General features: G+C 71.8%; 50 protein-coding genes and 2 pseudogenes (2 of these 52 running past the window's edge). 34 read left to right on the forward strand and 18 right to left on the reverse strand.

Features of this window, described 5'->3' with window-relative positions; translation table 11 throughout:
• On the reverse strand, positions 1–1,560 hold the beginning of the coding sequence (gene ileS / locus ABZ876_RS07700; RefSeq protein WP_361775902.1) for an isoleucine--tRNA ligase. 1,572 nt of this gene lie to the left of the window's left edge; the window shows 1,560 of its 3,132 coding nt (coding positions 1–1,560); the start codon lies at positions 1,558–1,560; its stop codon lies off the left edge, out of view.
• 623 nt (positions 1,561–2,183) lie between these two features.
• Between ileS and ABZ876_RS07705 the strand changes: the two genes are divergently transcribed.
• The 6 genes from ABZ876_RS07705 (at position 2,184) to ABZ876_RS07730 (ending at position 8,783) form a co-directional block, all read left to right on the forward strand.
• Entirely contained in the window at positions 2,184–4,148 is a 1,965-nt protein-coding gene (locus ABZ876_RS07705) for a TraR/DksA C4-type zinc finger protein (RefSeq protein ID WP_361775905.1), read from the forward strand.
• Positions 4,149–4,228: 80 nt separating this feature from the next.
• Entirely contained in the window at positions 4,229–4,816 is a 588-nt protein-coding gene (gene lspA / locus ABZ876_RS07710; protein WP_361775908.1) for a signal peptidase II, read from the forward strand.
• A gap of 110 nt (positions 4,817–4,926) precedes the next feature.
• The gene (locus ABZ876_RS07715) at positions 4,927–5,871 is read left to right on the forward strand and encodes an RluA family pseudouridine synthase (protein WP_361775911.1); all 945 of its coding nucleotides are present in this window, start codon (positions 4,927–4,929) and stop codon (positions 5,869–5,871) included.
• A complete protein-coding gene (locus ABZ876_RS07720; RefSeq protein WP_361775914.1) occupies positions 5,868–6,335 on the forward strand; it encodes a GNAT family N-acetyltransferase in 468 nt (155 codons plus the stop codon). The genes ABZ876_RS07715 and ABZ876_RS07720 overlap by 4 nt, the downstream gene beginning before the upstream one ends.
• Before the next feature lie 88 nt (positions 6,336–6,423).
• The gene (locus tag ABZ876_RS07725; protein WP_361776983.1) at positions 6,424–8,010 is read left to right on the forward strand and encodes a Na+/H+ antiporter; all 1,587 of its coding nucleotides are present in this window, start codon (positions 6,424–6,426) and stop codon (positions 8,008–8,010) included.
• Between the two features lie 35 nt (positions 8,011–8,045).
• The gene (locus ABZ876_RS07730; protein WP_361775917.1) at positions 8,046–8,783 is read left to right on the forward strand and encodes an SDR family oxidoreductase; all 738 of its coding nucleotides are present in this window, start codon (positions 8,046–8,048) and stop codon (positions 8,781–8,783) included.
• Positions 8,784–8,795: 12 nt separating this feature from the next.
• Here the strand turns inward: ABZ876_RS07730 and ABZ876_RS07735 are convergent, their stop codons facing one another.
• Entirely contained in the window at positions 8,796–9,971 is a 1,176-nt protein-coding gene (locus ABZ876_RS07735; RefSeq protein WP_361775920.1) for a mechanosensitive ion channel domain-containing protein, read from the reverse strand.
• Between the two features lie 104 nt (positions 9,972–10,075).
• Here ABZ876_RS07735 and ABZ876_RS07740 point away from each other — a divergent pair, with 104 nt between their 5' ends.
• Positions 10,076–10,645 (forward strand): dienelactone hydrolase family protein, encoded by a 570-nt coding sequence (locus ABZ876_RS07740; RefSeq protein WP_361775923.1) that lies wholly within the window; start codon positions 10,076–10,078, stop codon positions 10,643–10,645.
• An 11-nt stretch (positions 10,646–10,656) separates the two neighbouring features.
• Here ABZ876_RS07740 and ABZ876_RS07745 read toward each other — a convergent pair whose 3' ends face one another.
• The 4 genes from ABZ876_RS07745 to ABZ876_RS07760 all read right to left on the reverse strand — a co-directional run bounded on the left by ABZ876_RS07745 (position 10,657) and on the right by ABZ876_RS07760 (position 15,415).
• Positions 10,657–12,327: an alkaline phosphatase D family protein gene (locus ABZ876_RS07745; RefSeq protein WP_361775926.1), complete on the reverse strand. Its 1,671-nt coding sequence runs from the start codon at positions 12,325–12,327 to the stop codon at positions 10,657–10,659.
• Positions 12,328–12,419: 92 nt separating this feature from the next.
• A complete protein-coding gene (locus tag ABZ876_RS07750; RefSeq protein WP_361775929.1) occupies positions 12,420–13,259 on the reverse strand; it encodes a thioredoxin domain-containing protein in 840 nt (279 codons plus the stop codon).
• 77 nt (positions 13,260–13,336) lie between these two features.
• Positions 13,337–14,023: a hypothetical protein gene (locus ABZ876_RS07755; protein WP_361776986.1), complete on the reverse strand. Its 687-nt coding sequence runs from the start codon at positions 14,021–14,023 to the stop codon at positions 13,337–13,339.
• Between the two features lie 66 nt (positions 14,024–14,089).
• Positions 14,090–15,415, reverse strand: a complete 1,326-nt coding sequence (locus ABZ876_RS07760) for a DUF2252 domain-containing protein (RefSeq protein WP_361775932.1) — start codon at positions 15,413–15,415, stop codon at positions 14,090–14,092.
• Positions 15,416–15,711: 296 nt separating this feature from the next.
• Between ABZ876_RS07760 and dnaE the strand changes: the two genes are divergently transcribed.
• Positions 15,712–19,251: a DNA polymerase III subunit alpha gene (gene dnaE, locus ABZ876_RS07765; protein ID WP_361775935.1), complete on the forward strand. Its 3,540-nt coding sequence runs from the start codon at positions 15,712–15,714 to the stop codon at positions 19,249–19,251.
• 107 nt (positions 19,252–19,358) lie between these two features.
• Here the strand turns inward: dnaE and ABZ876_RS07770 are convergent, their stop codons facing one another.
• Positions 19,359–19,535: a hypothetical protein gene (locus ABZ876_RS07770; RefSeq protein ID WP_361775938.1), complete on the reverse strand. Its 177-nt coding sequence runs from the start codon at positions 19,533–19,535 to the stop codon at positions 19,359–19,361.
• Between the two features lie 225 nt (positions 19,536–19,760).
• On the opposite strand from ABZ876_RS07770, the gene ABZ876_RS07775 reads away from it, so the two are divergent.
• The 4 genes from ABZ876_RS07775 (at position 19,761) to ABZ876_RS07790 (ending at position 23,688) form a co-directional block, all read left to right on the forward strand.
• The gene (locus tag ABZ876_RS07775; RefSeq protein ID WP_361775941.1) at positions 19,761–20,972 is read left to right on the forward strand and encodes an NYN domain-containing protein; all 1,212 of its coding nucleotides are present in this window, start codon (positions 19,761–19,763) and stop codon (positions 20,970–20,972) included.
• 110 nt (positions 20,973–21,082) lie between these two features.
• Positions 21,083–22,054 (forward strand): ABC transporter ATP-binding protein, encoded by a 972-nt coding sequence (locus ABZ876_RS07780; RefSeq protein WP_361776989.1) that lies wholly within the window; start codon positions 21,083–21,085, stop codon positions 22,052–22,054.
• A gap of 91 nt (positions 22,055–22,145) precedes the next feature.
• Entirely contained in the window at positions 22,146–22,964 is an 819-nt protein-coding gene (locus ABZ876_RS07785; protein WP_361775944.1) for an ABC transporter permease, read from the forward strand.
• 34 nt (positions 22,965–22,998) lie between these two features.
• Positions 22,999–23,688, forward strand: a complete 690-nt coding sequence (locus tag ABZ876_RS07790) for an AAA family ATPase (RefSeq protein ID WP_361775947.1) — start codon at positions 22,999–23,001, stop codon at positions 23,686–23,688.
• 213 nt (positions 23,689–23,901) lie between these two features.
• On the opposite strand, the gene ybaK is transcribed toward ABZ876_RS07790, so the two are convergent.
• The 4 genes from ybaK to ABZ876_RS07810 form a co-directional block, all read right to left on the reverse strand.
• Entirely contained in the window at positions 23,902–24,408 is a 507-nt protein-coding gene (gene ybaK / locus ABZ876_RS07795) for a Cys-tRNA(Pro) deacylase (RefSeq protein WP_361775950.1), read from the reverse strand.
• A 28-nt stretch (positions 24,409–24,436) separates the two neighbouring features.
• Entirely contained in the window at positions 24,437–25,177 is a 741-nt protein-coding gene (locus ABZ876_RS07800; protein WP_361775953.1) for an LON peptidase substrate-binding domain-containing protein, read from the reverse strand.
• 11 nt (positions 25,178–25,188) lie between these two features.
• The gene (locus tag ABZ876_RS07805) at positions 25,189–26,238 is read right to left on the reverse strand and encodes a hypothetical protein (RefSeq protein ID WP_361775956.1); all 1,050 of its coding nucleotides are present in this window, start codon (positions 26,236–26,238) and stop codon (positions 25,189–25,191) included.
• 163 nt (positions 26,239–26,401) lie between these two features.
• Complete coding sequence (locus tag ABZ876_RS07810) at positions 26,402–27,982, reverse strand: oxidoreductase (protein WP_361775959.1); 1,581 nt, start codon at positions 27,980–27,982, stop codon at positions 26,402–26,404.
• A 491-nt stretch (positions 27,983–28,473) separates the two neighbouring features.
• On the opposite strand from ABZ876_RS07810, the gene hisD reads away from it, so the two are divergent.
• The 9 genes and pseudogenes from hisD to ABZ876_RS07855 all read left to right on the forward strand — a co-directional run.
• Positions 28,474–29,799, forward strand: a complete 1,326-nt coding sequence (hisD, locus tag ABZ876_RS07815; RefSeq protein ID WP_361775963.1) for a histidinol dehydrogenase — start codon at positions 28,474–28,476, stop codon at positions 29,797–29,799.
• Positions 29,796–30,905, forward strand: coding sequence for a histidinol-phosphate transaminase (locus tag ABZ876_RS07820; RefSeq protein ID WP_361775966.1), 1,110 nt, complete (start codon positions 29,796–29,798; stop codon positions 30,903–30,905). Before hisD ends, ABZ876_RS07820 begins: the two co-directional genes overlap by 4 nt.
• Entirely contained in the window at positions 30,902–31,495 is a 594-nt protein-coding gene (gene hisB / locus ABZ876_RS07825; protein WP_361775969.1) for an imidazoleglycerol-phosphate dehydratase HisB, read from the forward strand. Before ABZ876_RS07820 ends, hisB begins: the two co-directional genes overlap by 4 nt.
• 4 nt (positions 31,496–31,499) lie before the next feature.
• Positions 31,500–31,664: a hypothetical protein gene (locus ABZ876_RS07830; RefSeq protein ID WP_361775972.1), complete on the forward strand. Its 165-nt coding sequence runs from the start codon at positions 31,500–31,502 to the stop codon at positions 31,662–31,664.
• Positions 31,655–32,302: an imidazole glycerol phosphate synthase subunit HisH gene (hisH, locus tag ABZ876_RS07835; protein ID WP_361775975.1), complete on the forward strand. Its 648-nt coding sequence runs from the start codon at positions 31,655–31,657 to the stop codon at positions 32,300–32,302. The genes ABZ876_RS07830 and hisH overlap by 10 nt, the downstream gene beginning before the upstream one ends.
• A gap of 3 nt (positions 32,303–32,305) precedes the next feature.
• Entirely contained in the window at positions 32,306–33,028 is a 723-nt protein-coding gene (gene priA, locus ABZ876_RS07840) for a bifunctional 1-(5-phosphoribosyl)-5-((5-phosphoribosylamino)methylideneamino)imidazole-4-carboxamide isomerase/phosphoribosylanthranilate isomerase PriA (protein WP_361775978.1), read from the forward strand.
• 16 nt (positions 33,029–33,044) lie between these two features.
• A complete protein-coding gene (locus tag ABZ876_RS07845; protein WP_361775981.1) occupies positions 33,045–33,449 on the forward strand; it encodes a RidA family protein in 405 nt (134 codons plus the stop codon).
• Positions 33,450–33,504: 55 nt separating this feature from the next.
• Positions 33,505–34,260 (forward strand): imidazole glycerol phosphate synthase subunit HisF, encoded by a 756-nt coding sequence (gene hisF, locus ABZ876_RS07850; RefSeq protein ID WP_361775984.1) that lies wholly within the window; start codon positions 33,505–33,507, stop codon positions 34,258–34,260.
• 5 nt (positions 34,261–34,265) lie between these two features.
• Positions 34,266–34,708, forward strand: a pseudogene (locus ABZ876_RS07855) (MFS transporter); the annotation flags it as partial.
• 68 nt (positions 34,709–34,776) lie between these two features.
• Here the strand turns inward: ABZ876_RS07855 and ABZ876_RS07860 are convergent.
• On the reverse strand, positions 34,777–35,412 hold the full coding sequence (locus ABZ876_RS07860) for a TIGR03085 family metal-binding protein (RefSeq protein WP_361775987.1): 636 nt from the start codon (positions 35,410–35,412) through the stop codon (positions 34,777–34,779).
• Between the two features lie 82 nt (positions 35,413–35,494).
• Between ABZ876_RS07860 and hisI the strand changes: the two genes are divergently transcribed.
• From hisI to lgt, 11 genes are all read left to right on the forward strand, one after another.
• The gene (hisI, locus tag ABZ876_RS07865) at positions 35,495–35,899 is read left to right on the forward strand and encodes a phosphoribosyl-AMP cyclohydrolase (protein WP_361775990.1); all 405 of its coding nucleotides are present in this window, start codon (positions 35,495–35,497) and stop codon (positions 35,897–35,899) included.
• Between the two features lie 11 nt (positions 35,900–35,910).
• Positions 35,911–37,398 (forward strand): anthranilate synthase component I, encoded by a 1,488-nt coding sequence (locus tag ABZ876_RS07870; RefSeq protein WP_361775992.1) that lies wholly within the window; start codon positions 35,911–35,913, stop codon positions 37,396–37,398.
• Between the two features lie 114 nt (positions 37,399–37,512).
• A complete protein-coding gene (locus ABZ876_RS07875; protein ID WP_361775995.1) occupies positions 37,513–38,148 on the forward strand; it encodes a TIGR02234 family membrane protein in 636 nt (211 codons plus the stop codon).
• Positions 38,149–38,299: 151 nt separating this feature from the next.
• Positions 38,300–38,542 (forward strand): HGxxPAAW family protein, encoded by a 243-nt coding sequence (locus ABZ876_RS07880; protein ID WP_361775997.1) that lies wholly within the window; start codon positions 38,300–38,302, stop codon positions 38,540–38,542.
• Positions 38,543–38,650: 108 nt separating this feature from the next.
• The gene (locus ABZ876_RS07885) at positions 38,651–39,109 is read left to right on the forward strand and encodes a DUF2752 domain-containing protein (protein ID WP_361776000.1); all 459 of its coding nucleotides are present in this window, start codon (positions 38,651–38,653) and stop codon (positions 39,107–39,109) included.
• A 196-nt stretch (positions 39,110–39,305) separates the two neighbouring features.
• Positions 39,306–40,115, forward strand: a complete 810-nt coding sequence (gene trpC / locus ABZ876_RS07890; RefSeq protein WP_361776003.1) for an indole-3-glycerol phosphate synthase TrpC — start codon at positions 39,306–39,308, stop codon at positions 40,113–40,115.
• Between the two features lie 73 nt (positions 40,116–40,188).
• The gene (locus ABZ876_RS07895; RefSeq protein ID WP_361776006.1) at positions 40,189–40,398 is read left to right on the forward strand and encodes a hypothetical protein; all 210 of its coding nucleotides are present in this window, start codon (positions 40,189–40,191) and stop codon (positions 40,396–40,398) included.
• A 90-nt stretch (positions 40,399–40,488) separates the two neighbouring features.
• Positions 40,489–41,775, forward strand: coding sequence for a tryptophan synthase subunit beta (gene trpB, locus ABZ876_RS07900; protein WP_361776009.1), 1,287 nt, complete (start codon positions 40,489–40,491; stop codon positions 41,773–41,775).
• Entirely contained in the window at positions 41,772–42,587 is an 816-nt protein-coding gene (gene trpA, locus ABZ876_RS07905) for a tryptophan synthase subunit alpha (protein WP_361776012.1), read from the forward strand. Before trpB ends, trpA begins: the two co-directional genes overlap by 4 nt.
• Before the next feature lie 119 nt (positions 42,588–42,706).
• Positions 42,707–43,483 carry a thioredoxin domain-containing protein gene (locus ABZ876_RS07910; RefSeq protein ID WP_361776015.1) on the forward strand — a complete coding sequence of 259 codons (777 nt, stop codon included), beginning with the start codon at positions 42,707–42,709 and terminating at the stop codon, positions 43,481–43,483.
• A gap of 139 nt (positions 43,484–43,622) precedes the next feature.
• Complete coding sequence (lgt, locus tag ABZ876_RS07915; RefSeq protein ID WP_361776018.1) at positions 43,623–44,639, forward strand: prolipoprotein diacylglyceryl transferase; 1,017 nt, start codon at positions 43,623–43,625, stop codon at positions 44,637–44,639.
• A gap of 71 nt (positions 44,640–44,710) precedes the next feature.
• Here the strand turns inward: lgt and ABZ876_RS07920 are convergent, their stop codons facing one another.
• From ABZ876_RS07920 to ABZ876_RS07945, 6 genes and pseudogenes are all read right to left on the reverse strand, one after another.
• On the reverse strand, positions 44,711–45,556 hold the full coding sequence (locus ABZ876_RS07920) for a CoA ester lyase (protein WP_361776021.1): 846 nt from the start codon (positions 45,554–45,556) through the stop codon (positions 44,711–44,713).
• Positions 45,553–46,740, reverse strand: coding sequence for a CoA transferase (locus ABZ876_RS07925; protein ID WP_361776024.1), 1,188 nt, complete (start codon positions 46,738–46,740; stop codon positions 45,553–45,555). Before ABZ876_RS07925 ends, ABZ876_RS07920 begins: the two co-directional genes overlap by 4 nt.
• Positions 46,737–48,098: an ADP-ribosylglycohydrolase family protein gene (locus tag ABZ876_RS07930; RefSeq protein WP_361776027.1), complete on the reverse strand. Its 1,362-nt coding sequence runs from the start codon at positions 48,096–48,098 to the stop codon at positions 46,737–46,739. Before ABZ876_RS07930 ends, ABZ876_RS07925 begins: the two co-directional genes overlap by 4 nt.
• Positions 48,086–49,255 carry an ADP-ribosylglycohydrolase family protein gene (locus tag ABZ876_RS07935; RefSeq protein WP_361776030.1) on the reverse strand — a complete coding sequence of 390 codons (1,170 nt, stop codon included), beginning with the start codon at positions 49,253–49,255 and terminating at the stop codon, positions 48,086–48,088. Before ABZ876_RS07935 ends, ABZ876_RS07930 begins: the two co-directional genes overlap by 13 nt.
• A gap of 8 nt (positions 49,256–49,263) precedes the next feature.
• Complete coding sequence (locus tag ABZ876_RS07940) at positions 49,264–50,394, reverse strand: ADP-ribosylglycohydrolase family protein (RefSeq protein ID WP_361776033.1); 1,131 nt, start codon at positions 50,392–50,394, stop codon at positions 49,264–49,266.
• 371 nt (positions 50,395–50,765) lie between these two features.
• A pseudogene (locus tag ABZ876_RS07945) lies at positions 50,766–51,755 on the reverse strand (ADP-ribosylglycohydrolase family protein); the annotation flags it as partial.
• Positions 51,756–52,024: 269 nt separating this feature from the next.
• Here ABZ876_RS07945 and ABZ876_RS07950 point away from each other — a divergent pair.
• Complete coding sequence (locus ABZ876_RS07950; RefSeq protein WP_361776036.1) at positions 52,025–52,756, forward strand: VIT1/CCC1 transporter family protein; 732 nt, start codon at positions 52,025–52,027, stop codon at positions 52,754–52,756.
• A 361-nt stretch (positions 52,757–53,117) separates the two neighbouring features.
• Positions 53,118–57,671: the 5' portion of a glutamate synthase large subunit gene (gltB, locus tag ABZ876_RS07955; RefSeq protein WP_361776992.1), read on the forward strand. Its footprint extends 42 nt past the window's final position; the window shows 4,554 of its 4,596 coding nt (coding positions 1–4,554); the start codon lies at positions 53,118–53,120; its stop codon lies off the right edge, out of view.

Raw genomic sequence — 57,671 nt, forward strand, 5'->3', positions numbered from 1 at the left:
GATGACCTCCGGGACCCGGGTGGCCGTCTTGCCGCACTGCGGGCAGCCGAAGGTGACCTCGTCGATGAACGGGCGGTGCGGGTCGAGGCCGGACTGGTCGGTGCCGGTCAGCTCGGTCAGCTCCGCGCGGGAGCCGACGCAGGTGAGGTGGTCGTCCTCGCAGCGCCAGATCGGCAGCGGGGTGCCCCAGTAGCGGTTGCGGGACAGCGCCCAGTCGATGTTGTTGTTCAGCCAGTCGCCGTACCGGCCGTGCTTGACCGTGTCCGGGTACCAGTTGGTCTTCTCGTTCTCCTGGAGTAGACGGTCCTTGATGGCGGTGGTGCGGATGTACCAGGACGGCTGCGCGTAGTAGAGGAGCGCGGTGTGGCAGCGCCAGCAGTGCGGGTAGCTGTGCTCGTACGGGATGTGCCTGAAGAGCAGGCCGCGCTGCTGGAGGTCCTCGGTGAGCTTTTCGTCCGCCTTCTTGAAGAAGATGCCGCCGACCAGGGGGACGTCCTCCTCGAAGGTGCCGTCGGGGCGGACGGGGTTGACGACCGGCAGGCCGTACGCGCGGCAGACCTTCAGGTCGTCCTCACCGAAGGCGGGGGACTGGTGGACCAGACCCGTACCGTCCTCGGTGGTGACGTAGTCGGCGTTGACCACGTAGTGGGCGGGCTCGGGGAACCCGACCAGCTCGAACGGACGTTGATACGTCCAGCGCTCCATCTCGGCGCCGGTGAAGGACTGGCCCGTGGTCTCCCAGCCCTCGCCGAGCGCCTTTCCGACGAGCGGCTCGGCGACGACGAGCTTCTCCTCGCCGTCGGTCGCGACGACGTAGGTGACCTCGGGGTGCGCGGCGACCGCGGTGTTGGAGACCAGCGTCCACGGGGTCGTCGTCCACACCAGGAGCGCGGCCTGTCCGGCCAGCGGACCGGAGGTGAGCGGGAAACGGACATAGACCGACGGGTCGACGACCGTCTCGTAGCCCTGCGCCAGCTCGTGGTCCGACAGACCGGTGCCGCAGCGGGGGCACCAGGGGGCGACGCGGTGGTCCTGGACCAGCAGCCCCTTGTCGAAGATCTCCTTCAGGGACCACCAGACGGACTCCATGTACTCGGGGTCCATCGTCCGGTAGGCGTCGTCCAGGTCGACCCAGTAGCCCATGCGGGTCGTCAGCTCGGCGAAGGCGTCGGTGTGGCGGGTCACCGACGCGCGGCACTTGGCGTTGAACTCGGCGATGCCGTACGCCTCGATGTCCTGCTTGCCGCTGAAGCCGAGTTCCTTCTCGACCGCCAGCTCCACCGGAAGGCCGTGGCAGTCCCAGCCGGCCTTGCGGCCCACGTGGTACCCGCGCATCGTGCGGAAGCGCGGGAAGACGTCCTTGAAGACGCGGGCCTCGATGTGGTGGGCACCCGGCATGCCGTTCGCCGTGGGCGGGCCCTCATAGAACACCCATTCGGGGCGGCCCTCGGACTGCTCCAGGCTCTTGGCAAAGATCTTCTGCTCGCGCCAGAAGTCGAGCACGGCGTGCTCGAGTGCGGGCAGGTCGACCTGGGCGGGCACCTGGCGGTACTGCGTCATGGATCTTCCTCCGGCGGACGTACTGCCTTCCGTCGGAGGGACGAGAGCCGGGAATTCGCTGAATTCTCCGTACGCCGTGTGCGGCGCGCTCCCGCGGTACCACCCTCCTTGGCTCCCCGGTGCACCGTACGCTCCGGTGAGCCCCCTCATTGGGTCGCGATGCCGGTTCTACCGGCCCTGGGCGGCCCGTGGGCGGGCCACGGTCCAGGACTTTCTTCCGGCGGCTCCGGGGTGATCTTCACGTCGTGCTCGCCCCCGGGCTCCCACCGTCCCCGGGTCGCTCTGGGCTGCGTACGCCGCTACTCGTCCCCATCCACGCTTTTCGCTCCGCCCAGTGTACGGCGCCGCACGCACGACGGCCGACCGGTTTCGCTCCTTCGGAGGCCAGGGCCACCGGGGGGCGCTGGATGACCCGAATGGGGAGGTGGGGGCTCCCGGATTCCGGCGCTCCGGTCCCGGCGGATTACCGGGCGGAGAGCTGGGCACAACGGATGCAGGCTCGTCGCGCCGCACACGCGTGGCGGGCGAATCGCTGGCGTGCCCCGTTGCCGCGGGCCAGAAGTCGATTTATCGTCCCAGCACGATTCGCGCGCAAGATCACAATATGTGAAGGGGCCGCGGCCATGGTGGAGAAAAAGACCGCCGTACAGCAGTCGGCGTCCGGTAGATCCACGGCTGCGGCTGCCTCCCGCGGTGTGGCGGCCAGGGAAGTGAACGGCAGGCAGAACACCCGCAGCGCATCGGCGAGGAGTACGGCCAAGTCGGTGAAGGCGCTGCGTGCGGCTGCCGCCGGGGCCGGCCGCACGGGCACGGCCGTCGCGAGCCCGGGGATCGCCGTGAGCTCGACGGCCGCGGAAAGGCCGGCGACCGAGGAGCCGGCCGCCGGGGTAACGGCTCGTAGTGAGGCGGCGGGCGTCGCGGGGAGGGCTTCGACGGAGGCGGCCAGGGTGTCGGCGGGGACCGTCGCGCGGCCGGCCACGGCGAAGACCCGTACCACCGGGGCCGCCGCCGGGAAGACCGGAGCCACGAAGCCGGGCGGCACGAAGGCCGCCCGCAGGACGGCCACCACGGGGAAGTCCGCCGGGCGTGCGGCTGCCGCGGGCGCGGCAGATGACGAGAAGACCGCTTCGGGGAGGACGGCGGCAGGGAAGGCGCGCTCCTGCGCAGAAGCGGCGGTCGGGAGGACCGCCGCCGGCAGGGTGGCCGGGGCAAAGCAGGCGGGCGCCGGGGAAGCCGCCTCCGGGGAGGCGCCCGAGAAGGCGGCCGCCGGGACGGCGGCTGTCGGGAAGACGGCTGCGAAGGGCGGCTCGGTCAAGAAGACGGCCGCCAAGAAGACGGCTGCCAGAGGGATTGCGGTCAAGAAAACCGCGGCCAGGGAGGCGGCGGCCAAGAAGGCGGCTGCCAAGGGGGCCGCGGGGAAGAAGGCGGCTGCCAAGGACGCGGCTGCCGAGAAGACGGTGGCCGAGAAGTCCGTAGAAGCCAAGAGGTCCGTAGCCAAGAAGTCCGGAGCCCAGAGGGCGGTGGCCAAGAAGGCCGTGGCAGGCGAGACGGCGGCCGGGAAGAAGGCCGCGACCGGGGGCTCCGCCGTGGAGACGGCCGCGAAGAAGGCGACCGGGGAGACGACCGGGGAGACGGTCGCGAAGGAGACGCGCGCCGCGAAGGCCGTGGCCGGGAAAGCGCCTCCCCCGAGGGAGGCGAAGGCATCCCGGAAGGCGTCCTCGAAGAGGGCGGCCGAGGAAGCGGCCGCCTCCGCCCGGGCGGCCGACGTTCGCACCAGGGCGGCCAGGGAGAAAGGCGGTCCCAAGCGGCCGGCGGCGAAGAAGGCCACCGCCGGCAAGAAGGCGGCGGCGCGCACGGTCACCGCAAAGGCGACGAAGAAGGCCATCGCCGCCACCGAGCGGGCGGTGGCCGAGACGGCCGTCGACGAGAAGGCGGTGGCCCGGGCGGCCGGCACCGGGAAGACGGCCCCGGCCGGGGCCGGCGCCGGCAAGAGCGCCGCTGTGAAGCGCGGCGCCACGAAGAGCACCCTCACACAGAGTGCGGCCAAGAAGAGCACGGCCAAGAAGGCGGGTGCTGGCAAGGCCGCGGAGCAGACGGGAGCCACGACGGTGGTTGCGAAGAAGACTCCTGGCACGGCCACGGCGGCGACGACCCCCTCGGCGGTCCCCAAGGCACGGCTGGCCGCGGCCGAGCCCGATGAACTGGCGGTGCGCCCCGGCGAGGCCCCCTGGACCCCCGAGGAGGTCGCCGAGGCACGCGCGGAGCTGGAGAGCGACGCGACGCGTCTGCGCGGCGAGATCGACGCCTCGGAGCAGGCGCTGGTCGGCCTGATGAGGGACTCGGGTGACGGAGCCGGCGACGACCAGGCCGACACCGGCACCAAGAACATCACGCGCGAGCACGAGATGGCGCTCGCCGCCAACGCACGCGAGATGGTCGAACAGACCGAGCGGGCCCTGGACCGCCTCGACGCCGGCACCTACGGACTGTGCGAGAACTGCGGCAACCCCATCGGCAAGGCCCGTATGCAGGCATTTCCGCGCGCCACGCTCTGCGTGGAGTGCAAGCAGAAGCAGGAACGCCGCTGACGGCGCCTCCTGGACATCGGGTCCGGCCGGGTCGTGCCGTAGTCTCGTCCTCGGTCAGGTATCTAGGTTGAGGGACTCACGTGGCAGAGGCGGAGCGCATCATCGGTACGCCGGATATCCCAGACGCGCCAGAGGGCGCCGGGGCGCGGGCGCCGGGAGCCGGTGCCACCGAGGCCCCCCGGCGCAGGCGCCGGATGGCGGTCCTGTTCGCGGTCGCCGCCCTCGCCTACGTCCTCGACCTGGTCAGCAAGCTGGCCGTCGTCGCCAAGCTGGAGCACCACGCGCCGATCCGCATCGTCGGGGACTGGCTGCGACTGGAGGCGATCCGCAACGCGGGTGCCGCCTTCGGCTTCGGCCAGGCCTTCACCGTGATCTTCACGTTGATCGCCGCCGCCGTGATCGTGGTGATCGCCCGGCTCGCCCGCAAGCTCTACAGCCTGCCCTGGGCGATCGCGCTCGGGCTGCTGCTCGGCGGCGCCCTCGGCAACCTCACCGACCGGCTCTTCCGCTCGCCGGGCGTCTTCAAGGGCGCGGTGGTCGACTTCATCGCGCCCAAGGGCTTCGCCGTGTTCAACCTCGCCGACTCCGCGATCGTCTGCGGCGGCATCCTGATCGTGCTGCTGTCCTTCCGCGGCCTCGACCCGGACGGAACGGTCCACAAGGACTGACCCCCGGGACCCTGCCCGGGCTCCCCCCGGGACCCTGCCCGGGCTTCCCCCGGGACCCCCCGCCGGGACTCTCGTACGGGGCTGTCGGACCCGTCCGGCATACTCGACGGGTGAGCACGCTTCCCGAGATCCGTACCCTGTCCGTGCCCGACGGCCTGGAGGGCGAGCGCGTCGACGCCGCCATCTCCCGCATGTTCGGCTTCTCCCGTACGAAGGCTGCGGAGCTGGCCGCGGCGGGCAAGGTGCAGGTCGACGGCGCCGTGGTCGGCAAGTCGGAGCGGGTGCGCGGCGGCGCCTGGCTCGAGGTGGAGATGCCGCATGCGCCCGCGCCGGTGCAGGTGGTCGCCGAGCCGGTCGAGGGCATGGAGATCGTGCACGACGACGAGGACGTGGTCGTCATCGTCAAGCCGATCGGTGTGGCCGCGCACCCGTCGCCCGGCTGGTCGGGCCCCACCGTGATCGGCGGCCTCGCCGCCGCCGGGTACCGCATCTCGACCTCGGGCGCCGCCGAGCGCCAGGGCATCGTGCACCGCCTCGACGTCGGCACGTCGGGCCTGATGGTGGTGGCCAAGTCGGAGCACGCGTACACGCTGCTCAAGCGCCAGTTCAAGGAGCGCACGGTCGACAAGCGCTACCACGCCCTCGTCCAGGGCCACCCCGACCCGACCAGCGGCACCATCGACGCGCCCATCGGCCGCCACCCGAACCACGACTACAAGTGGGCGGTCACGGCCGACGGCAAGCCCTCCGTCACGCACTACGACCTGATCGAGGCGTTCCGCTCCGCCTCCCTGCTCGACGTCAAGCTGGAGACCGGGCGCACCCACCAGATCCGCGTCCACATGGCCGCCCACCGCCACCCGTGCGTCGGCGACCTGACCTACGGCGCGGACCCCACGATCGCCAAGCGGCTCGGCCTGACCCGGCAGTGGCTGCACGCGGTGCGCCTCGGCTTCGAGCACCCTGCGGACGGACAGTGGGTGGAGTTCGAGAGCGTCTACCCCCCCGACCTGCAGACGGCGCTGGACAAGGTGCGCGAGGAGAGCTGGGCGTGAGCGCCGCGTTCGCGGTGCGCCTCGCCGAGGGCCCCGCCGACCGCGAGGCGTGCTTCGCGGTGCGCCAGGAAGTCTTCGTCCGCGAGCAGGGCGTCGCCGAGGACATCGAGTACGACGCCCACGACGCCGACGCCGTCCATGTGCTCGCGGTACGGCAGGACGGGGTGCCGCTCGGCACGGGCCGGCTGCTGTACGGGGAGGCGGCCGCGGGGAAGACCGGCGGCGACCCGTCCGTGGGCTGCCTCGGGCGGCTCGCGGTGACCCGGGAGGCCCGCGGTCTGGGCGTCGGCGCGGCGCTGGTGCGTGCGATCGAGGACGCCGCACGCGCGCGGGGCCTGACCGCGGTCGACCTGCATGCACAGACCCACGCCCTGGGCTTCTACGAACGGCTCGGCTATGCGGCGTACGGTCCGGAGTTCCCCGACGCCGGGATACGGCACCGGGCGATGCGACGACCCGTGTGACCTGATCCGCGGGGGGCAGGGGGGGAAGGAGTGACACAGCAGACTTGAAGTCCGCTGTGTGAACGTCGAACTTCCCGGAGTGCTGACCGTGGACCAGCTTGCCCTGTTGCTCCTGCTGTTGCTCGGGGCCATCGTGAGCGTCCCGGTCGGCGACCGGCTGAGGCTGCCCGCCCCGGTGCTGATGACGCTGGTCGGGATCGCGCTCGCCGTGCCCGGCTTCGTGCCCAATGTGAACATCCCGCCGCAGCTGATCCTGCCCGCGCTGTTGCCGCCGCTGCTGTACGCGGCGGTGCGCCGGACCTCGTGGCGGCAGTTCACGGCCAACAAACGGCCGATCTTCCTGCTGGCCGTTGCGCTGGTGTTCGTCACCACCCTCTGCGTGGCCGCCGTAGCGCACACCGTCGTGCCCGGTCTGCCGATCCCGGCCGCGGTCGCGCTCGGCGCGGTGGTCGCGCCGCCCGATCCGGTCGCGGCGACCGCCGTGGCTGGGCAGCTCGGACTGCCCCGCCGACTGGTGTCGATCCTGGAGGGCGAGGGCCTGTTCAACGACGTCACGGCGATCGTGCTGTACCACGTCGCGATCGCGGCCGTCGTCACCGGGACCTTCTCACTGCCGCAGGCCCTGCTCGAACTGGCGCTGTCCGCGGTCGTCGCGCTGGCCGTCGGGCTCGCCCTCGGCTGGGTCGCCAACAAGCTGATCGGTCTGCTCGAGGACGCCACCCTGCAAGTGGGCCTGACGCTGCTGGTGCCGTACGCCTCCTACGTCCTGGCCGAGGAACTGCACGGCTCCGGTGTGCTGGCCGTGCTGGTCACCGCACTGTTCCTGGCGGAGTACGCCGGCGACCCCGACGACGTGCTGAGGCGCCTGGCCGGACACACGTTCTGGGACGTGGTGGACACCCTGGTCACCGGGGTCGCGTTCGGGCTCATCGGGCTCGAGCTGCACCACGCCATCCGGACCGCGTCCGGGAGGTGGGGCCAGATGCTCGGCTGGGCCGCCGCGGTCGTGGCCGTGGTGGTGCTCGTACGGCTTCTGTGGCTGCTGCCCGCGACGTGGCTGACCAAGCGTCTGCACGCCCTGCGGGACTACGACGAGGAGATCCCCATGTCGTGGCGGGAGACCGTCGTGATGTGGTGGTCGGGTATGCGGGGCGTGGCCTCGGTGGCGCTGGCCCTGGCCATCCCCTTGACCACGGACGACGGATCGCGCTTCCCCGCCCGGGACGAGATCGTCTTCATCGCCTTCGGAGTGATCATGGCGACCCTGGTGCTCCAGGGGCTGACACTGCCGTGGCTGGTGAGGAAGCTGGGCGTGCGCGCCGACACGGTGCGTGAGAAGGAGTTCGAACGGAAGCTGGCGGTCCGCGCGGCCAGGGCGGCGAAGCGACGGCTGAGGGAGATCGAGGAGGTCGAGGAGCTGCCGGAGGAGCTGTCCGAGCAGTTGCTGCGGCGGGCCTTCGACATCGGTGCGCGCATCAGCCCCGACCTGGGGGACGAGGAGCGGCGCGAGGCGCACGAGCAGCGTGCCCGCCGCCTCAGGCGGCTGCACGGGATCCAGCAGGAGATGCTGAGCGCGGCGCGCCACGAGGTGCTCGCGGCACGCAGCGAACCGGGGGCGGACCCCGAGATCGTCGACCGGGTGCTGCGCCACCTGGATGTGCGCAGTCTGCGCTGACACCGCCGCACTCCCCGCCTTTGTACGATCGGATCATGGCGCGCAATGTGGTGATCAGCGGTGGCGGCACAGGAATCGGGCTGGCGGCGGCGAGGGCGTTCGCCGCGGACGGGGACCGGGTGCTGCTCCTCGGGCGGCGGGCGGAGGTGCTTCGGAAGGCCGAAGTGCCGGGGGCGCTCACCCACGCGGCCGATCTGAGCGATCCGCACGCCGTGCGCGGGGTCGCACGGTACGTGGCGGCGCTCGGCACCGTGGATGTCCTCGTCAACAGCGCGGGCGGCGCCGGGAACCTGGAGCCTCCGGCCGAGGCAGACGATCCGCTCGGCGCGGTGGCGCACACCTGGACCGTCGCCTTCCGTCTGAACGTGCTCACCGCGACCCTGCTCACGGAGGCGCTGCGCGACCGGCTCGCGTCGCCCGGCGGGCGCGTGCTGTTCCTCAGCTCCATCGCCGCCTACCGCGGCTCCGGCAGCGGGGCGTATGCCGCGTCCAAGGCCGCGCTGCACCCGTACGCCTTCGACCTGGCCCGGCAGCTCGGTCCCCGCGGCATCACGGTGAACGTGGTCGCGCCCGGCTATGTCGAGAACACCGGGTTCTTCGGCGACGCGATGGACACCGCACGGCGCGACCGGCTCGTCGCCGAGACCTCGACCGGCCGTGCCGGTACGCCCGGTGACATCGCCCAGACCCTGCACTGGCTGGCGTCCCCCGGCGCCCGGCACATCACCGCCCAGGTGATCCAGGTCAACGGCGGCGCCGAGCGGGGGCACTGACGGACCCGGGACTCAGCCCCGGCCCGTCCGCGACGACTCGTAGGCCTTGCGCATCCGGCCATCGGGCGACTCGTGCACCTCGAGGGCCGCCTCGTCGGGCGACTCGTGGCCCCCGCGGACCGCGCCGTCGGCCCACACGGGGCCGTTCCTGCTCGGCGGGGGGACGGCGTTCGCCGTGTTGACCCGGGGCAGCGCGTAGGGATGCTCCTCGTTCAGCCAGCGGATCATCCGCTCCCGGACGGTGACCCGCACCGTCCAGATGTCGTCCGCGTCCTTCGCGGTCACCAGCGCCCGCACCTGAAGGGTGTTGGGTGTGGTGTCGGTGACCTGGAGGCCGAAGGCACGACCGTCCCAGGCCGGGCACTCGCGCAGGAGGTCGCGGAGCTTGTCGCGCATCGCCTCCACGGGCGCGGAGTGGTCGACGTGGAAGTAGACGATGCCGGTCATCTGGGCGCCGCCCCGCGACCAGTTCTCGAACGGCTGCGAGGTGAAGTACGACACCGGCATGGTGATCCGGCGCTCGTCCCACGTCCGCACCGTCAGAAACGTCAGGGTGATCTCCTCGACGGTGCCCCACTCGCCGTTCACCACGACCGTGTCGCCGATGCGGACCATGTCGCCGAACGCTATCTGCAACCCGGCGAAGAGGTTGGAGAGCGTGGACTGAGCGGCGACACCTGCGACGATGCCGAGGACGCCGGCCGAGGCCAGCAGTGAGGTGCCGGCCGTCCGCATCGCCGGGAACGTCAGCAGCATCGCGCTGGCCGCCACCACCGCCACGACGGCCGAGACCACCCGCATGATCAGCGACACCTGGGTGCGCACGCGCCGGACCCGGGCCGGGTCGCGGTGGGCGCGGGCGTAGCGGGAGTACGACGTCTCGACGACGGCGCCCGCGATACGGATCACCAGCCAGGCGGCGGAACCGATGAGGACGAGCGTCAGGGTGCGCCCGATGGCGACCCGATGGGCATCCAGGAGCTTCGCCTGGTCGTAGGACCCTCTCAGCAGGGCCGCGCACAGAACGAGCTGGTAGGGGATGCGGCCACGCCGGAGCAGGCCCCACAGGGGAGTCTCGGGGTGCCCCGCGTTCGCCCTGCGCAGCAGGCGGTCCGTGGCCCACCCCACGAGCACGGTGAGCACGACCGAGCCACCGACGACGATCACCGGGCGCAGTACGTTCTCCATGCCTTCGAACGTAACCGGTCGGCGGCATCCTGAACCTGTGTCCCAGATCTCCCTGGGAACCCACTGTTCACAGCGTTGTCCGTGCCGGCTGGCACCATGGGTCCATGAACATCATCCTCTTCCACTCGACGTACGGACCGCGGCCCGCGGTCAGGGCCGCCGCCGACCGGCTGCGTGCCGCCGGGCACGAGGTGTGGACTCCGGACCTGTTCGAGGGCCGCACCTTCGAGACGGTCGAGGACGGCATGGCTTTCAAGGACGAGATCGGCAAGGAGGAGCTGCTCAAGCGGGCGGTCCTGGCCGCCGCGCCGTACTCGGAGCGAGGAGTGGTGTACGCGGGGTTCTCGCTCGGCGCGTCCATCGCGCAGACCCTGGCGCTCGGCGACAGGAACGCGCGCGGGCTCCTGCTGCTGCACGGCACGTCGGACATCGCGCCGAGCGCTCAGGTGGACGGGCTGCCGGTACAGCTGCATGTCGCCGAGCCGGACCCGTTCGAGACGGACGACTGGCTGAGCGCCTGGTATCTCCAGATGGGCAGAGCGGGCGCGGACGTCGAGATCTACCGGTACGCGGGCGCCGGTCACCTCTACACCGACCCCGGGCTGCCGGACTACGACGAGGAGGCGGCCGAGGCCACCTGGCGGGTGGCGCTCGGCTTCCTCGACAGCCTGTAGCGGCGGTCCCGCTACACCGGGTCGTAGGTCCTCTCGACCTTCTGGGTGCCGCTGCGGGTGCGGTACGAACGCGCCCAGCTGGAGGTGGCGTTCGCGTTCGTGCGGTCGGACAGGACGTAGTAGTCCATCTGCGCGCGGTCGGCGGTGAGGTCCAGGACGCCGTAGCCGTGCCGGTCGGTGTCGACCCAGTGGACGTGCCGGTTGGCGGCGCGGATCACCGGCGCGGCGACCGCCGAGACGGTGCCCTCGGGAACCTTGACGATGTCGTCGAGGTTGTCGGAGGTCACCGAGGTGACCACGAACTCGGTGGCCGCCGATGCCGACAGCGGGTACGTGCCCGCGTCCACCGGCACGTCGTTGGCCCACGCCATGTGGATGTCACCCGTCAGGAAGACGGTGTTGCCGATGGCGTTGGAGCGCAGGTGGCCCAGCAGTTCGCGGCGGTCGTCGGTGTAGCCGTCCCACTGGTCGGTGTTGGCGGCGATGCCCTCCTGCGGCAGCCCGAGCAGCTTCGCGAGCGGCTTGAGCAGGTCGGCGGAGAGGGAGCCGAACGAGAACGGCGAGATCATCACGGAGTTGCCGACCAGCCGCCACTTGGTGTCGGAGGCCTTCAGTCCCGCCTTCAGCCAGTCGAGCTGGGCGCGCCCCGTGATGGTGCGGTTGGGGTCGTCGACCGAGCCGCTGGCCGTGGCGGCCTGCTGGGAGCGGAAGGAGCGCAGGTCCAGCAGGGACAGGTCGGCGAGCTTGCCGAAGCGCAGCCGCCGGTAGGTGGTGCCGGCGACCGCAGGGCGGACCGGCATCCACTCGAAGTAGGCCTGCCTGGCGGCCGCCTGACGGGCCGTCCAGGTGCCCTCGGCGCCCTCGGTGTGGTTGACCGCGCCGCCCGACCAGGCGTTGTCTGCGAACTCGTGGTCGTCCCAGATCGCGATGACCGGGGCCTTCAGATGCAGTGCCTGAAGGTCGGGGTCGGTCTTGTACTTGCCGTGCCGGGTGCGGTAGTCGGCGAGGGTCAGGATCTCGTTCGCGGGCGCGTGGGGGCGCACGACCTTGCCCCGGGCCGCGTACTCGCCGGACTTGTACTCGTAGATGTAGTCGCCGAGATGCAGCCAGGCGTCCAGGTCGTTGCGGGCCGCGAGGTGGCGGTAGGCGGAGAAGTAGCCGGCCTCCCAGTTGGCGCAGGAGACCACGCCGAAGCGCAGGCCGGAGACGGAGTCGTTCGCCGCCGGGGCGGTGCGGGTACGCGCCACCGGAGAGTCGGTGCCACCGGCCGAGAACCTGAACCAGTAGTCGGTGGCCGGTTCCAGGCCGCGGATGTCGGCCTTCACGGTGTGGTCGGAGGCGGCCGTCGCGGTGGTGGAGCCCTTGGCGACGATGGTGCCGAACGCCTTGTCCTTGGCGACGATCCAGCTCACCTCGGTGTCCGGGCCGAGCCCGGAGCCGGGTATCGCCTCCGGGGCGGGGGTCACGCGGGTCCACAGCAGGATGCCGTCGGGCAGCGGGTCACCGGAGGCGACACCGTGCAGGAAGGCGGGGGCGTCACTGGCGGCGCGGGCCGGAAGCGCGGCGGCCAGCGGGCCCGCCAGGACAGCGGTCGCCGCCGCGGCCTTGACGACCGTACGGCGGCGGGGCGAGAGCGAGTTGAGGCCCTGGGATGCCTCGGATGATCTGTATCGACTGGTCACGACCGATCAGGTTACTGAGCGGTATGTGCGAGAGCGGGCGAACTTCGAAAGTTCGCCCGCTCTTCATGCGGAAGCCGGATTCCCCGTTGGCGTCAGCCCTTGAGCGCCGCGTCCACCAACCTGTTGAAGTCGGCGACCGACATGGGCGGCTGCTTACCGTCGGTGGTGAGCATCTTGCCGTCCATGACGAAACTCGGGGTGCCCGTCACACCGTCCTTGTTGGTGTCCCAGGTCTTGGACATGGCCAGCGCCCACGCGTCGTAGGTGCCCTTCTTCACGGCGTTCTGGAACTGGGCGTTGTTCTTCAGCGCCGGGACGGTGTTCGCGACCTGGATGAGGTAGTCGTCGCTCTTGAACTTGTCCTCCGACTCCTTCGGGTGCCACTTCGCCGAGTACAGCGCCGACTTGTATTCGAGAAACGCCTCCGGACTGACGTTCAGCGCGGCGCCCATGGCGCTCATCGCGTTCTTGGAGCCCTCGCCGTTGACGCCGATCTTGCCGCCCTTCAGCGAGTCGCCGTCGAGGAACGTGCCGCCGATGTACTGAATCTTGAATTTGCCGTCGTCGAGGTCCTTCTTCACCGTCGAGCCGACGGCCTGCTCGAACGCGGCGCACACGGGGCAGCGCGGGTCCTCGTAGACCTTCAGGGTCTTCTTGGCGGTGTCCTTGCCGATGACGACCGTGGTGCCATCGGTGCCCGTGGTGTTGGCCGGGGCGACGACCTTGGCGTCCTTCAGGCCCTCCCAGTGGCTGGGCTTGTTGGCCTGGACGACGGCGTAGCCTATGCCGCCGGCCGCGGCCAGCACGGCCACGACCGAGGCGGCCACGACGATCTGCCGCTTGGCCTTGTCACGCTTGGCCTGCCGCTCGCGCTCCACGCGCAGCCGCTCCCGGGCCGCCGTCTTTGCCGCCTGGGTGTTCCGCTTGCTCATCTTGGTGATCTCCATGTGGGACGCGCACAGGTCGTACGCGGGATACGTGTGGGGGACTGGTCGTGCTCAGTTGTCGCTCAGGCGAAGGCGACCGAGCACGGCGGTCCTCGCCGTCCCAGGGAGTGCACGAGGAGCCGGTCCCCGGCGATGACCGGGCGGGGGTGCGGGTTCCGTACCCGCCGCACCGCGGGTTCGGGCCGGACGGCCACCGCGGCCACCGCGAGGAGCAGCGGCCGGAACGTGGCCGCGGTCACCGCGCCCACCACCTGGGCCAGCGCCCGCTCGCCCCGGCGCAGCCAGACGGCGGCCAGCAGGCCCACGCAGACGTGCGCGGCCAGCAGCAGCCAGGCGGTGACCGGGCCGGCGTGCGCGAGGAGCGCCTCGGGGCGGCCGGGGGCGCCGGTCACCTGGGCCAGCGGGGTGCCCACGGTGCCGCCCCGGCACAGCACGTCGAGGCCGAACGCGCGAAGGGGGCCCGCGACCGGGCCGCCCGCCCTGCCGTAGCAGGCGTGCTGGCCGGTGGTGAACACCGTGTCCGCGGCCAGTTCCAGCGGGATCAGCAGGGCCGCGATCCGGCCGAAGCCGCGCTCGCGGCCTGCCAGCGCGAAGGCGCCGACGAACACGCCGGTGGCGACCGCCGCCACGGTCGCCACCGGCAGCGGGGCCCTGGACAACAGGACGTGCGACGCGGTGCCGAGCGTCACGACCACGGCCGTGAACAGCGCCGCGCGCACGGCTCTGAGCTGGGTCCCGGATATGTCCATAACGAAGGAAGAGTCTGTCACGCGGGTGGGTAAAAGCCCTCTAAAGGGTGCCTGTGCGTGCGAAGGTTACAGCCCCGGGATCCGTCCGTTGCGGAACAGGTCCACGAAGATCTGGTGGTCGGCCCGCGCGCGTGCCCCGTACGCATGGGCGAAGTCCACCAGCATCTCGGGGAAGCCGGCCTCGTCGGCGGCGATCGCCGCGTCGATGGCCCGCTCCGTGGAGAAGGGCACCAGGGACTCGCCGGACTGGTCGTCCGCAGCCGCGTGCATCGTGGCCGTGGCGCGGCCGAGGTCGGCGACCACCGACGCGACCTCCTCCGGGTCGTCGATGTCCCCCCAGTCCAGGTCCACGGCGTACGGCGACACCTCGGCGACCAGCTGGCCCGCGCCGTCCAGCTCGGTCCAGCCCAGCCAGGGGTCGGCGTGCGCCTGCAGGGCGCGCTGGGAGATCACCGTGCGGTGGCCCTCGTGCTGGAAGTACTCCGCGATCGCCGGGTCCGTGATGTGCCGGGAGACGGCCGGGGTCTGGGCCTGCTTGATGTAGATCACGACGTCGTTCTCCAGGGCGTCGCTGTGGCCCTCGAGGAGGATGTTGTACGACGGCAGGCCCGCCGAGCCGATGCCGATGCCCCGGCGTCCCACGACGTCCTTCACCCGGTAGGAGTCCGGGCGGGCCAGCGAGGAGTCGGGCAGCGTCTCCAGGTAGCCGTCGAAGGCGGCCAGCACCTTGTAGCGGGTGGCCGCGTCCAGCTCGATGGAGCCACCGCCGGGCGCGAAGCGGCGCTCGAAGTCGCGGATCTCGGTCATCGAGTCCAGCAGCCCGAAGCGGGTCAGCGAGCGGGCGTCACGCAGCGCGTCCAGGAGCGGGCCCTGGGCGGTGTCCAGGGTGAAGGGCGGCACCTCGTCGCGCTTGGCGCCGGTGGCGAGGGCGTGGACGCGCTCGCGGTAGGCCGCCGCGTAGACCCCGACCAGCTCGGTGATCTGCTCGTCGCCGAGCGCCTTGGCGTAGCCGATCAGCGCCATGGAGGCGGCGAAGCGCTTCAGATCCCAGGTGAAGGGTCCGACGTACGCCTCGTCGAAGTCGTTCACGTTGAAGATCAGGCGGCCCGTGGAGTCCATGTACGTGCCGAAGTTCTCGGCGTGCAGATCGCCGTGGATCCACACACGCGAGGTGCGGTCGTCCAGGTACGGGCCGCCGCGCTTCTCGGAGTCGAGGTCGTGGTAGAACAGGCACGCCGTGCCCCGGTAGAACGCGAAGGCGGAGCCCGCCATCTTGCGGAACTTCACGCGGAACGCGGCCGGGTCGGCGGCGAGCAGCTCGCCGAAGGCGGTGTCGAAGACGGCGAGGATCTCCTCGCCGCGTTGCTCGGCGCTGAGCTGCGGAACCGACATCGCGGGGTGCCTCCAGGTGCAGGTGGTGCGTGACTGTGGGACCGGATCGTCCGTTCCCTTCCAACGGACGACGGTACGCGGAAAGTGCCCGCGTCCCCTGTACGAGGACCCGGACGGCAGGGCCCGTGTCCGTCGCACGAAGGTACGGATACTCGGTCCGTTTCCCTCCGGATGAAGGTACGCGGGGAAGCCCGCCAGGTGTCAGTCCCGAGGCATAGACTTCGACGCTGTCCCCCCAGACCGTCCGCAGCCGGTCGGACGCCCGTCGACCATCGTTCGCCTTGGAGGCCGCAGCCGTGTCAAAGCCGCCGTTCACGCACCTGCACGTCCACACCCAGTACTCGCTGCTGGACGGTGCCGCGCGGCTGAAGGACATGTTCGACGCGTGCAACGAGATGGGCATGACCCACATCGCCATGTCCGACCACGGCAACCTCCACGGCGCGTACGACTTCTTCCACTCCGCGAAGAAGGCCGGAATCACCCCGATCATCGGCATCGAGGCGTACGTCGCCCCCGAGTCCCGGCGCAACAAGCGCAAGATCCTCTGGGGCCAGCCGCACCAGAAGCGGGACGACATCTCCGGTTCCGGCGGTTACACCCACAAGACGATGTGGGCGGTGAACAAGACGGGCCTGCACAACCTCTTCCGCCTGTCCTCGGACGCGTACGCCGAGGGCTGGCTCCAGAAGTGGCCCCGGATGGACAAGGAGACCATCGCGCAGTGGTCGGAGGGGATCGTGGCCTCCACCGGCTGCCCCTCCGGCGAGGTGCAGACCCGGCTGCGGCTCGGCCACTTCGACGAGGCCCTGAAGGCCGCCGCCGACTACCAGGACATCTTCGGCAAGGACAAGTACTTCCTGGAGCTGATGGACCACGGCATCGACATCGAGCACCGGGTCCGCGACGGCCTCCTGGAGATCGGCAGGAAGCTCGGCATCCCCCCGCTGGTCACCAACGACTCGCACTACACCTACGCGCACGAGGCGGGCGCCCACGACGCCCTGCTGTGCATCCAGACCGGCAAGAACCTCTCCGACCCCGACCGCTTCAAGTTCGACGGCACCGGCTACTACCTGAAGTCGACGGACGAGATGTACGCCATCGACTCCTCGGACGCCTGGCAGGAGGGCTGCGCCAACACGCTCCTCGTCGCCGAGATGGTGGACACCACCGGCATGTTCGAGAAGCGCGACCTCATGCCCAAGTTCGACATCCCCGAGGGCTACACCGAGGTCACCTGGTTCCAGGAGGAGGTCCGCCGCGGCATGGAGCGCCGCTTCCCCGGCGGCATCCCCGAGGACCGCCAGAAGCAGGCCGAGTACGAGATGGACGTCATCATCTCGATGGGCTTCCCGGGCTACTTCCTCGTGGTCGCCGACTTCATCATGTGGGCCAAGAAGCAGGGCATCGCGGTCGGCCCCGGCCGAGGCTCCGCGGCCGGTTCGATCGTCGCCTACGCCATGGGCATCACCGACCTCGACCCGATCCCGCACGGCCTGATCTTCGAGCGGTTCCTGAACCCCGAGCGCATCTCCATGCCCGATGTCGACATCGACTTCGACGAGCGCCGGCGCGTCGAGGTGATCCGGTACGTGACCGAGAAGTACGGCGCCGACAAGGTCGCCATGATCGGCACCTACGGCACCATCAAGGCCAAGAACGCGATCAAGGACTCCGCGCGCGTGCTGGGCTACCCGTACGCGATGGGCGACCGCATCACCAAGGCCATGCCCGCCGACGTGCTCGGCAAGGGCATCCCGCTGTCCGGCATCACCGACCCGAACCACCCGCGCTACTCGGAGGCGGGCGAGGTGCGCGGGATGTACGAGAACGAGCCGGACGTGAAGAAGGTCATCGACACCGCCAAGGGCGTCGAGGGCCTGGTCCGCCAGATGGGTGTGCACGCGGCCGGCGTGATCATGTCCAGCGAGACCATCACCGAGCACGTCCCCGTCTGGGTCCGGCACACCGACGGCGTGACCATCACCCAGTGGGACTACCCGAGCTGCGAGTCGCTCGGCCTGCTGAAGATGGACTTCCTGGGTCTGCGCAACCTGACGATCATGGACGACGCCGTCAAGATGGTGAAGTCCAACAAGGGCGTCGACATCGACCTGCTGGCGCTACCGCTGGACGACCCCACGACCTTCGAACTGCTCCAGCGCGGTGACACGCTGGGCGTCTTCCAGTTCGACGGCGGTCCCATGCGCTCCCTGCTGCGCCTGATGAAGCCGGACAACTTCGAAGACATCTCCGCCGTGTCGGCCCTGTACCGCCCGGGCCCGATGGGCATGAACTCCCACACCAACTACGCGCTGCGCAAGAACGGCCAGCAGGAGATCACGCCGATCCACCCCGAGCTGGAGGAGCCGCTCAAGGAGGTCCTGGACGTCACCTACGGCCTGATCGTCTACCAGGAGCAGGTGCAGAAGGCGGCCCAGATCATCGCCGGGTACTCGCTCGGCGAGGCCGACATCCTCCGCCGGGTGATGGGCAAGAAGAAGCCCGAGGAGCTGGCGAAGAACTTCACCATCTTCCAGGCCGGCGCCCGCAAGAACGGCTACAGCGACGAGGCCATCCAGGCCCTGTGGGACGTGCTGGTCCCGTTCGCCGGCTACGCGTTCAACAAGGCCCACTCCGCGGCGTACGGTCTGGTCTCGTACTGGACCGCCTATCTCAAGGCGAACCACCCCGCCGAGTACATGGCCGCACTGCTCACCTCGGTCAAGGACGACAAGGACAAGTCGGCCGTCTATCTGAACGAGTGCCGCCGCATGGGCATCCGGGTGCTGCCGCCGAACGTCAACGAGTCGGAGGCGAACTTCGCAGCGCAGGGCGACGATGTGATCCTCTTCGGCCTCTCCGCCGTGCGCAACGTCGGTACGAACGTGGTCGAGTCGATCATCAAGTGCCGCAAGGCCAAGGGCAAGTACACGTCCTTCCCGGACTACCTCGACAAGGTCGACGCGGTGGTCTGCAACAAGCGCACCACGGAATCGCTGATCAAGGCGGGCGCCTTCGACACGATGGGGCACACCCGTAAGGGCCTCACCGCGCAGTACGAGCCGATGATCGACAACGTGGTGGCGGTCAAGCGCAAGGAGGCCGAGGGCCAGTTCGACCTCTTCGGCGGCATGGGCGAGGAGCAGAGCAGCGAACCGGGCTTCGGTCTGGACGTCACCTTCACCGACGAGGAGTGGGACAAGACCTATCTGCTCGCCCAGGAGCGGGAGATGCTCGGTCTCTACGTCTCCGACCACCCGCTCTTCGGCCTGGAGCACGTGCTGTCCGACAAGGCCGACGCGGGCATCGCCCAGCTCACCGGAGGCGAGCACGCGGACGGCGCGGTCGTCACCATCGGCGGCATCATCTCGGGTCTTCAGCGCAAGATGACCAAGCAGGGCAACGCCTGGGCGATCGCCACGGTCGAGGACCTCGCGGGCTCGATCGAGTGCATGTTCTTCCCGGCGACCTACCAGCTGGTGTCGACCCAACTCGTCGAGGACGCCGTGGTGTTCGTCAAGGGCCGCCTCGACAAGCGCGAGGACGTACCGCGGCTGGTCGCGATGGAACTGATGGTCCCGGACCTGTCCAACGCGGGCACCAACGCGCCCGTGGTGCTCACCATCCCCGCGGTGAAGGTCACCCCGCCGATGGTGAGCCGCCTCGGCGAGATCCTCAGTCAGCACAAGGGCGACAGCGAGGTGCGCATCAAGCTCCAGGGCCCGCGCAAGACGACCGTCCTTCGACTGGACCGCCATCGCGTCAAGCCGGACCCCGCGCTCTACGGTGACCTGAAAGTACTGCTCGGCCCCTCCTGCCTGGCGGGCTGACCGTTCGCAACGACGGCGCGAGGGGCGCACCCATCAAAGGGTGCGCCCCTCTGTGCATATCCGGGCTCCCCTGACCACGTGGGGCTTCAGGCGCCCTGATACGGGCTTCAGTTGTGGCCGAAGCTCTGCTTCTTCTTCCGGGCGACCTCCGAGGGGCTGCCCTGGACCTGGGCTATCGGGGACTCGTGCGCATCCGAGGACCGCTGCCCCTGCTCGCGTGCCTGCTCGGACTGGGAGGAGCGGTTCTGGGGGCCCGCCTGCTTGCGGTTCTTGTTCTTGGCCATGGTGATCTGCCTCCTGTGGGGGATCTGAGGGCCAGAGCCGGGACCAGATTCACATAGGCTGACAACGCTCGCATGTCGGATAATTACCGTGTGTGACAACGCCTGTTCGTGCACAGGCGTCCCGATCCGCCACGCCGAAGATCGAGTTCCGGCCGTTAACCTTCGCGCGGTCGGGCAGACTCGAAGCAAGCCCGAAGCAAACCTCCCGGAAAGAGGGTGGATCGCGTGGACCGCTGCATCGTCCTGGTGGACGCCGGGTATCTGCTGGGGGCTGCCGCCAGCCTGCTCGCCGGGGAGCCCTCGAGATCCCGGATCACCGTCGACCACGCCGCCCTCATCCAGGGACTGCGCGAGCGCGCGGAGTCCGACACGGAACGGCCCTTGCTGCGCATCTACTGGTTCGACGGCGCCCCCGACCGGGTCCCGCAGCCCGAACACCGCAGGCTTCGTGTGATGCCCCGGGTGACCGTGCGGCTGGGCGCACTGACCCGCAGCGACGGGCGGTGGGCGCAGAAGGGCGTCGACGCCGCGATGCATGCCGAGCTGACCGAGCTGGCCCGCAACCGCGCCTGCTCGGACGTCGTGCTCGTCACCGGCGACGGGGACCTGCTGCCGGGCATGATGGCGGCCAAGGAGCACGGGGTCGCCGTGCACCTGTGGGCCGTGCAGGCCGCGGACGGCGACTACAACCAGTCCGAGGACCTGGTGGCCGAGGCCGACGAGCGGCGGGTGCTCGACCGCGCCTGGATCACCCAGGCGGTGCGCGCCAAGGAACAGGGCGGGGTGTGCGCGCCGCCGCCGGTCCCGCGTCCGGAGATCGCCGCGATCCTGTCCGCGCCGTTGCCAGAGTCGGCACTCGCGACGGCGGACGGGCCCGCCCAGGAGCCGGAGCACGTCGCGGCGGCCGCGTCGCGCAACGGCACCCAGGAGCGGGGACCGGCGCCCAGGGGCGTGCCGACGCCGAAGGACCTGGCCGCGCTGCGGGCGCCGGGGCCGCAGACCGCGCAGCAGCCCGCCGGGGCGACGCTGCGCTGGTCGTCCGACAAGGGCTGGGTGGACCGGCCGGTCGCGGCCGAGTCGCCGGACGCCGCCTCCCTGCCCACGCTGGCCCAGCTGACGACCGCGGAGCAGCGGTGGGCCGACCGGGAGGAGGACATCACCACGGTCGGCGGCGATCCCTACGAGGTGGGGCAGGTGTTCGCTCGGCGCTGGATCGGGCGCCTCGCCGACGCTTCCCATGTGCAGAAGCTCTCCGGCATGTACCCGAGGGTGCCGCACCGCATCGACGGGGAACTGCTGCGCTACGCGGCACGTTTCGGTCTGCTCGCGCACAAGGACGACCAGATCGACGAGCACGACCGGTACGCGATCCGGGCGGGATTCTGGCGGGAGATCGACCAGCGCACGACGGCGGAGCACGCGCCGGTCGGCGAGTAGTCCACGGGGCGTCGACCGGGCCCCGAGGGCCGCTCGGAGTCCGCCACCCCTTACCCTCGTCCTTTGTGAGTACGCGCACCGCACAGGCACAACGGCAGGGTGGCGATGTCGTGTGCGCCGTGCGCGGGCTGACCAAGACCTATCCGGCGGTACGAGGCCGGCGCGGCACGCCCGGGACGCCCGAGGTGCGGGCCACCGACGACGTACGGCTGGACGTGCGGCGCGGGGAGGTCTTCGGGCTGCTCGGGCCGAACGGCGCCGGCAAGTCCACCCTGGTCCGCCAGCTGACCGGGCTGATGCGGCCCGACCGCGGAAGCGTCGAGATCCTAGGCCACGACATCGTGCGCCATCCCGAGCGGGCCGCGCGGATCCTCGCCTACCTCGGGCAGGAGTCCACCGCCCTCGACGAGCTGACCGTCTCCCTCGCCGCCGAGACCACCGGGCGGCTGCGCGGTCTCGAACTGCGGCAGGCCCGGGCGGAACGGGACGCGGTGCTCGACGAGCTGGGGCTCACGCCGATCGCCGGGCGCCCGCTGAAGAAGCTCTCCGGCGGCCAGCGTCGGCTGGCCTGCTTCGCCACCGCCCTCATGGGGGAGCGGCCGCTGCTCGTGCTCGACGAGCCGACCACCGGGATGGACCCCGTCGCGCGGCGCGCCGTGTGGGCGGCCGTCAACCGGCGGCGGGCCGAGCGCGGGACGACCGTGCTGCTGGTCACGCACAACGTCATCGAGGCCGAGACCGTCCTCGACCGGGTCGCCGTTCTGGACCGGGGGCGGGTCATCGCCTGCGACACCCCGGCCGGGCTCAAGGAGCGGGTCGCGGGCGAGGTGCGGGTCGAACTCGTGTGGCGCGAACAGGCCCCACTGGAGGTACCCGAGGTGGCGGCGCTGCGTGACCGTGCCGTCGAGTCCGGACGCCGCTGGTCGCTGCGCATGGCCCCGGAGGAGGCCCGCGCCGCCGTCGCCACCGTCACCGGGGGCGCCGCCTTCGCGGCCCTCGACGACTTCACCCTGGCCACGCCGAGCCTGGAGGACGTCTATCTGGCGCTCGGCGGCAGCACCCAGGGCCTGGTGAAGGCATGAGTGCCCGGGGCGCCGGGCCCGTATGCACCCGAAGGGGCGCCGTGTCCGCGGAGGACGGGGCGGCGGCAGGAACGAAGAGGAGCAGCACGACGTGAGTGTCGTACCCGCCGAGGTTCTGTCCGGCGTCCGGGCGGCGCAGGACGGCGCCGGCGGTGAGGCCGCCCTGGGGCCGCGGGCCCGGTTGTGGCCGTCGCTCGCCGCCGTGTACCGGGCGCAGCTCTCCCGTGCGCGCATCGCGCGGATCCCCCTGCTGTTCGTGGCGACCTTCCAGTCGGTCGGCATCATGATCATGATGCGCGGGGTCGTGGACGGCGGGGCCGACGCCCGGTCCGTGGTCGCCGGGGCCTCCGTGCTGGTGGTCGCGTACGTCGGTCTCAACCTGCTGGCGCAGTACTTCGGCCAGCTGCGCGGCAGCGGCGGGCTCGACCACTACGCGACGCTGCCGGTGCCGGCCGCCGCGGTGGTGCTGGGAGCGGCGGGTGCCTACGCCTCGTTCACCGTGCCCGGGACCGTGGTGACGGCCGTCTTCGGCTGCGCGCTGTTCGGGCTGCCGCTCGCCCATCTGTGGGTGCTGGCCGCAGTGATCCCGCTCGCCGGGGCCGCGCTGTCCGGCCTCGGCGCCGCCCTCGGGCTGCTCGCGCCGCGTCCCGAACTAGCGACTCTGCTAGGGCAGTTGGGCATGTCGGCGGCACTGCTGCTGGGGGTGCTGCCGGCCCACCGGATGCCGGAGGCCGTCCAGGTCGTACGAGATCTGCTGCCCTCCACATATGGGGTCGAGGCGTTTGCGCGGACCTTCGGGGGGCACCCGGACTGGCCGTCCGTCCTCGGTGACCTGGCCGTGTGCGCCGCGGTCGGGGTGGCCTCGCTGGCCATGGCCACCTGGGCGTACCGCCGGGCGGCCGTCCGGTGACGCGGCCGACACACACGACTGGCAGGATGTGAAGGTGACCGCTCCGTTGACTCCGCCTCCCCCGCCGCACGAACAGCCCCCGCGCTCCCCGCACGACGGGTGGCAAGCCGTGTCCCTCCCGCCCGGGGCGGGTCCCGCTCCGCACGGCGCCACGGCCGCGTTCGGCGCGGACGGACCCGGTATGAAGACCGAGCTGCGGGAGGCCGCCGTGATCACGGTGGGCGTCGCGCTCGCCGGGCTGCTGTTCGGGGTGCTGTGGTCGTGGCTCGCGCCGCGTGTGCCGCTGGTGGGAGACGTGGTCGACAACGCCTGGGTGGTCTATCTCAAGGACACCGAGGGGGAGCAGGCCATCGGGGTGGACGGGACGTTCACGCTGCTCGCGCTCGGGTTCGGACTGCTCAGCGCACTGGCCGTCTTCCTGGTGCGCAAGCGGGGCGGGGTGCCGCTGGTCGTGGCGCTCGCCCTCGGCGGTCTGCTCGGCTCCCTGCTCGCGTGGCGGTTGGGCGTCTGGCTGGGGCCCAGCCAGAACGTGCTCGCGCACGCCAAGGCCGTGGGCAAGGGTGTGACGTTCTCCGCGCCGCTCAAGCTGGGCGCGAAGGGGGCGCTGCTGACCTGGCCGGTGGCCGCGCTGGTGGTACACCTCGGCCTGACGGCGCTGTTCGGCCCCCGGGACCCGGACCCCTACGCGACGCCGTACGGCCCGGCCGCGCCGCCGGTGGCGTAGGCCGTCCGCGGGTCGCGGCCGTGAACAGCCGTCGTAATGCACCCCTCGGGGGCGCCGGAGCAGCCGTGTGAGGCTGCCCGGCGCCTGGTAGGAGCCTGGTCACGCCGGACGGTGGCCGTGATTCGCGTGACCCTTCTTCATGCGCCATTTGCGCTTGCGTGTCCTCTTCGACATATGTCCGTAGTAGCCGAGGACGGGCTGTTCGTCGAGTGGTCAGATCCGGCCGATGGGGGCCAGCGTCGCCTCCGTGAGAGCGGCCAGGTCGGTCGGGGACACCTCCACCTCCAGGCCCCGGCGCCCCGCCGAGACGCAGATGGTCCGGTGCGACGACGCCGACGCGTCCAGGACCGTGCGCAGTTTCTTGCGCTGGCCCAAGGGGGAGATGCCGCCGCGCACGTATCCCGTCGTGCGCTCCGCCAGCGCCGGGTCCGCCATCGCCGCCCGCTTGCCGCCCACCGCCGTGGCCAGCGCCTTCAGATCCAGGGAGCCCGCCACCGGGACCACCCCGACCACCAGCGCGCCGTCCACGTCGGCCACCAGTGTCTTGAAGACCCGGTCGGGGGAGACCCCCATCGCCTCGGCGGCCTCCTCGCCATAGGAGGGGTGTGAGGGGTCGTGGTCGTAGGAGTGGACCGTGAAGTCCACGCCCGCGGCCGTCAGCGCCACCGTCGCCGGAGTACTGCCCGACTGCAGCTGTTGCTTCTTAGCCTTCTTCGCCATCCCGGCCTGTTCCTCGAAAAGTCGTACGTCAGTTCAGACTCGTCGGACTTCGTGTCAGGTCCGACGCGGGCAAGGAGGGCAGACTACGGATGATCGCGGTCTCCGCGCGCAGGAGTTTCAGCTCGTCCCGCAGGCGCGAGGCGGTGTCCGGGGCCTGGAGCAGCCGCTGTTTAGTCGGCGTGTCCAGCATCACCGCGGCCGCCACCAGGTACGACACCACCGCCGGTTCGTCCGGCAGGTCCGCACCCGTCGACAGGGACCTCTCCCGGGCACCCGCGAGCCGCTTCTGGTACTGGCGGAACGCCCGGAGCACGCCCTCGGCGAGGGCACCCGCCTCGTCGCCCGGCTCCTCCGGCAGCTCCTCCAGCTCGGCCGTCAGAAAGGGACCCGACGCGTCCACCGAGAGCAGCCGGACCCGGGTCGTGCCCGTCGCGAGCACCTCGAAGCCGCCGTCGGGCCGCTCCCGGATCGTCGCGGCGTCCGCGATGCAGCCCACCCCGTGGAACGCCTTGGCCGGGTCGGAGCCGAAGCCCGCCGTGGGTCCGCGCTCGGGCAGGGCCGTCGGGTCCGGCATGCCCGGCGCGCTCGGCGCCACCTCGTGGCCGTCGCGGATGGCGACGACGGCGAAACGGCGCGGTTCGTCCTCGGGAGTCTTCAGCAGGGTGTGCATCAGGGCGCGATAGCGCTCCTCGAAGACGTTCAGCGGGAGCACGAGTCCCGGGAACAGCACCGAGTTCAGTGGGAAGAGCGGGAGCCGGACGGTGGTCACGACCGGAAAGCCTAATGGTCGTGGGCGGGAACGCGTCCGGCGAGTTCACTCCGTGGGAGAAACGCCCTCGCCGAGGGGACGGCTCTTGCCGCCTCCATCTGCCGGCCGATGTCGTTGCGCAGCTCCAGGAAGCGGCCCAGTGGATCGCCGGAGGCACGGTCCCAGGGGAAGGAGGTGGCGTACGGGCCGATGAGGCGCAGTTGCGTCCACGCGTCCTTGCGGCGCTCCAGTGCGACCAGGACGTACGTGAGGAGGTTGCGGACCTCCGCGGGCCGCGGATTGGCGGGCGCGTACCGCGACGACAGCGCGATCGCCCGGTCCGCAGCCGCGTCCAGCCGGTCGCGGGACACCACCGTTCCGCCGTGGTCCGTGAGATACGCGTAGGCGGCGCGCAGAGGCAGCGTCTGCACCAGGGAGCCGGGCGGCGCGTCCTGCGCGGCGGTCTCGGCGAAGTCGAAGCACTCGGCGTGCGAGCCGTGCCAGACCGCCGACAGATACGCGAGGGCACCGACATGGCAGCCGTAGTGGTGCGGGGAGCGGCGCACCGCCTCGCCCCACAGCCGCTCGAACTCGGTGTGGTCCGGGTCGACGCCGCGCGCATGGTCGAGCGCCACCCGCCAGGGCACCGGGTCCCGGGGATCGCCTTCCGCCGCCGCCCTGATCAACGGGCCGACCCCGCGCAGCAGTTCGACGCGGGCCGGTGACTGCCAGCCGCGGGCCACCGCCAGCTCCGCCTTGACCAGCAGCGCGTCCGGGTCGTCCGGCGCGGTGGCGCACCAGTGCGCGAACCACTCGCCGCGGGAGCGCGCGAAGGTGGCCAGGAGCGACACATACCGGTCGCGGTCCTCCCACTCACCGGCCTCCCGGGTGGCCGCGAGCAGCTCGGCCGCCGGTCCGTGGTCGCCGAGCCCCGCCGCCACCAGGGCGGGGGCCAGGCGCCCGTCGGGCGCGTCGAGCAGGACCTCGTCGTCCGCGGGCAGCCCGTCGGCGAGGCGGGGGGACGTACATGCCATCCGTGCCCTACGGATGAACGCGTGCAGCAGTGCCATGGTGTCGACCATTGAAAAGGCGCAGGCCGGGGCGCGCCAGCACGAATGAGTAACCCGGATTCAGTTGTACTCTCAACAGTCAAGAGTAGGTAAAGAGTCACTGTTTCGTCGCTGTTGAGGGCCTACGCGGCGGCGGTGGGGCCGTGGGCTTCGTCCCGCTGTACGGCGCACGCGCTCAGCTGCGCCGCAGCAGCCGGGTCGCCCCCGCCGCGACCGTCGTCGCCAGAATCCAGCCGAGCAGGATGACCACCGCCGACAGCCACTGCCACGCCCCGCTCAGCTGCCACTGACCCACCTGGCCGAGGTCGATGACCGGCAGCAGCAGGTCCAGGGCGAACAGGGAGGGGTTCCACGCCGGGTGACCGTCCTTGTTGACCGGCGGATGGCTCGCGTGCGCGAAGGCGAGCGAGGCCGCCGCCCAGAGCACCGCCATCCACACCGCCGCACGGCCGGGGCGGTAGCCGTAGGCGACCGTCCAGTCCTGCGCGTACCCCCACAGCTTGGCCGCGAGCGGCAGCGTCTCGCGGCGCCGCCGCTGCTTCGCGAGCAGCACCTCACGCGCATCCTCGTCCTCCCCGGAGTTGCGCAGTACGGCCGCGAGCCGCTCGTAGGGCTCCGGGTTGTACTCGGCGGTCGCCGCCGCCACCCACTCCAGGCGCCGCGCGAGCGGGAAGGCGTCCTGCGGAACGAGGTTCTCGTAGGCGAAGCCGCCCATGTGCAGATTGCCCGGCCCCGGCCAGCTGGTCCCCCGGTCGACCAGGTTCACGATCCGCGCCCCCGACAGCACCACCTTGCCGCGCTCGGGCCGCTCGCCCAGGAAACGCAGCTCGGGCGTCTGCACCCGGAGCAGCGACAGCTCCTGGTCGTCGTCGAGGGCGAACCGTGCCCGGTCCAGGTCGACCGCGTCCCCGAACCGCCCGTCGTCCAGCCGGACCCCGCCCCGGCACTCGAACGGCTGCACCCGCGTGCCCCGCGCGGGCGTGGTACCGCTGGTCAGCAGCGGATTGCCGACACCCGCGGGGGTCAGGTACAGCGTCCGCTCGACCGTCAGCTGCGGGGCGTTCAGCGCCAGCCGGGTATACGGGTTGGCCAGCCGCGCGCCGCGCAGGCTCAGCGAGACGCCGACGGTGGCGCTGCGCAGGCTCAGCTCGCCGTGCGACTCCAGCATTTCGGCCTGGAGATCCTGCCCGACGTTCAGCCCGTCCGCGGTGATCGAGCGGCCGCGCCGGTCCCGGTAGACGACGGCCTGGTTGAGCAGCAGGTCGGTGCCGATGTGCGCGTCGGTGAGCCGGACCCCGCCCTGGAAGCGGCAGCGCGGCAGATGCAGATCGCCCTCCGTGTGCACCCGCGCCGCCTCCAGGCGCGGCACCGAGCAGTCCACCAGCCGCAGGGTCGTGAAGTGGGCCTCGGGCAGCAGGACCTCCTTCTCGAACCGGCAGCCCTTGAGCTCCACGAAGGGGACGATCGTGCCGCCCGCCAGGTCCAGCGTGTCGACGATCCGCACACCGGTCAGCTTGAGCGAGGACACGCGTCCCGCCAGCGCGGGCGGGCCGTCCAGCAGCAGCCAGGCCACGATGCGCGCCCGCACGCTGCGCTCGGGTCCCCAAGGGTGGCCGCCGTGCGGATCGTCCACGACGGCGTCCCCGCCGCGCAGGTCGTACACGCTGCCGTTGCGGAAGGCCTGCCACATTCCCGCCTCCGTGGCGGTGAGGTCGTCCGGCAGGTCCCCGGCGCGGATGCCGGCACCCTCGGTCACGGCTCTTCCTCCCTCCCCGGCTACTCGTGAGTTTCGTACGACCGTTCATGCCCGTTGTGTGAGGGGCGGAACGCCAGCGGTGAAGGTGATCTTCCGGGTGCTGTCTCAGCCATCGGATCCGGCCACCCCCGGCGGGCCGCGGCCTGCCCCAAACCACCCGATCCGGCCATCACCCACTCGGCGAGCGGCGCCCCGCCGGGCCGGGTGAGGGGACGCCCCGGCGCGCCGTGCCGGCCCTCTTCGCCAGGCCGACACGCCGACATCCGGGGACACGGCAGGGGCCCGAGCCGCCCGGCCTCCGGGCATCCGCGACCCCCGCTCCCGAGCCACCAGCCGCGCTCGCCCGGGTGGCCCTCGGCGCCTCACGCCTCCGCCGCACGAAACTGGTCCCTCCACGCGGCCGCCACGCATTCCGTCCGCCCGCGCACGCTCCGTATCAGCCATTGATACGGCCGTCCGGCGTCTGGTCGCCGTCTGAGAGAATTGGCCCTGTGATCTCCCGAATCGATCTGCGCGGCGACGCCCTCCCCGAGGGCCCCGCCCTGCGTGACCTGCTGCCCCGAGCCGACTTCGACGTTCAGGCCGCCCTGGAGAAGGTGCGCCCGATCTGCGAAGCCGTGCATCATCGCGGCGACGCGGCGCTGATCGACTTCGCCGAGAGGTTCGACGGCGTGCGTCTGGAGTCGGTGCGGGTGCCGGCCCGGGCTCTGGAGGAGGCGCTGGAGCGGCTCGACCCGGCCGTGCGCGCGGCCCTGGAGGAGTCCATCCGCCGCGCCCGTCTGGTCCACCGCGCACAGCGCCGTACCACGCACACCACCCAGGTGGTCCCCGGCGGCACGGTCACCGAGAAGTGGGTACCGGTGGAGCGCGTCGGGCTGTACGCGCCGGGCGGCCGCTCCGTCTACCCCTCGTCCGTGATCATGAACGTCGTGCCCGCCCAGGAGGCCGGCGTCGAGTCCATCGCGCTCGCGTCCCCCGCGCAGGCCGACTTCGGAGGTCTGCCGCACCCGACGATCCTCGCCGCCTGCGCCCTGCTCGGCATCGACGAGGTCTACGCGGCCGGCGGCGCGACCGCCGTCGCGATGTTCGCGTACGGCACCGAGTCCTGCCCGCCCGCGAACATGGTCACCGGCCCCGGCAACATCTGGGTCGCCGCCGCCAAGCGCTACTTCACCGGCAAGATCGGCATCGACACCGAGGCCGGTCCCACCGAGATCGCGATCCTCGCGGACGACACCGCCGACCCGGTGCACGTGGCCTCCGACCTGATCAGCCAGGCCGAGCACGACCCGCTGGCGGCCGCGGTCCTGGTCACCGACTCGGTGGAGCTCGCCGACGCGGTGGAGAAGGAGCTCCAGCCGCAGGTCGAGGCCACCCGGCACGTCGAGGACCGGATCCGTCCGGCGCTCGCGGGCAAGCAGTCAGCGATCGTGCTCGTCGACGGCGTCGACGAGGGCCTCAGGGTGGTCGACGCGTACGGCGCCGAGCACCTGGAGATCCAGACGGCCGACGCCGCCGCGGTCGCCGACCGGGTGCGCAACGCCGGCGCGGTCTTCGTCGGCCCCTGGGCGCCGGTCTCCCTCGGCGACTACGCGGCCGGCTCCAACCACGTACTCCCGACCGGCGGCTGCGCCTGCCACTCCTCGGGCCTGTCCGTCCAGTCCTTCCTGCGCGGCATCCACGTCGTCGACTACACGAAGGACGCGCTGGCCGAGGTCGCGCACCATGTGGTGACGCTGGCGGAGGCGGAGGACCTGCCCGCGCACGGCGCGGCGATCAAGGCGAGGTTCGGCTGGAAGGTACCGACGAGCAAGTGAGCTTCGGAATCGACGATCTTCCCGTACGGGACGAGCTGCGCGGCAAGTCCCCCTATGGCGCGCCCCAGCTGGACGTCCCCGTACGGCTGAACACCAACGAGAACCCCTACCCGCTGCCCGAGCCGCTGGTCGAACGGATCGCCGAGCGCGTGCGCGAGGCCGCCCGGAACCTCAACCGCTATCCGGACCGCGACGCGGTCGAGCTGCGCACCCGGCTCGCCGAGTACCTGACGAAGACCGGCGGGCACCGGGTCGGCGTCGAGAACGTCTGGGCGGCCAACGGCTCCAACGAAGTCATCCAGCAGCTGCTCCAGACCTTCGGCGGCCCCGGCCGCACGGCGATCGGCTTCGAGCCGTCGTACTCGATGCACGCGCTCATCGCGCGCGGCACGGGCACCGCCTGGATCTCGGGCCCGCGGGGCGACGACTTCACCATCGACGTCGGCGCCGCCGAGAAGGCGATCACCGAGCACCGGCCCGACGTCGTCTTCGTCACGACCCCGAACAACCCCACGGGCAACGCGGTCCCGGCGAAGACGGTCCTCGCCCTGTACGAGGCCGCGCAGGCCGCGCGGCCGTCCATGGTCGTCGTGGACGAGGCGTACATCGAGTTCAGCCACGGCGACTCGCTGCTGCCCCTCCTCGAAGGTCGGCCGAATCTCGTCGTCTCGCGGACGATGTCCAAGGCGTTCGGGGCCGCCGGCCTCCGCCTCGGCTATCTCGCCGCGCACCCGGCGGTCGTGGACGCCGTCCAGCTCGTCCGGCTGCCCTACCACCTCTCCGCGGTCACCCAGGCCACCGCCCTGGCCGCCCTGGAGTACACGGACACGCTGCTGAAGTACGTCGAGCAGCTGAAGTCGGAGCGGGACCGGCTGGTCGCCGAGCTGACCGCGATCGGCTACGACGTCACCGCGTCCGACGCGAACTTCGTCCAGTTCGGGCGGTTCGAGGACGCCCACGCCGCCTGGCGGAAGATCCTCGACCGGGGTGTCCTGGTCCGAGACAACGGCGTACCGGGATGGCTGCGGGTCAGCGCCGGAACCCCGGAAGAGAACGACGCGTTCCTCGACGCGGTACGTGAACTGAAGAAGGAGCAGAGCGCATGAACCGCGTTGGGCGCGTGGAGCGCACCACCAAGGAGACCTCGGTCCTCGTCGAGATCGGCCTCGACGGCACCGGGAAGACCGACATCGCGACCGGCGTCGGCTTCTACGACCACATGCTCGACCAGCTCGGCCGGCACGGTCTGTTCGATCTGACCGTGAAGACCGACGGCGATCTGCACATCGACTCGCACCACACCATCGAGGACACCGCCCTCGCGCTCGGCGCCGCCTTCAAGCAGGCGCTCGGCGACAAGGTGGGGATCTACCGCTTCGGCAACTGCACGGTCCCGCTGGACGAGTCCCTCGCCCAGGTCACCGTCGACCTGTCCGGCCGCCCGTACCTCGTGCACACCGAGCCCGAGAACATGGCGCCGATGATCGGCGAGTACGACACCACGATGACCCGCCACATCCTGGAGTCGTTCGTCGCCCAGGCCCAGATCGCGCTGCACGTGCACGTGCCCTACGGGCGCAACGCGCACCACATCGTGGAGTGCCAGTTCAAGGCGCTGGCCCGGGCCCTGCGCTACGCCAGCGAGCGCGACCCGCGCGCGGTCGGCATCCTCCCGTCCACGAAGGGTGCGCTGTAAAGCCATGAACGGCACTTCGACCGTACTCATCGTCGTCGGGCTCTTCCTCGTCGGCGGGATCATCTCCTTCGTCAAGCAGAAGATGCCCAAGAGCCTCATCGTGCTGCTGTCCCTCGGCGCCGCGATGTGTCTGGTGGCGGGTGTCATGCGTCTGGGGGTGTGGAGTTGAGCATCCCGAAGAAGGTCGTGGTCTTCGACTACGGCTTCGGCAACGTCCGCTCGGCGGAGCGCGCCCTCGCGCGCGTGGGAGCGGACGTCGAGATCACCCGCGACTACGACCGGGCCATGAACGCCGACGGTCTGCTGGTGCCGGGCGTCGGCGCCTTCGCCGCCTGTATGCAGGGTCTGCGCGGGGCGCGCGGCGACTGGGTCGTCGGCCGCCGGCTGTCCGGCGGACGCCCGGTGATGGGCATCTGCGTCGGCATGCAGATCCTCTTCGCCCGCGGTATCGAGCACGGCGTCGAGACCGAGGGCCTGGACGAGTGGCCCGGCACGGTCGGACCGCTTCAGGCCGACGTCGTGCCCCACATGGGCTGGAACACCGTCGAGGCTCCGTCCGACTCCGAGCTCTTCGCCGGACTGGACGCGGACGCGCGGTACTACTTCGTGCACTCCTACGCCGTCCACGACTGGACCATGGAGACGCTCAGTTCAAGGATGCACGCCCCCAAGGTGACCTGGTCGACGCACGGCAAGCCGTTCGTGGCGGCCGTCGAGAACGGGGCCCTGTGGGCCACGCAGTTCCACCCCGAGAAGTCCGGCGACGCCGGAGCGCAGCTGCTCACCAACTGGATCGGAACCCTGTAGACCATGGCCAAGCTCGAACTCCTCCCCGCCGTCGATGTCCGCGACGGCCAGGCCGTACGCCTCGTCCACGGCGAGTCCGGCACGGAGACCTCCTACGGCTCCCCCCTGGAGGCGGCCCTCGCCTGGCAGCGGGCGGGCGCCGAGTGGCTGCACCTGGTCGATCTGGACGCCGCGTTCGGCACCGGCGACAACCGCGCGCTGATCGCCGAGGTCGCCCGGGCCATGGACATCAAGGTGGAGCTGTCCGGCGGCATCCGCGACGACGACACCCTGGCCGCCGCCCTGGCCACCGGCTGCACGCGCGTGAACCTCGGCACGGCCGCCCTGGAGACCCCGGAATGGGTCGCCAGGGTGATCGCCGAACACGGTGACAAGATCGCGGTCGGTCTGGACGTGCGCGGCACCACCCTGCGCGGCCGCGGCTGGACCCGTGACGGCGGCGACCTCTACGAGACGCTGGAGCGCCTGAACAAGGAGGGCTGCGCGCGGTACGTCGTCACCGACATCGCCAAGGACGGCACCCTCCAGGGCCCGAACCTGGACCTGCTGAAGAACGTCTGCGCCGCCACCGACCGACCGGTCGTGGCCTCCGGCGGTGTCTCGTCGCTGGACGACCTGCGGGCGATCGCCGGCCTCGTGCCCCTCGGTGTCGAAGGGGCGATCGTCGGGAAGGCCCTGTACGCGAAGGCGTTCACGCTCGAAGAGGCCTTGGAGGCTACGTCGTGAAAAAGGACACGGTGTCATGACGTCGGAAGCCGTGCGGCGGGTGCAGGGCGGAAGTCCCTGGGAAGAGAGCTTCGGCTTCGCACGCGCCGTCGCGGCGGGCGACCGTGTGCTGGTGGCCGGCACGACGTCCTTCCGGGGGCACGTGCTGTACGGGGAGGGCGATCCGTACGAGCAGGCCAAGGTGGCCTTCACCAGCGCGCTGGAAGCGATCGCCGAGTTCGGGCTCGGTCCCGAGTCGGTACTCCGGACCCGGATGTACCTGACCCATCTGCGGGATGTCGACGAGGTGGGGCGGGCCCACAAGGAGCTGTTCGACTCCGTGCGCCCTGTCTCGACCCTGCTGGTCGTGGAGGGCTTCGTCGACCCACGCATCCTGGTCGAAGTGGAACTGGAAGCCTTCAGAGGCCAGAAGCAGCCTTGAAAGGCCTGGAAGCAAGCCTTCAGAGGCTGGAAGCAGCAAGAGGAGCCGTGGATTCATGACCCTGGCGGTCCGAGTCATCCCCTGCCTGGACGTGGACAACGGCCGGGTCGTCAAGGGAGTGAACTTCCAGAACCTGCGCGACGCGGGCGACCCCGTCGAGATGGCCAAGGTGTACGACGCCGAGGGCGCCGACGAGCTGACCTTCCTGGACATCACCGCGTCCTCGGGCGACCGCGAGACGACGTACGACGTGGTGCGCCGCACCGCCGAGCAGGTCTTCATCCCGCTGACGGTCGGCGGCGGTGTCCGTACGGCCGAGGACGTGGACAGGCTGCTGCGGGCGGGCGCCGACAAGGTCGGCGTGAACACGGCCGCGATCGCCCGCCCGGACCTGATCCGGGAGATCGCCGAGCGTTTCGGACGGCAGGTGCTGGTGCTGTCGGTCGACGCGCGCCGCACCGAGTCCGGTTCGTTCGAGGTGACCACCCACGGCGGCCGCCGTGGCACCGGCATGGACGCGATCGAGTGGGCGCACCGGGCCGCCGAGCTGGGCGCGGGGGAGATCCTGCTCAACTCGATGGACGCGGACGGCACCAAGGACGGCTACGACCTGGAGATGATCGCGGCCGTGCGCAGGCATGTGACGGTCCCCTTGATCGCCTCCGGCGGCGCAGGCACGGCGGCCCACTTCCCGCCGGCCATCGCCGCGGGCGCGGACGCGGTGCTCGCGGCCTCCGTGTTCCACTTCGGGGATCTGCGCATCGGCGAGGTGAAGGAGACGCTGCGGGAGGCGGGGCACCCGGTGCGGTGACGCCGCTCTCGGCCTGAGCCCCGGTCGCCTTGGAGCGGCCGGGGCCTCGTTCCGGCACGCCTCGGGCCGCGGAAGGCCGTCATCGGCAAGCGAGGCGGTGCGCTGCGCGGTCGTGCTCGCGGTGGCGGGCCTGCTGTTCGTCGCCGGCCCCGGTCAGTGGCCGCTGGTGCCGCCGGCGCCGGGCTTCGGCACCGTGGACGCCGTGTTCATACCCGCCGCCGGAGCACGGCCGGCCCGGATCACGGCCAAGGTCCGGCTCGCCCGAGTGCGGGGCCCTCGAGGCCTGGCGTACCTGTTCGCGATCGTCGTCGGCGCACCGCTCGGCGGCCTCGGTGTGGCAGTCGGCGGCGCGGCGGCCGCGTTCGGGCTCGCCGGAGTGCTGATCGCCGTGTCGGTGCCGCCGCTGGTCTCCGTACGCATGCGGGAGCCACACCCGGACGACAGCGCGGACGCCCATGGCACCACCCTGTCCGTCCGCGACCTGCGCCGCGCCGAGCTCCCCCGCTGAGCGCCCCCTCAGAGCCCCAGCTCCTTGGCGTCCTGCACCTTGGCGACCGCCTCCTTGTCGCCCTCCAGCTCCACATCCGCCACCCGCTGCCGGCCGAGCGAGAACATCAGCAGTTCCGAGGGCTCGCCGGTCACCGTCACGACCGGCGTACCCCGGTGCGCGACCGCCGTCTGCCCGTCCGGGCGGCGCAGCACCAGTCCCGTCGGCGCCTTGCGGGCGGTGAGCCGGGCCGTGCGCTCCAGGCGCGACCACAGGGCGTCCTGGAAGACGGGGTCGAGCTCGCGCGGCGTCCAGTCGGGCTGGGCGCGGCGGACGTCCTCCGTGTGGATGTAGAACTCGACGGTGTTCGCCGCCTCGTCGAGCTGCTTGAGCTGGAAGGGCGAGAACCGCGGCGGCCCGGTGCGGATCAGCTGGATCAGCTCCTCGTAGGGCTTCGCGGTGTACTCCTCCATCACCTTCTCCAGCCGCGGCGCGAGCTGCTTGACCAGCACACCGCCGGCGGCGTCGGGGCGGCGCTCGCGCACCACCACGTGCGCGGCGAGGTCCCGGGTGTTCCAGCCCTCGCACAGCGTGGGCGCGTCCGGGCCCGTGGCCTCCAACAGATCGGCGAGCAGGAGCCGTTCACGCTTCGCATGGGTCGACATGCAGTCAGCGTACGACCGCGGGGACGGTCCGCCCACCGGACGGGGACCGGTGGCGACGCCGGGGCGCGGCACAATGGTCGACATGACCAGCACGCCCGACCCCAGCAGGCCCAGCGGCCTGGCCCCCGAGATCGCCGCGCGCCTCAAGCGCAGTGCCGACGGTTTGCTCCCCGCGATCGCCCAGCAGTACGACACCGGGGAGGTGCTGATGCTCGGCTGGATGGACGACGAGGCGCTGCACCGCACACTGACGACCGGACGCTGCACCTACTGGTCGCGCAGCCGCCAGGAGTACTGGGTGAAGGGCGATACCTCGGGCCACGTCCAGCATGTCAAGTCGGTCGCCCTGGACTGCGACGCGGACACCCTGCTCGTCAAGGTCGACCAGGTCGGCGCCGCCTGCCACACCGGCGACCGCACGTGCTTCGACGCCGATGTGCTGCTCGGGGGCGCGGTGACCGGCGCCACCGCGTCCGCGGATCAGTAAGGTCGGCCGCCATGGACCTCGAGACATTCCGCAAGCTGGCCAACGACCGACGGGTCATCCCGGTCACACGCAAGCTCCTCGCCGACGGCGACACCCCGGTCGCGCTCTACCGCAAACTCGCCGCGGAGCGCCCCGGCACCTTCCTGCTGGAGTCCGCGGAGAACGGCCGCTCCGCGTACAAGTGGTCCCGCTACTCCTTCGTGGGCGTCCGCAGCGCCGCCACCCTCACCGAACGGGACGGCGAGGCCCACTGGCTCGGTGCCCCGCCGGTCGGCGTCCCGGTGGACGGCGACCCGCTGGCGGCCCTCCGGGCCACCATCGAGGCCCTGCACACGCCTCACCAGGAGGATCTGCCGCCGTTCACCGGCGGCATGGTCGGCTATCTGGGCTACGACATCGTGCGCCGGCTGGAGAAGATCGGCCCGGGCGAGCGGGACGAGTTGCGGCTGCCCGAGCTGACCATGCTCCTGACCAGCGACCTCGCGGTCATGGACCACTGGGAGGGCTCCGTCCTGCTGATCGCCAACGCGATCAACCACAACGACCTCGACACGGGCGTCGACGAGGCCTACGCGGACGCCGTGGCCCGCCTGGACGCGATGGAGGCCGACCTCTCCCGCGCGGTCGCGCAGCCGGCCGCCGTCCTCCCGCCCTCCGAGCTGCCCGAGTACACCGCCCGGTGGGGAGGCGAGGACTTCCGGGAGGCCGTCGAGGACATCAAGGAGCGCATCCGCGCGGGTGAGGCCTTCCAGGTCGTCCCGTCGCAGCGCTTCGAAACGCCGTGCTCGGCAAGTGCGTTGGACGTCTACCGGGTGCTGCGGGCCACCAACCCGTCCCCCTATATGTACCTGTTCCGCTTCGAGGGCTTCGACGTGGTCGGATCCAGTCCCGAGGCACTGGTGAAGGTCGAGGGTGGCCGGGCCATGGTCCACCCCATCGCGGGCACCCGGCACCGCGGCGCGACCCCGCAGGAGGACCAGGCGCTCGCCGAGGAACTGCTGGCCGACCCCAAGGAGCGTGCCGAGCATCTGATGCTCGTCGACCTGGGCCGCAACGACCTGGGGCGGGTCTGCGAACCCGGTTCGGTCGAGGTCGTCGACTTCATGTCCGTCGAGCGGTACTCGCACGTGATGCACATCGTCTCGACCGTGACGGGCCGGGTCGCCGAGGGCCGCACGGCCTTCGACGTCCTGACCGCCTGCTTCCCGGCGGGCACGCTCTCCGGCGCGCCCAAGCCGCGGGCGATGCAGATCATCGACGAACTGGAGCCCTCACGGCGGGGGCTGTACGGCGGCTGCGTCGGCTACCTGGACTTCGCGGGCGACTCCGACACCGCCATCGCCATCCGTACGGCGCTGCTGCGGGACGGCACGGCATACGTCCAGGCGGGGGCGGGCATCGTCGCCGACTCCGACCCGGTCGCCGAGGACCACGAGTGCCGCAACAAGGCGGCGGCCGTACTGCGGGCGATCCACACGGCCCACCGGCTGGGCCGATGAGCAGGTCCCGCCGGGCCGACGATCCGGTCCCGCCGGGCCGATGAGCCGGGAGCGGGCGCGCCGATCATCCGATAAGGGGGCCCGGGTGACGGTTCACCCGGGGTTCAGGCGATAGTGGACTACGTGACTGCCGTACCTCACCCCCGAACCGAGGCCGCCCCCGTCCGGTCCGGCCGCCGCAGCCTCGCCCTCGCCCTGCTGAGCGGGGCGGTCGGTGCGGCCGTCGCGCTGCTCGCCTCCCGGCAGAGCTGGTCGGCGGGGACCGTGACGGTGGCCGGCGGAGACCTCCCGCTGACCGCCAAGGGGAGCGAGGTCACGGGCGTGCCCGCGGCGCTCGCCATAGTGGGCCTCGCCGCGCTCGTCGCCGTCTTCGCCGTCCGCAGAGCCGGGCGGCTCCTCGTCTCCGGGCTGCTCACGCTCTCCGGCGCCGGCACCGTCGCCGCGGCGCTCCTCGGTGCCACGGACGGGTCGGCGCTGGACGAGAAGGCGGCCCAGGCGGCCGGCGACACCTCCGCGACCGCTTTTGCGCTCACGCACACCGTATGGCCGTATGTGGCGGCGGCCGGCGGCGCGCTCCTCCTCCTCGCCGGACTGCTCGCCCTGCGCTACGGCCGGCTGTGGCCGGCGATGTCCGGCCGCTACGAGCGGGACGGCACCCCCCGGCCGCGCCGGGTGAAGCCCGTCGATCCCGACCGCCCCGAAGACCTCTGGAAGGCGCTCGACCGGGGTGAGGACCCCACGGGCGCCTGACCGGACCACCGCCCGCCCCGGCGGGCGCAGCGGAGGCGGTCGCGGCTCCCGTCGGGAGCGACCCCGCCCACGCCTCATCCGCACGGGTGCGGGACAATGAGCGCCGAGCGTTCGGCTCAGACATGTACATACAGCCAGCAAGGAGCAAGTCATGGCGGGCAGCAGCCACGGTCACACCCCGGCCGCCTGGGCCGGTGTCATCATCGCCTTCATCGGTTTCTGCGTCTCGGGCGCCTTCACCGTGATGGCTCAGCCGGTCGGCTTCTGGGCGGGCATGGTGATCATCGCACTCGGTGGCGTCGTGGGCGGCGTCATGCGCCAGATGGGCCTCGGCCAGCCGAAGACTCCGGCGCACTCGGCGCACCAGCCCGCGAGCGCCGGCGCGGACCTCTGAACCCCTCCGCGGCCTCGTAGCTGCCCTGCGCCTCGGGTGCAAGGCGGCCCCGGTCGGCCCGGCGGCCGCCCCGCTCCCCCCGCGCGCGGGGGGAGCGGGGCAGGCAGAATGCCTCCCGTGAACGCCGAACTCCCCACCGTGGTGCCGCCTCCCGCACCGAACCGGGCCGCCGCCGTGCTCCGGCGGACCGCCACCCCCCTCGGGGTGCTCGCGGGAGTCGTCGGCGCCTTCGCGTACGTGGGGGCCGTGGACCCGAACGAGCCCGGTCACTACCCGGTCTGCCCGCTGCTGCGCCACACGGGCCTGTACTGCCCCGGCTGCGGCGGACTGCGCAGCGCGCACGCCTTCGTGCACGGGGACTTCCTGGCGGCGCTCCAGGACAATGCCTTGGCCGTCGCCGGCTATCTGGGGTTCGCGGTGGTGTGGACGCTGTGGGTGGTCCACGCGGCGCGGGGGCGGCGTCTGCGGTTCGACCCCGGCCCGGTACCGCTGTGGGGCCTGGGCGCCCTGCTGCTCGTCTTCACGGTTGTCCGCAACCTGCCCTTCGGTGGCTGGCTGCATCCTTGACCTGCGGGGGAATGTCCAGGTAGTGGGACCGGCGTCAACCGGATGCGAGGTCTACGCCCTCCTCCGGATACCATCGCAGTGACCATTGGTTCCGCCCGCGGGGCGATCGATCCCGGCCCACCGGGCCCCGGTGGGCCGAGCTTCGAAGCGACAGAGCTTCTTCAAATCCTCAACCGTCAGGAAGGGGGCCGCTCGCGTGAGTGTGCTCGACGAGATCATCGACGGAGTCCGTGCCGACCTTGCGGAGCGGCAGGCGCGCGTCAGCCTCGACGAGCTCAAGGAGCGCGCGGCGAAGACGCGTCCCGCCAAGGACGGCGTCGCGGCCCTGCGGGGCGACAGCGTCAAGGTGATCTGCGAGGTCAAGCGGTCCAGCCCGTCCAAGGGCGCGCTCGCCGCGATCGCCGACCCGGCGGGTCTTGCCGCGGACTACGAGGCGGGCGGCGCGGCCGTCATCTCCGTCCTGACCGAACAGCGCCGTTTCGGCGGCTCGCTGGCCGACCTGGAGGCCGTGCGGGCCAGGGTCGACATCCCGGTGCTGCGCAAGGACTTCATCGTCACCTCGTACCAGCTCTGGGAGGCCCGGGCCTACGGCGCCGACCTCGCGCTCCTGATCGTCGCCGCCCTCGACCAGCCCGCCCTCGAGTCCCTCATCGAGCGGGCCGAGTCCATCGGGCTCACCCCGCTCGTCGAGGTGCACGACGAGGAGGAGGTCGAGCGGGCGGTGGACGCCGGCGCCAAGGTGATCGGCGTCAACGCGCGCAATCTGAGGACCCTCGAGGTCGACCGTTCGACGTTCGAGCGGCTCGCCCCCGAGATCCCCGATCGGATCGTGAAGGTCGCCGAGTCCGGGGTCCGGGGACCGCACGACCTGATCGCGTACGCCAACGAGGGCGCCAACGCGGTGCTCGTGGGCGAGTCCCTGGTGGCCGGGCGCGACCCGAAGACGGCGGTCGCCGACCTGGTGGCGGCGGGGGCCCACCCGGCGCTGCGGCACGGGCGGGACTGACGTGACGCCGGGACCGGCCCAGTGGCCCCCATGCGGGCACCCGGACGGCCCCGGCCCGGTAGGGTTGGCGTCGATGATGCTTTCGATCACCATGGCGACCAGGGACCCGTATGCCCGTCTCGCCCGTGGGTGCCGGCCACGTGGCTGCCGGGCGCCCGCGCGGCGGGTGCACGGGCGACGGGTGCGGTATGTCATCGGTGACGAGCCGGGGCAGGTGAACGGGATGCGATGGCGCCCTCCAGGGGCGCGGGGCACTGCCCGGACACGCGGCTCAGCCGCGTGAGCGCGACGGTCCACAGGCGGCCCGCGGCCGTCTGACAAGCCCCGGCCCCACGGCGATTTCGTTTCCACGCACTCACCGTGAGGTATCCGCATGCCCAGCGAGTTCTTCATTCCCGACCCGGAGGGTCGGGTCCCCAGCGCCGAGGGGTACTTCGGCGCGTTCGGCGGCAAGTTCATCCCGGAGGCCCTCGTCGCCGCCGTCGACGAGGTCGCCGCCGAGTACGACAAGGCCAAGGCCGACCCCGAGTTCGCCCGCGAGCTCGACGAACTGCTCGTCAACTACGCCGGCCGGCCCAGCGCCCTCACCGAGGTGTCGCGGTTCGCCGAGCACGCCGGTGGCGCCCGGGTGTTCCTCAAGCGCGAGGACCTCAACCACACCGGCTCCCACAAGATCAACAATGTGCTCGGGCAGGCCCTCCTGACCAAGAGGATGGGCAAGACCAGGGTCATCGCGGAGACCGGCGCCGGCCAGCACGGTGTCGCCACCGCCACGGCCTGCGCTCTCTTCGGGCTCGACTGCACCATCTACATGGGTGAGATCGACACCGAGCGGCAGGCCCTCAACGTCGCCCGCATGCGCATGCTCGGCACCGAGGTCATCGCCGTGAAGTCGGGCTCCCGCACCCTCAAGGACGCCATCAACGAGGCGTTCCGCGACTGGGTCGCCAACGTCGAACACACCCACTACCTCTTCGGCACCGTGGCCGGACCCCATCCGTTCCCGGCCATGGTGCGCGACTTCCACCGCGTGATCGGCGTCGAGGCCCGGCGGCAGCTCCTCGAGCGCACCGGGCGGCTGCCCGACGCCGCCGTCGCCTGCGTGGGGGGCGGCTCCAACGCCATCGGCCTCTTCCATGCCTTCGTCCCCGACACCTCCGTCCGTCTCATCGGGTGCGAGCCCGCGGGCCACGGTGTCGAGACCGGCGAGCACGCCGCCACGCTCACCGCCGGCGAACCCGGCATCCTGCACGGCTCGCGGTCCTACGTCCTCCAGGACGACGAGGGCCAGATCACCGAGCCGTACTCGATCTCGGCGGGCCTCGACTACCCGGGCATCGGTCCCGAGCACGCCTACCTCAAGGACAGCGGCCGCGGCGAGTACCGGGCCGTCACCGACGACGAGGCGATGCAGGCCATGCGTCTGCTGTCCCGCACCGAGGGCATCATCCCGGCCATCGAGAGCGCCCACGCCCTCGCGGGCGCCCTGGAGGTCGGCAGGGAGCTGGGCCGGGACGGGCTGATCGTGGTCAACCTGTCAGGGCGCGGCGACAAGGACATGGACACGGCCGCCCGGTACTTCGGTCTGTACGACACCGACGCGTCCGTCGCCGCGGATGCCGACAGCGACGCCGCGGAGATCGAGGGGGACGCCAAGTGAGCGGCAACATCCGACTGCTGTCCGACACCCTCGCCGCCGCGAAGGCCGAGGGACGGTCCGCGCTCATCGCCTATCTGCCCGCCGGCTTCCCGACCGTCGACGGCGGCATCGCCGCGATCAAGGCGGTGCTGGACGGCGGCGCCGACGTCGTCGAGGTGGGCCTGCCGCACAGCGACCCGGTCCTCGACGGCCCCGTCATCCAGACCGCCGACGACATCGCCCTGCGCGGCGGCGTCAGGATCGCCGACGTCATGCGGACGGTCCGCGAGGCGTACGAGGCGACCGGGAAGCCGGTGCTCGTGATGACGTACTGGAATCCCATCGACCGCTACGGTGTGGAGCGCTTCACCGCCGAGCTGGCCGAGGCGGGCGGCGCCGGCTGCATCCTGCCGGACCTGCCCGTGCAGGAGGCGGCGCTGTGGCGGGAGCACGCCGAGAAGCACGGGCTGGCCACGGTCTTCGTGGTCGCGCCCAGCAGCAGGGACGAGCGGCTCGCCCAGATCACCGCGGCGGGCTCCGGCTTCGTCTACGCGGCCTCCCTCATGGGTGTCACCGGCACCCGGGAGACGGTCGGCGCGCAGGCCCAGGACCTGGTCCGGCGCACCCGGGCGACCACCGACCTGCCCGTCTGCGTCGGCCTCGGCGTCTCCAGCGCCGCGCAGGCCGCCGAGGTGGCCGGCTTCGCAGACGGAGTGATCGTCGGCTCGGCGTTCGTGAAGCGGATGCTCGACGCCGGTGACGAGGCGGCGGCCCTGGAGGCCGTACGGACCCTGGCGGGCGAGCTGGCCGCGGGCGTGCGCGGCACCCCGTGACAGCCCGGGGAAATCACCCGGCAGAGTGAATTCCCCGCGTGCCGGGGCATTTCTCGCTCGAACGGGTGGACCTGGGACCGGGGAGGCGCGCAGCGCCTCCCCGGTTCGTTCTGCCGGATGTGAGCGAGAAGAACCGTGACGGAAAGCGCACCGCCCGTGAGCGGCTGGCGGTCGAGCGACAGAAGCAGCAGGCCGCGGACAGGCGCCGACGTGCGCTGATCGTGGGCGCCTCGATCGTCTGTGTCCTGGGCCTGGCGACGGTGGTGGGCCTCCTGGCGGCGAACGCCGGGAAGAGCGGCAAGAGCGGCGCCGCCGGTCCCGCCGTGGCGCCCTCGGGCGCGACGGGCAAGGACCAGCTCGCGATTCCGGTGGGCAGGGACTCCGCGAAGTCCACGCTCACGGTGTGGGAGGACTTCCGCTGCCCGGCCTGCCAGGGCTTCGAGACCGCCTACCGCTCGACGGTCCACCAGCTGGTCGACGCCGGACAGCTCAGAGCCGAGTACCGCCTGGTCACGCTCATCGACGGAAACGCGGGCGGCAGCGGCTCCCGCCGGGCGGCCAACGCGGCGGCGTGCGCCCAGGACGCCGGCAAGTTCCGGGAGTACCACGACGTGCTGTACCAGAACCAGCCGAGCGAGACCCAGGACTCTTTCTCCGACAACGGGAAACTGATCGAACTGGCGGGCAAGGTGCCCGGCCTCGACACGCCCGCCTTCCAGAAGTGTGTGAAGGACGGCACTCACGACAGCTGGGTGGTCAAGTCGAACGACGCCTTCCAGGCCGAAGACTTCAGGGGCACCCCGACCGTGCTCCTCGACGGCAAGAACATCTACGAGGACCGGACGATGACCCCCGCGAAGCTGAAGCAGATGGTGGAGGCGGCGAACAAGTCCTGAAGCACGCTCCGAGCCGGTCATGAGGACGAGCCCCGCCCGGCGCGCCCCGGTCCGCCACGCCGGGGGAGCCCTACGTTATGGACCCGTAGCCGGGTCGGTTCCCCTGCTGCGTGTCCGGCACGGTAGCGTCGTTCCTGCCATGGAACTTGCCTACATCCCCAGCCCGTCGCGCGCAGTGCTGCACCTCGGCCCCGTTCCGCTGCGCGGCTACGCCTTCTGCATCATCATCGGTGTCTTCGTAGCCGTGTGGCTCGGCAACAAACGCTGGGTCGCCCGCGGCGGCCGGCCGGGCACCGTGGCCGACATCGCGGTCTGGGCCGTGCCGTTCGGCCTCGTCGGCGGACGGCTCTACCACGTGATCACGGACTACGAGCTGTACTTCAGCGACGGCCGTGACTGGGTGGACGCGTTCAAGGTCTGGCAGGGCGGGCTCGGCATCTGGGGCGCGATCGCGCTCGGGGCGATCGGCGCGTGGATCGGCTGCCGGCGCCGGGGCATCACGCTCCCCGCGTACGCCGACGCCGTCGCGCCCGGTATCGCCTTCGCGCAGGCGATCGGCCGCTGGGGCAACTGGTTCAACCAGGAGCTGTACGGCCGGGCGACTGACCTGCCGTGGGCGCTGCACATCACGTCCTCGGCGGGCGGGCGGGTGCCCGGCTACTACCACCCGACGTTCCTGTACGAGTCGCTGTGGTGCGTCGGCGTCGGATTCCTGGTGATCTGGGCGGACCGCCGCTTCAAGCTGGGGCACGGACGGGCCTTCGCGCTGTATGTGGCCGCGTACTGTGTGGGCCGCGGCTGGATCGAGTACATGCGGGTCGACGACGCGCACCACATCCTGGGCCTGCGGCTGAACGACTGGACCGCGATGCTGGTGTTCCTGTGCGCCGTCGTGTACATCGTGGTCTCGTCGCGGCTGCGGCCGGGCCGCGAGGAGATCGTGGAACGCGGCGCGTCCGACGGCGAGCCCGGGCAGGACGCGGGTGCCGCGGACCTGGAGAAGCCGGAACCTGCCGACGGAAAGCAGGAGCCCGGCGACGGGGAGCCGAAGCCCGCCGGGGAGAGGCCCGAGGCGGCAGAGGCCTCCGAGGACCCGGACACCCCGGCGGACTCGAAGACTCCGGCCGACGAGGCCCGGTCGGCGAAGAAGAGCTGAGGGACGTCTGTACGCCGTCGGGGGCGCCGTATCACCGGATACGGCGCCCCCGACGTGTACGGGACAGGACCTCAGCGCCTCCGGCGGCCCAGGGACAGCGTGGTGTACGCCTCCCTCACCACCGCCGTGTCGATGAACCGCCCGTCCGGGAGGGCCTGGGCTCCCGGATCCCTGGCCGCCGCCTTCAGTACCTCCTCGGCCCGTGAGATCTCCTCCACGGTGGGCGCGTAGGCGCGCTCGATGACCGGGAGCTGGCGGGGATGGATCGCCGCCCGGCCCAGGAATCCCAGGATGCGGCCGCGAGCGCAGGAGGCCGCCAGGCCCTCCAGGTCCCGGGTGTCCGGGTAGATCGACTGGGCGGGCGGCGGCAGCGCGGCGGCCCGGGCGGCCACCACCACCCGGGCCCGCGACCAGTCCAGGCCCGCGTCCTCCCGTACGCCGAGATCGGCCCGCAGGTCCGCCTCGCCGAGCGCGATGCCCCGCAGGGCCGGGTGCGCCGACGCGATGGCGAACGCCCGCTCCACGCCCAGCGCCGTCTCCAGCAGGGCGTAGAGGGGGACCGCCCCGCCCGTCTCGGGCAGGGTGCGCTCCGCCACCCGGACCACGTCCGACGGTGACGTCACCTTCGGCAGGCGCAGACCCGACAGGCCGGGCAGGGCCGACAGCGCCGCGAGGTCCGCCTCGGCCCAGGGACTGTCCGGCGCGTTCACGCGGACGTGGACGGGCACCGGCGGACGCTGGGACAGCCGTTCCGCCGTCGCCGCCCGCGCGTACTCCTTGCGGTCCGGGGCGACCGCGTCCTCCAGGTCGACGAGCACCACATCGGCCCCCGACCGCAGCGCCTTGCCGACCACCTCGGGGCGGTCCCCGGGCGCGTACAGCAAGGTGAGAGGGGGGAAACCCGGGCTCGCGCTCACAGGGCGCCCTCCGCCGCGAGCGCGGCGATCTCCCGGTCCGTGAGGCCGAGCTCGCTGAGGATCGCCCGTGTGTCCGCGCCGTGCGGACGGCCCGCCCAGCGGATCGCTCCGGGCGTGGCGGACAGCCGGAACAGCACGTTCTGCATCCGCAGCCGGCCGAGTTCGGGGTCGGGGACCGCGGTGATCGAGTCCAGTGCCGTGTACTGGGGGTCGGTCATCACGTCCCGTACGTCCTGCACCGGCGCGACGGCCGCCTCCGCCCTCTCGAACTCCTTCAGCACCTCCGCGCGGGTGTGGCGGGCGATCCACCCGGCGACCGCCTCGTCGAGCACATCGGCGTGCCGTGCCCGGTCCTCGCCGGTCGCGAACCACGGCTCCTCGATCACCTCCGGACGGCCCACCAGGCGCATCACCCGCTCGGCGACGGACTGCGCGGAGGCGGAGACGGCGACCCAGCCGCCGTCCGCGGTGCGGTAGGTGTTGCGCGGCGCGTTGTTCTGGGAGCGGTTGCCGGTGCGCTCCTGGACATGGCCCAGCTGGTCGTACCAGATCGGCTGTGGGCCGAGGACCGTGAGGATCGGCTCGATGATCGCCAGGTCCACCACCTGTCCCGCGCCGGTGCGGTCGCGGCCCCCGAGGGCGGTCAGCACCGCGTACGCCGTCGTGAGGGCCGCGATGGAGTCGGCCAGTCCGAACGGCGGCAGCGTCGGGGGCGCCTCCGGTTCCCCGGTGATGGCCGCGAACCCGCTCATCGCCTCCGCGAGCGTGCCGAAGCCGGGGCGGTGCGCGTAGGGCCCGAACTGGCCGAACGCGGTCACCCGGGCGAGGACCAGCCGGGGGTTCGCGGCCGACAGCTCGTCCCAGCCCAGCCCCCACTTCTCCAGCGTGCCCGGGCGGAAGTTCTCGATCACCACATCGGCGGTCGCGGCCAGGCGCAGCAAGGTCGTCCGCCCGCCGGGCCGGGACAGGTCGAGGGTCATCGTGCGTTTGTTGCGACCCAGAAGCTTCCACCACAGGCCCACCCCGTTCTTTGCCGGGCCGTGACCGCGTGAGGGGTCCGGCCGGGACGGGTGCTCGACCTTGATGACCTCGGCACCGAAGTCACCGAGCAGGGTGGCGGCGAGGGGCCCGGCGAACAGGGTCGCGAGATCGAGGACACGGAGGCCGGTGAGGGGCGCGGTCATGAGCGGTGGGCTTCCCGGTGGGTGAGATGGGCCAGGGCGTCGAAGCCGATGCCGTTGAAGTCGCCGACCGACGTGGCCAGCCGGTTCTTGAGCGGGGCCGTCCAGCGGTCGGGGAGCGCGCCGGGGCGTCCGGCCAGCAGGCCCGCGACGCTGCCCGCCGTCGCGCCGTTGGAGTCGGTGTCCCAGCCCCCGGACACGGCCCGGCAGACGGAGCCGGTGAAGTCCCCGTCGGCATGCGTGAGGGCGGCGGCGATCAGAGCGGTGTTGGGGACGGCGTGCACCCAGTGGTATCCGGGGTGGACGGCGTGGAGTTCGTCGACGACCACCTCGAAGTCCCGCGTGGCGCGCGCGAGACGGATCGCGTGGCGGACGGCGCGGGCCAGCCGGGAGTCGGGCGGGATCACGGTGAGTCCGGTGCCCAGGCAGTGGTGGACGTCATCGGCGCCGCCGGCCCCCTCGGCGAGGGTGGCCGCCGTGAACATGGCCGCGTAGACGCCGTTCGCGGTGTGTGTGAGGGTGGCGTCGCGGTGGGCCTGTTCGGCCGCGGCGGCCGGGTCGCCCGGGTTGGTCCAGCCGTGGACGTCCGCGCGGATCAGGGCGCCGATCCACTCGCGGAAGGGATTGCGGTGGAGCGCCGTGCGCGGGGGCTCGATGCCGCACAGCAGATTGCGGTAGGCGACGCGTTCGGCCGTGAAGGCGCGGCCTGCGGGGAGTTCGTCGAGCCAGAGCCGGGCCACGTCGGCGGTGGTGAAGGCCTTGCCATGGCGGCCGAGCAACAGCAGGTTGACCAGCGGGTAGTTGAGGTCGTCGTCCTCGGGCATGCCGTCGATGTTCTCGGCGAGGGAGTTCCCCGCGGAGCGGCGGTTCCAGGGATACCGCTCGGCGAGGTCGTCCGGCACTCCACGGGCCGTGAACCAGGTGTGCAGGGGCCAGTTGCCGGCGGCGCGGGCAAGCCGGCGGATGCCCTCCAGGGGGAGCTTCTCCACGGGCTTGCCGAGCAGGCAGCCTGCGGCCCGGCCGAGCCAGGCGGCCTCCAGGCGCGCCTCGGCCGGGGCGGGCGCGCCCTCGCGCCGGTCGGGCCAGTCGGGACACAGGGCCTTGATCCGCTCCAGGCAGGTCGGCTCGCGCTCCGCCGACCGGCGGGGCAGGTCGGCCAGTTCGTCCAGCAGGTCCTTCGCCAGCATCCGCAGATACGGGGACACCGGCGCCGTCGACGCGCCGGCCCGGGTCGGAGCCTCGGGACCGCCCGCCCGGTACCACCGCGCCGCGACGGCCGAGATCTCGCGGCCCTCGTGCGCCGACTGACGCAGTTCGTGGCCGAGGAGGTCCTCCGGCTGGACCCAGGTCAGTCGGAGCACCTGCGGCCTCCCAACCGGGCGAACGCCGCCTCACGGTCCCGGCGGCGGGACACGTCCCGGGCGAAGATCTCCCGCGTGACCTCCGTCAGCGTCCGGGCCGGGGCACGCAGGTCCAGACGGCTCGCCTCCGCGACCTCCTTCGCCCAGTAGCACGGCACCTCCGATCCCAGCGCGCCCGTGACCGCGCCCGCCATCGTCGCGATGGAGTCGCAGTCCCGGCCGTAGTTCACCGAGCCGAGCACCGCGTGCCGGTAGTCGCCGCGCGCCACCACCACCATGCCCAGCGCCACCGGAAGTTCCTCGATCGTGTGCAGCCGGGAGGGCCTGCGGGCACCCAGGGACGGTGCCCGGTAGTCGGGGCCCACCGTGTCGTACGGGGCCACCGCCTCCCGCAGCGGTCGCAGGGCGGACTCGAAGTCCGAGTAGCGGGAGGCCGTGTCGCAGACCGTCTCGATGGCGGCGCGCGTACCGTCCTTCGCCACGGACAGGCACGCGGCCACCACCGAGTCGGCGGTCGCGCCCGGCGCGCAGGCCGCCGCCACCGCCGCGGCGAACACACCGGCCGCCTCCCTGCCGTACGACGACTGGTGCGCCCCCGCCACGTCCAGCGCCTCCGCGTACGCGCCCGCCGGATCGGCCGCGTTGACCAGCCCGACCGGCGCCATGTACATCGCCGCACCGCAGTTGACGATGTTGCCGACGCCCGCCTCGCGCGGGTCGACATGGCCGTAGTGGAGCCTGGTCACGAGCCACTTCTCCGCGAGGAAGATCCGCCGGAGCGGGATCGTCTCCGCCTCGAGCTCCGGGATCCAGCGCGGGTTCGTCATCAGGTCGGGGACCAGGTGTTCGGCGATCGCGTACGCGTCGAGGTGGTCACGGACGGCCGCGTACACCCGTACCAGAGCGTGCGTCATCAAGGTGTCGTCGGTGACGTGGCCGTCGCCCTTGTGGTACGGGGCGAGGGGACGGGCGGTGCGCCAGGCGTCACCGTGCCAGGGTCCGACGATTCCGTGCACGCGGCCGCCGTGCCGTTCGACGATCTGCTCGGGGGAGTAGCCCTCGACGGGCCCGCCGAGGGCGTCGCCGACGGCGGCGCCGACCAGGGCGCCGGTGATGCGTTCGTCGAGAAGAGTCGACTCGTCAGAAGTGGGCGTCATGTCCGGAATCATCCCCCTGGAGCGGTCAGTTCCGTCGCCTCCAGGAGTTCGGCGAGGTGTACGAGGTCGGTACCGGTCAGCCGGGGGAGCGCGCAGCCGGACAGGGTGCGGCAGGCGTCGCGCCAGGCGGGCGGGATCACCCCGCCGCCGCCGATCGCCCCGGTCAGCGCGCCCGTCAGGGCCGGGGCGGAGTCGGCGACCCGCGACAGACAGGCGGCTGCGGGCACGGCCTCGGCGATCCGGCCGCGGGCCGCCGTCGCCAGGGCGAGCGCGACCGGGACGGTCTCCGCGGCCGCGACGCCGTAGCTGTAGACGTGGTCGACGATCTGATGCTCCAGCAGCGGTACGACACAGAAGGCGCGGTCGCCGTCCCGGGCCAGCGTCAGCGCGTGCCGGGCGTTGCGGCCGATCTCGGTGGACTCGGGAAGTTCGGCCAGCGCGGCCTCCACGCACGGTCCGACCGGCTCCCCGGACAGGGCGAGCGAGAGGGCCGCGGCCATGGCGCGCGCACCGTGCACCCCGTCGCCGTCCTGGGTGTAGCGGGCGTCGAACTCCGCCAGTTCGGCGGCCAGTCGGGGGTCTCCCGGGTGCGCCACGGCCAGGACGCAGGCCCGGACACAGGCCGCGTCGTCGAAGTAGTGCGGGTTGTCGTGGCCCGTGGCCGGCGGGCGCAGACCGGTGGCGAGGTTGCCGAGCCCTGCGCGCACGGAGATGCGGGCGCGCAGCGGCAGAACCGCCGACTCGACCTCGGGCGCGCGGTCGGCCGCGGCGGCGACCTCGGCGGCGACGGCGTTCCAGGACAGATCGATGGCCGCGCGCATCCTGCGCTGCCGGTCGAGGTCGCCGAGCGCGCTGCCGTCCCCGGCCCGCAGCACGGCCTCCGCCGCGAACGCCGCCCACTCGGCGTCGTCCGACGGCCCCAGCCGCAGCGGCTCCGGCGGCTGGTTGAGCGCGATCGGCACGGGCAGGGTGGTGGTCGCGTTCTGCTCGGCGAAGGTGTCCAGCTCCCGGGTCAGCCGCCGGGTCCACTCGGGCATATGGGCGGCCCGGTGCCGGGCGGCCGGCCAGCCGGCCGCGTCGCCCGCGGCGAGCCCGAGCAGCAGTCCCTCGATACGACGGGGGCCCGTGGGCGCGCTCACGGCTCCATCCCGCCCTCGTCCGCCGCGTCCCCGTAGGCGGCCTCCGCGTAGGCCGCGGGATCGGGCTGAGCCCGGGCGTCCTGCCGCGGGGGCCCGCTGCGGAGCACCGGATCGCCGATTTCGGCGGCCCGGGCCCGACGCGCGGGTGTGGCGGCGCCCGGTGCTGCCGCCGTTCCCGCCGTCTCCTTCGCCCCCGTATTCCCTCCAACCCCCCCAGACCCTGTGATCCCCGTCGTCCCTCCGGCGCCCATCGTCCCTCCAGCGCCCATCGTCCCTCCAGCGCCCATCGTCCCTCCAGCGCCCATCGTCCCTCCAGCGCCCATCGTCCCTCCAGCGCCCGTCGTCCCTCCGGCCCCCGTCCCGCCGCTCTCCGGTGTGAGCAGGTCCGCGACGGCGAGGACATGGTGGCCAGCCATGGAGGGCAGGCACCGGCCGCGGACCGGGCCGATCGCCGCCGCCCACGCCGCGGGGATCGCCGACACTCCCCGGGTCGCGCCCGCCAGGGCGCCCGCGACCGCCGCCGTCGTGTCGGCGTCGCGGCCCATGTTCACCGCCGTGAGCACCGCCCCCCTGAAGTCGCCGTCCGCCGCCGCGTACGCGCCGAAGGCCAGGGCCACCGCCTCGGGGGCGAGGTCCGTCCAGGGGTAGCCGCCGATCACCACCGCTGAGCGGACCGCGCGTGCGCCCCGGCGGGCCGCGAGGACCGCGCGGCGCAGGGAGCGGGCCGTCCAGGAGTCGTCGGGGACGACCGCGAGGGCCGAGGCCACCACGGCGGTCGTCGGCGCGCCCGCCATCGCGGCCGCGACCCCGGCCGCGACGGCCTGGCCGCCGTAGATGCCCTCCCCCTCGTGGCTCACCGAGCCGTCGATCGCCACCAGCCGGGCCGCCTCGGCGGGGCGGCCCGCGGCGAAGACGCCGAAGGGAGCCGCCCGCATGGCCAGGCCGTCGCTCCATGCGTGCCGGTGCTGCGCCGAGATGGGCGCCGCGAGGCCCCGGCGAAGGTTCTCCAGGGTGCCCCGCTCGCTGAAGCCCGCCCCGCGGAACGGGCCCTCGTCCCGGTCCGCGATCCACCGGTGCCAGGCCGCCTCCACCTGCGCCACGGTGAGCGCCGAGCCGTACCGGGCCAGCAGCAGCCCCGAGAAGATCGCGTACTCGGTGTCGTCCGTGCCGGAGGGCTGGTCGACGACGTACCCCGTGATGCGGCCCCAGCGGGCCCGGATCTCGGACGGCTTCAGGTTCTCGGCGGGCGCACCCAGGGCGTCCCCGACGGCGAGGCCGAGCAGCGCGCCACGCGCCCGTTCCCGCAGGCAGGAGGCGTTCCCGGGCGCCGGGGCCGAGGGACTGCAGGCGATGGAAGCCATACGGAGCCTCTCCTCTCAGGACGCCCGCCCCCGGTCAGGGGCGACGGAACCGCTGTGCGGATCTGTGCCACCGGAGCCGTTCCCCCGAGCCTCGCCGGCCTCAGCATCACCCGTCCGACATCTGTGCAACACCCCTCACGGATGAGCGTCGAACGGTAAAAGCGCAGGTTAGCCCAGCCTTTCCTTGCTGGCGGCCGAGCAATTTTCGACGTACTTTCGGTGTTGTCGAAAAGTGGAAACAGTCCAATCAGCACCCTGGGGGACCGGGCATGGCCATCATCGAGACCGAGGCGACACTGCACGAGGCGCATCGGGACAACCACACCCACAGGGATGTGAACGGAGGCTGGCTGCGCCCGGCCGTCTTCGGCGCGATGGACGGGCTGGTGTCCAACCTGGCCCTGATGACCGGTGTCGCCGGCGGGTCCGTCGGCCAGCAGACCATCATCATCACCGGGTTCGCGGGCCTGGCCGCCGGGGCCTTCTCCATGGCCGCGGGCGAGTACACCTCCGTCGCCTCGCAGCGCGAGCTGGTGGAGGCGGAGCTCGCCGTCGAGCGGCGTGAGCTGCGCAAGCATCCCGAGGACGAGGAGAAGGAGCTGGCGGCGCTGTACCAGGCCCGCGGGGTGGAGCCCGCGCTGGCCCGCGAGGTCGCCAGGCAGCTCTCCCGCGACCCGGAGCAGGCCCTGGAGATACACGCCCGCGAGGAACTGGGGATCGATCCGGGCGACCTGCCCTCCCCGCTGGTGGCCGCCGTCTCCAGCTTCGGCTCCTTCGCGCTCGGCGCCCTGCTGCCCCTCCTGCCGTATCTGATCGGTGCCCACGCTCTGTGGCCCGCCGTGCTGCTCGCTCTGCTCGGGCTCTTCGCCTGCGGCGCGGTCGTGGCCAAGGTGACGGCGCGGGCCTGGTGGTACAGCGGTCTGCGGCAGCTGGCCCTCGGCGGCGCCGCGGCGGGTGTGACGTACGCCCTGGGCAGTTTGTTCGGTACCGCCGTAGGATAGAGGCCACGCTACTTATGCGAGGGACCGTATAAGTAGTTGTTACTCCACGGTTTCGATTGCTTGACCACCGGGCATGAGCCGTAAGCGCCGCGGGCAATGAGGCCTGCGCCGCACTCCCGGTGGGCGACGAAGCCCGCCTCATCCGGCCCGACGGACACCGATCTGTCCGCTTGCGCCCCCTGACTTCCATCGCCGTGCGCGGCACCCGCCGCGCACGGCGGGTGTCCGCATGCTGGAACGGTCTATCCGCTTCCCGAGCACCGCTCCATCATGTAACCTGCACGAAATTTCGCACCTGACGCAGAGGGCCAACGTCGTCCCTCGGCACTGCACATGCCACATGACGACGACGGGAGAGCCGATGCGTACGCCGCGCCAGCCGTCCCAGCACTCCGCGAATGGCCAGAACTGGTCGTTCATGGATGCTCGCCCTGCTGCGCAGGGTATGTACGACCCCCGCAATGAGCACGACGCCTGTGGCGTCGGCTTTGTGGCCACCCTCACCGGTGAGGCGAGCCATGCGCTGGTCGAACAGGCGCTCACGGTTCTGCGTAACCTGGAGCACCGCGGTGCCACCGGCTCCGAGCCCGACTCCGGTGACGGCGCCGGCCTTCTCTCGCAGGTGCCCGACACCTTCTTCCGCGAGGTGGCCGGATTCGAGCTGCCCGAGGCGGGCGCGTACGCCGTCGGCATCGCCTTCCTGCCCGAGGACGGCACCGCCGAGATCGTCTCGCATATCGAGACGATCGCCGCGGGTGAGGGCCTGACCGTCCTCGGCTGGCGCGAGGTTCCGGTCGCCCCCGAGCTGCTGGGCGCCACCGCCCGCTCCACCATGCCCGTCTTCCGTCAGCTGTTCGTGACGGACCGGGCGAGCAAGGGCATCGACCTCGACCGCAAGGCCTTCGTGCTGCGCAAGCGCGCCGAGCGCGAGGCCGGGGTCTACTTCCCGTCGCTGTCCGCGCGCACGATCGTCTACAAGGGCATGCTGACCACCGGCCAGCTGGAGCCCTTCTTCCCGGACCTGTCCGACCGCCGTTTCGCCTCGGCCGTCGCCCTGGTCCACTCGCGCTTCTCGACCAACACCTTCCCGAGCTGGCCGCTCGCCCACCCGTACCGCTTCGTCGCCCACAACGGCGAGATCAACACGGTCAAGGGCAACCGCAACTGGATGCGCGCCCGCGAGTCCCAGCTGCTCTCCGACCTGTTCGGCCCCCAGGAGAAGCTGGAGCGGATCTTCCCGATCTGTACGCCCGAGGCCTCCGACTCGGCCTCCTTCGACGAGGTGCTCGAACTCCTGCACCTCGGTGGCCGCTCCCTGCCGCACTCCGTGCTGATGATGATCCCGGAGGCGTGGGAGAACCACGACTCCATGGACCCGGCCCGGCGCGCCTTCTACCAGTTCCACTCCACGATGATGGAGCCCTGGGACGGCCCCGCCTGCGTGACCTTCACCGACGGCACCCAGGTCGGCGCCGTGCTCGACCGCAACGGTCTGCGCCCCGGCCGCTACTGGGTCACCGACGACGGCCTCGTCGTCCTCGGCTCCGAGGTCGGCGTCCTCGACATCGACCCCGCCAAGGTCGTCCGCAAGGGCCGGCTCCAGCCCGGCCGGATGTTCCTCGTCGACACCGCCGAGCACCGCATCATCGAGGACGACGAGATCAAGGCGAGCCTCGCCGCCGCGCAGCCCTACGCGGAGTGGCTGGAGGCCGGCGAGATCGAGCTGGGCGACCTGCCCGAGCGCGAGCACATCGTGCACACCCACGCCTCCGTCACCCGCCGCCAGCAGACCTTCGGCTACACCGAGGAAGAGCTGCGCGTCATCCTCGCGCCGATGGCCAAGGCCGGCGCCGAGCCGATCGGCTCCATGGGCACCGACTCGCCGATCGCCGCGCTCTCCGAGCGCCCGCGTCTGCTGTTCGACTACTTCACCCAGCTGTTCGCGCAGGTCACCAACCCGCCGCTGGACGCGATCCGCGAGGAGCTGGTCACCTCCCTGCGCTCGTCGCTGGGTCCGCAGGGCAACCTGCTCGAGCCCACCGCGGCCTCCTGCCGCAGCGTCGTGCTGCCCTTCCCGGTGATCGACAACGACGAGCTGGCCAAGCTCATCCACATCAACGCCGACGGCGACATGCCCGGTATGAAGGCGGCGACGCTCTCCGGTCTGTTCCGGGTCTCCGGCGGCGGCGAAGCCCTCGCCGCGCGCCTGGAGGAGATCTGCGCCGAGGCCGACGCCGCCATCGAGAACGGCGCCCGTCTGATCGTGCTCTCCGACCGGCACTCGGACGCCGAGCATGCGCCGATCCCCTCGCTGCTGCTCACCGCGGCCGTCCACCACCACCTCATCCGCACCAAGCAGCGCACCCACGTGGGCCTGCTGGTCGAGGCCGGTGACGTCCGCGAGGTCCACCACGTCGCCCTGCTCATCGGCTACGGCGCCGCGGCCGTCAACCCGTACCTGGCGATGGAGTCCGTCGAGGACCTGGTCCGCGCGGGCACCTTCCTGCCGGGCATCGAGCCCGAGAAGGCCATCCGCAACCTGATCTACGCCCTCGGCAAGGGCGTCCTGAAGGTCATGTCCAAGATGGGCATCTCCACCGTCGCCTCCTACCGCGGCGCCCAGGTCTTCGAGGCCGTCGGCCTGGACGAGGCCTTCGTCGAGAAGTACTTCAACGGCACGGCCACCAAGATCGGCGGCGTCGGCATCGACGTCATCGCCAAGGAGGTCGCCGCCCGTCACGCCAAGGCCTACCCGGCCTCCGGTATCGCTCCCGCGCACCGCGCGCTGGAGATCGGCGGCGAGTACCAGTGGCGCCGCGAGGGCGAGCCGCACCTGTTCGACCCGGACACGGTCTTCCGCCTCCAGCACTCCACGCGCACCGGCCGCTACGACATCTTCAAGAAGTACACGGCCCGGGTGAACGAGCAGTCCGAGCGCCTGATGACGCTGCGCGGCCTGTTCGGCTTCAAGTCCGACCGCGCGCCGATCTCCATCGACGAGGTGGAGCCGGTCTCCGAGATCGTCAAGCGCTTCTCCACGGGCGCCATGTCGTACGGCTCCATCTCCAAGGAGGCGCACGAGACGCTCGCCATCGCCATGAACCAGCTGGGCGCCAAGTCCAACACCGGCGAGGGCGGCGAGGACCCCGACCGCCTGTACGACCCGGCGCGCCGCTCGGCGATCAAGCAGGTGGCCTCCGGCCGCTTCGGTGTGACCTCCGAGTACCTGGTCAACGCGGACGACATCCAGATCAAGATGGCCCAGGGCGCCAAGCCCGGCGAGGGCGGCCAGCTGCCCGGCCACAAGGTCTACCCGTGGGTGGCCAAGACCCGGCACTCGACGCCGGGCGTCGGCCTGATCTCCCCGCCGCCGCACCACGACATCTACTCCATCGAGGACCTTGCCCAGCTGATCCACGACCTGAAGAACGCGAACCCGCAGGCGCGGATTCACGTGAAGCTGGTCTCCGAGGTCGGCGTCGGCACGGTCGCCGCGGGTGTGTCGAAGGCCCACGCGGACGTCGTCCTGATCTCCGGCCACGACGGCGGCACGGGTGCCTCCCCGCTGACCTCCCTCAAGCACGCCGGCGGTCCCTGGGAGCTGGGCCTCGCCGAGACCCAGCAGACCCTGCTGCTCAACGGGCTGCGCGACCGCATCGTCGTGCAGACCGACGGCCAGCTGAAGACCGGCCGCGACGTCGTCATCGCCGCGCTGCTCGGTGCCGAGGAGTTCGGTTTCGCGACCGCGCCGCTCGTCGTCTCCGGCTGCGTCATGATGCGCGTCTGCCACCTGGACACCTGCCCGGTCGGCATCGCCACCCAGAACCCGGTGCTGCGCGAGCGGTTCACCGGCAAGGCCGAATTCGTGGTGAACTTCTTCCAGTTCATCGCCGAGGAGGTCCGCGAGCTGCTCGCGGAGCTCGGCTTCCGCTCCATCGAGGAGGCCGTCGGCCACGCCGAGGCGCTCGACGTCACCCGCGCGGTCGACCACTGGAAGGCCCAGGGCCTGGACCTGGAGCCGCTGTTCCACGTGCCCGCGCTGGCCGAGGGCGCGGTGCGCCACCAGGTCGTCGCCCAGGACCACGGCCTGGAGAAGGCGCTGGACAACGAGCTGATCAAGCTCGCCGCCGACGCCCTGGCCGCGAACTCCCAGGCCGAGGCCCAGCCGGTGCGCGCCCAGGTCGCGATCCGCAACATCAACCGCACGGTCGGCACCATGCTCGGCCACGAGGTGACCAAGAAGTTCGGCGGAGCGGGCCTGCCCGACGGCACGATCGACATCACCTTCACCGGCTCCGCGGGCCAGTCCTTCGGCGCGTTCCTGCCGCGCGGTGTCACCCTGCGCCTGGAGGGCGACGCCAACGACTACGTCGGCAAGGGCCTGTCCGGCGGCCGGGTCGTCGTGCGCCCGGACCGTGCCGCCGAGCACCTCGCCGAGTACTCGACGATCGCGGGCAACACCATCGCCTACGGCGCCACCGGCGGCGAGCTGTTCCTGCGCGGTCGTACCGGAGAGCGGTTCTGCGTCCGCAACTCCGGCGCCCTGGTGGTGTCGGAGGGCGTGGGCGACCACGGCTGCGAGTACATGACCGGTGGACACGCGGTCGTGCTCGGCGAGACGGGCCGCAACTTCGCGGCCGGTATGTCGGGTGGCGTCGCGTACGTCATCGACCTGGACCGGGACAACGTCAACGCCGGCAACCACGGCTCCATCGAGGCCCTGGACGACGCCGACAAGCAGTGGCTGCACGACGTGGTGCGCCGTCATGCCGAGGAGACCGGCTCCACGGTCGCCGAGAAGCTCCTCGCCGAGTGGTCCGTCGCCGTGGACCGCTTCAGCAAGATCATCCCCAGCACGTACAAGGCAGTGCTCGCCGCCAAGGACGCCGCCGAGCGAGCCGGTCTCTCCGAGACC

The organism is Streptomyces sp. NPDC046931, from assembly GCF_040644655.1.
In the GTDB taxonomy this organism is placed as follows: Bacteria; Actinomycetota; Actinomycetes; order Streptomycetales; family Streptomycetaceae; genus Streptomyces.

Bases quoted from the DNA above. Each gene is read 5' to 3' on its own strand.
- ABZ876_RS07705 (WP_361775905.1), top strand. From the start codon at position 2,184: ATGGTGGAGAAAAAGACCGCCGTACAGCAGTCGGCGTCCGGTAGATCC.
- ABZ876_RS07730 (WP_361775917.1), top strand. From the start codon at position 8,046: ATGGCGCGCAATGTGGTGATCAGCGGTGGCGGCACAGGAATCGGGCTG.
- priA (WP_361775978.1), top strand. From the start codon at position 32,306: ATGGCCAAGCTCGAACTCCTCCCCGCCGTCGATGTCCGCGACGGCCAG.
- ABZ876_RS07880 (WP_361775997.1), top strand. From the start codon at position 38,300: ATGGCGGGCAGCAGCCACGGTCACACCCCGGCCGCCTGGGCCGGTGTC.
- ABZ876_RS07895 (WP_361776006.1), top strand. From the start codon at position 40,189: ATGATGCTTTCGATCACCATGGCGACCAGGGACCCGTATGCCCGTCTC.
- ABZ876_RS07740 (WP_361775923.1), top strand. From the start codon at position 10,076: ATGAACATCATCCTCTTCCACTCGACGTACGGACCGCGGCCCGCGGTC.
- ABZ876_RS07750 (WP_361775929.1), bottom strand. From the start codon at position 13,259: ATGAGCAAGCGGAACACCCAGGCGGCAAAGACGGCGGCCCGGGAGCGG.
- ybaK (WP_361775950.1), bottom strand. From the start codon at position 24,408: ATGGCGAAGAAGGCTAAGAAGCAACAGCTGCAGTCGGGCAGTACTCCG.
- ABZ876_RS07845 (WP_361775981.1), top strand. From the start codon at position 33,045: ATGACGTCGGAAGCCGTGCGGCGGGTGCAGGGCGGAAGTCCCTGGGAA.
- ABZ876_RS07830 (WP_361775972.1), top strand. From the start codon at position 31,500: ATGAACGGCACTTCGACCGTACTCATCGTCGTCGGGCTCTTCCTCGTC.
- ABZ876_RS07860 (WP_361775987.1), bottom strand. From the start codon at position 35,412: ATGTCGACCCATGCGAAGCGTGAACGGCTCCTGCTCGCCGATCTGTTG.
- ABZ876_RS07870 (WP_361775992.1), top strand. From the start codon at position 35,911: ATGGACCTCGAGACATTCCGCAAGCTGGCCAACGACCGACGGGTCATC.
- hisF (WP_361775984.1), top strand. From the start codon at position 33,505: ATGACCCTGGCGGTCCGAGTCATCCCCTGCCTGGACGTGGACAACGGC.
- trpB (WP_361776009.1), top strand. From the start codon at position 40,489: ATGCCCAGCGAGTTCTTCATTCCCGACCCGGAGGGTCGGGTCCCCAGC.
- ABZ876_RS07755 (WP_361776986.1), bottom strand. From the start codon at position 14,023: ATGGACATATCCGGGACCCAGCTCAGAGCCGTGCGCGCGGCGCTGTTC.
- ABZ876_RS07950 (WP_361776036.1), top strand. From the start codon at position 52,025: ATGGCCATCATCGAGACCGAGGCGACACTGCACGAGGCGCATCGGGAC.
- ABZ876_RS07925 (WP_361776024.1), bottom strand. From the start codon at position 46,740: ATGACCGCGCCCCTCACCGGCCTCCGTGTCCTCGATCTCGCGACCCTG.
- ABZ876_RS07805 (WP_361775956.1), bottom strand. From the start codon at position 26,238: ATGGTCGACACCATGGCACTGCTGCACGCGTTCATCCGTAGGGCACGG.
- ABZ876_RS07885 (WP_361776000.1), top strand. From the start codon at position 38,651: ATGCCTCCCGTGAACGCCGAACTCCCCACCGTGGTGCCGCCTCCCGCA.
- ABZ876_RS07935 (WP_361776030.1), bottom strand. From the start codon at position 49,255: ATGACGCCCACTTCTGACGAGTCGACTCTTCTCGACGAACGCATCACC.
- ABZ876_RS07770 (WP_361775938.1), bottom strand. From the start codon at position 19,535: ATGGCCAAGAACAAGAACCGCAAGCAGGCGGGCCCCCAGAACCGCTCC.
- hisI (WP_361775990.1), top strand. From the start codon at position 35,495: ATGACCAGCACGCCCGACCCCAGCAGGCCCAGCGGCCTGGCCCCCGAG.
- ABZ876_RS07760 (WP_361775932.1), bottom strand. From the start codon at position 15,415: ATGTCGGTTCCGCAGCTCAGCGCCGAGCAACGCGGCGAGGAGATCCTC.
- hisB (WP_361775969.1), top strand. From the start codon at position 30,902: ATGAACCGCGTTGGGCGCGTGGAGCGCACCACCAAGGAGACCTCGGTC.
- lgt (WP_361776018.1), top strand. From the start codon at position 43,623: ATGGAACTTGCCTACATCCCCAGCCCGTCGCGCGCAGTGCTGCACCTC.
- ABZ876_RS07735 (WP_361775920.1), bottom strand. From the start codon at position 9,971: ATGGAGAACGTACTGCGCCCGGTGATCGTCGTCGGTGGCTCGGTCGTG.